Genomic DNA, 55,910 nt, shown 5'->3' with positions numbered 1-55,910 from the left:
GTAGTCGTGCCAGCGGTCGAAGCCGTCGAAGATGGGCTGGGTCAGCGTGGCCTTGAACTCGGAGGGAGTGCGCCAGCGCTTGTCCGTTCCGTTGTTGCGCGTGGTCGAGTTGCTGTACTGCTGCTTGCCGTACTCGCCGGTCAGGTCTAGGGACGGGAAGAAGCGGCCCAGAGCGGACAGCTGGGCCTTGGCGACGGCGTCCTTGTTGTTCAGGAGCGCCTTGATCTGCGGGTGCTGCTTGACCGCCGCGACGACGCTGTCCTTGAGCGTCATTGTGCCGTTATCGGCAAAGGCGGGCACGGACAGCGCCAACGAAAAGAGAAGAATTGCAAGAACAAGTTTTTTCATCGTCAGATCCCATTTCCGGGTTGTGTAAGAAACTTACCGCTAAACTTATAGCCGGTTATGGACTTTGGGTCAAGAAATGACGGTCGTCTCCAATTATAAATCGGAAACTTCGGGCCGGTCCGTTCATTTTGTTTGATTCCTCATGAATCCGAGGGGATGCGCCGTTCCGGGGCATGGGGTTGAGCGGCGTGTTCCTGTTTGTCCGGCAGGGCCTTGCGCCGGGGACGTATCGGTCCTTCTGTTGCGCGTTTGTCGGGGCGATGCCGCGATGGTGCGAGGGATGTCCCGCTTCCGGCCGGGGCTAGCCCACGTGTCTGCCGGAGTGGATCAGGTGGTTGATCAGGTCGTCGGTGGAGTGGTCCGCGTCGATGGGGAAGTCGTGCACGGGGATGTCCGGGTGGGAGACGCCCAGCAGCTTGACCACGATGTCGTCGCCCGCATGGTCGTTCTGGCCGAGGATCACCGAGGTCAGGTCGTGCTCGTTGTCCACGACCACGTCCTTGACGGACAGGTTCTCGGACAGGTGCAGGTGGTCGCTGCCCACGGTGAAGTTGGTGACCACGATCTCGCTCTGGCCGTCGCCCAGGACCGAGGGGGCGATGAACAGGCCGTCGTCCGCGTCCGCGTGCGCCGTATGGCCGTCCGGGTGCCCGGCCAGGTGGGCGGTGTGCCCGTCCACGAAGATGTCGTGCCCCGGCATGTCCACGAGCAGGGCGTCGTGCGGCAGGTCCGCGCCCGCGTCCGCGTGGGAACCGGTGTCCAGGGCATAGGAGCCGTCGTCCAGCCTGATGAGGGCGAAGGTCCCCTCGTGCCCGCCGGGATGGAAACCCGCGTCGTCGAACAGGACGTGGTGCAGGGTGTCGCTGTTGGCCAGCACCCAGTCCCCGGCGTCCCGGATGAAATGGAAGGGACCCGCGAGGTCCACCGCTGCTCGGTCCACGTCCGGGAGCAGGAAGAACCGGATGTCCGGGTCGCCCGCGAACATGTCCACCAGCCGGCCGAGCATGGCCGTGTCGCGGCAGTTGGCCAGAACGATCTCCGGGTCCACCGGAACGTTGCCGTCCAGGGCGTAGGTGCCGAGCATGGTGGTTTCGTTCGTATTCATGTCGTCGCTCATATCCGCATCTCCGTTCAGGAGAGAATCGCCTGTGCAAAGGGAATCCCGACCCGGCCTCGGGGCCGGGTCGGGGTTGTCGTTCGTCTAGGACGTGTGTCCACCGGAATTGATGATGTGCTGGACCACGGTGTTCAGGTCGTCGCCGGTGGCAGACAGGTCCACGTGGTGATCGACCACGTCGTGGGTCGGCGGGAGCACGCCCTGCAGGGTGATGGTGATGTCCTCCCCGGCCGGGTCCACGCCGCCGATGGTCAGGACCAGGTCGCCGCTGTCGCCGGAGGAGGTCACGTCCACCACGCCGCTGGACAGGCTGCCCAGGTCGATGGCGTCGCCCTCGTGGATGTTGAAGTCGGTCACGGTCATGGAGCTGGGCGTCTCGCCGGTGGTCAGGTAGCTCGGGTCCACCATGATGGTGTCCGCGCCCGCGCCCAGGGTGACGGTGTCGTGACCCGAGCTGATGAAGACGGTGTCGTCGCCGGAACCGGCGTCGATGACGTCGTCGCCCGCGCCGCCCCAGAGGGTGTCGTTGCCGCTGCCGCCGAACAGGTGGTCGTTGCCCGCACCGCCGTGCAGCACGTCGTCGCCGCTGCCGCCGAACAGGTAGTCGTTGCCGTCGCCGCCGTACAGGTGGTCGATGCCGTCGCCGCCGCTCAGGTAGTCGTGACCCGCGCCGCCGTCGATGGTGTCGTCGCCCGCCTCGCCGTACAGGAAGTCGTTGCCGCCCAGGCCGGAGAGGGTGTCGTCGCCGTCGCTGCCGTACATCACGTCGCCGTTTTCGGAGGCGGTGTCGGTGACCGTGGCGTTGTGGTGCACCGGCACGTACAGGGTGGCGGTCTCGGTCAGGCCGTGGGCGTCGGTCACCTGGTAGGTGAACTGCTCCACGGTGGGGCCGTCCGTCGCGGTGTCGGCGCTGAAGGCGTCGCTGCGGGGCGTGTAGGTCCAGTCGCCGGTGGCGGAGTCCACCGTCAGGGTGCCCCAGAGGCCCACGCCCGAGCCCACGATGGCGGCGGTCATGCCCGCGTTGTCCGAGCTATAAGCGTTTTCCAGCAGGTTGCCGGAGGCGGGCACGATGGTCTGTGTGCCGGGGATGGTGCCGGTCTGCTGCCACGAGCCACCGGCGGTCACGTCGATGGCCGACAGGACGAACGAGGCGTTCGTGCCCGCGGTGATGGTGATGGTGTCGATGAGCACCTCGCCGTTGCCGTCGCCATCCACGGCCGTGCCCTGGACCACGTACTGCTCGTTGTTGCTCTTGAGCAGGGTCACGCCGCTGCCGCCCGCATCGGTCAGGATCGTGCCGTTGGCCGCCCCGAGGGTGTGGAAGGTGTAGGTGTTGCCGTCGGTGTCCGTGACCGTGAAGACGATGTCCTCGGTGTCGCCGACGTTGCGCAGGGTGACCGCCACGTCCTGGGGCTCCTCGACGCCGTCGTTGCCGAAGTCGAGGATGATGGATTCGGTGGCGGAGACGTAGCCGGAGGGGCTCGGGGCGAGGCCGTGACCGATTTCGCCCGAACCGTCGAAGTACCCCAGGGCCAGGTCCGTGCTCGACAGGCCGATGCCGAGCAGGCCCACCTGGATGATGTTGGAATCGGTGCCCACCGAGGTCACGCCGCTCACGTCGAGGCCGATGCTGTCGGACACGGCGTCCCAGCTGTCGGCGCCGTCCACGTCGGAGAAGTTCACGTGGGAGACGTCGCCCGCGACGAAGCCGTAGACCGGGACGTCCTCACCGGGGTCGGTGATCCAGGCCCCGTGGCCCAGGTCGTCCTCGGTGGTCAGGACCGGGTTGTCGATGGTCGCGGTGACTTCGAGCACGCCGTAGTCCACGGCGCCGTCCGTGTCGGACACCTGGTAGGTGAAGGACTCGGTGTAGTCGCCCGAGGCCAGACCGTCGTAAGTCGTGTAGGTGTAGGAGCCGTCCTCGGCGATGACCAGGTCGCCGTACAGGCCGTGGATGGTCGCGCCCGCGCCGTCGTCGTCCAGGTCGAAGGTCCCGGAATCGCCGTCGAAGTCGCCGTCGGCCAGGTACTGGTCGTATTCGGCCTGGGTCAGGTCGTCCAGGTCGCCCGCGGCGGCCCCGGTGACGGTCAGCTCGGTGGAGCCGTCCGGGTAGCCCGGCCCGTCGGTGTAGTCGGTGTCCTGGGCGTCATGGTCGTTGGCCAGAACGTTGCCGGTGACCACCGCCGCCGCGAAGACGACGGACGAGATGTCGGCCGGAGTGGAGTCGTAGACCTCCTTGAGGGCCACCGAGGCGTCCGGATCGTCGGGGTCGGCCATGATCACCACCGTGGCGATGTCCGAGGTGGCGCTGGAGACCGTGAGCACGTCGCCGGTTTCGCTGAAGGTCAGGTCGGTGATCGGATTGCCTTCGGCATCCCACGCCTGGATGGATTCCTGGCCGTTGCTGTCGGCGGTGAACTTCAGGCTGACGGACTCCTGCGGGTCGTCGAACTGGATGAGCAACCGTTCGGCGGCGCCGTCGTTCTCGATGAACTGGTCCTTGCCGTTGCCGTCGGAGGCGGCCCCGACGCCGTAGTGTGCGCCGTTGCCGGTGCCCCACTGGGTCAGTTCGGCCGAGACCCACTCGCCGGACTGGCTGTCGTATTCCTGGGCCACCAGGGTGTAGCCGTCGGAACCGGGAATCACGCTCATGCCCTCGACGTCGCCGGTGCTCGTGCCGGTGCCGGTGTCGTCCACGGCCACGGGCGGGGTGTTGTTTTCCACCGCGATGATATGGATGGTCGCCGTGGCGATGTTGCTCGGCGCGCCCGTCGGATCGGCACCGTCGTCCCAGACCCGGACGTCGATCAGCCGGTCGCTGGTGTCCGGGTCATCCGAGCCGTTGTTGTAGGTGATCAGCTCGATGGCCGACTCGTAGTCCGAGATGGGTGCGTCGCCGGAGAGGATGATCTCGGTGCCGTTGACCGTGGCGGTGATGCCCGACGGCAGGGCCGAGGTGTCGATGTTCAGGGAGTCGCCGTCCTGGGCGTTGGTCAGGGTGATGACCGCCTGGGACATATTCGCGGAGTCCACGTCCGAGATGTTCACCTCGCCGGCGATGAGCACGGGGCCGCCGCCCTCGGTGAAGGTGTTCTCGAATCCGGTGCCGGGATCGTCGTGTTCCAGTATGATGACGTCGTCGTAATCGTCATCGTCGCCGCGGCTCTTGTAGCCCTCCTTGAGCTGGTCGTCCACGCTCAGGAGGCGGCCGTCGGCCAGGTCCTCGATCCGGAAGGTGCTCTCGGGGTCGCCGACGTTCAGGTCCATGTTGTCGAAGCGGGCGTCGTAGACCTTGTTGCTGCCGCTGAAGGATATATCCCACTCGCCGGTCTCGGTGTTCAGGACGAACTCGGGCGTGCCGGTGGGGGTCGCGCCTCGGCCCACGCTGACCAGGAAGTAGTGCAGTTCCTGGCCGTCCTCGTAGGTGGTCAGCAGGTCGCCCTCGTGCGCGGTGTTGATGTTTTCCAGGATGATCTGCGGATTGATCGGGTTGCCGTCCGCGTCGAGTTCGTAGGTGCCGATCATGTTGTTGTAGTCGGCGTTCTCGCTGACGAAGTGGACCGTGCCCATGGACAGGTCGATGGTCGGCGAGTCGTTGGCCCCGTCGATGGTCACGGTCAGGGTGGCGGTGCTTTCCTTGGCGTCGCCGTCCTGGTTGTCGGACATGGTGTAGGTGAAGACGTCGGTCGGGTGGTCGTCGACGTTCAGGGAGTCGGTGGCGTCGGGATCCTCCACGTACTTGTAGGAGCCGTCCTCGTTCAGGTAGAGGGTGCCGTATTCGCCCTTGAGCACGAAGTCGTAGCCGTCGGTGTCTGTGGTCGCGGTGTTGGTGGTGTTGTCGCTGGTCACGCCGGTCACGGTGAAGTCGGACAGGTCGTTGTCCACGTCGGTGTCGGCCACGCCGCCGTGCTCGTCGCCCGCCAGCACGTTGCCGGTGGTGAAGGAGGCGGCCGCGTCGTCCACGGACTCGGTCAGGGTATTGGTGTCGGCCTGGGCCGTGGGGGCGTCGTTGGCTCCATCGATGGTGATGGTCAGGGTGGAGGAGGAATACCCGGTGTTCGTGGCCTCGTTGTCGGACATGGTGTAGGTGAAGACGTCGGTCACCGGGGTGCTGTCGTTGTTCATCCAATTGGTGGCGTTCTGATCCTCCACGTACTTGTAGGAGCCGTCCTCGTTCAGATAGAGGGTGCCGTACTCGCCCTTGAGCACGAAGTCGTAGCCGTCGGTGTCTGCGGTCGCGGTGTTGGTGGTGTTGTCGCTGGTCACGCCGGTCACGGTGAAGTCGGACAGGGAGTTGTCCACGTCGGTGTCGGCCACGCCGCCGCTTGCGTCGCCCGCCAGCAGGTTGCCGATGACGGACACGGCCGCCTCGTCGTCCACGGACTCGACGAAGGCGTTGGCGTCGGCCACTGCCACCGGGGCGTCGTTGGAGCCGGAAACGTTGATGGTCAGGGTGGTGGGCGCGCTGTACACGCCGTCGTCGTAGGCGTTGGTCAGGGTGTAGGTGAAGACGTCGGTCCTGGTGTCGTCCTCGTTCAGGGCCTGGACGTTGTCCCACTCGTTCTGGAGTGCGTAGGAATAGCTGCCGTCCGCATGGATGGTCAGGATGCCGTACTCGCCGTTGATGGTCACGGTCCCGTCCGGGTCCATGTTGTCGTCGGTGTACAGGGTGTCGCTTTCCCCGGTCTGGGAGGAGACCGTGGAGACGTACATCAGGGAGTCGTCCGCATCGCTGTCGGCCACGCCGCCGTTGGCGTCGCCCGCGACCACGTTGCCGGTGACCACGGCGGAGTAGTCGGCGTCGTCCGCGAACCGCAGGCCGAATTCGGCCACGTTGTTCACGTCGGCGTTGGCCGTGGGGGCGTCGTTGGCGCCGTTCACCGTGAAGGAGATGTTGGCGTAGCTGAAGGCCCCGGAGTCGTCCATGATGCCGTAGGAGAAGGCGTCCACGTTGTCCTCGCTGCCGTAGTTCAGGGCGTTGAGGGCGTCATAGGCGTCGCCGTCTTCGGGGGTGTACAGGCGGTAGTCGTAGGAGCCGTCCGCGTGGATGGTCAGCACGCCGAACTCGCCGTTGACCGTGACCGAGGCGGTCGGGTCCATGGCGGCCTGGTCGTAGGCCTGGTCCGCGGAGGGGGTGAAGTCGGGGTTCTGCTCGTCGGGCAGGATGTAGTCCACGGTCTCGGTGGCGTGGGAGTACACGCCGACCACGAACATGGTCCGGCCGTCCGGGGAGTCGCCGGCGTCCACGTCCGTGTCGCTCACGGAGCCCGCGTCGTCGCCCGCCAGGACGTTGCCGTGGATGAGCACGTTGCCGCCCGAGGTATAGTCGTAATGGTCGCTGTCGTGCACCGTGACCTGGCCGCCCTCGCCGTTCAGGTCGGCGTCGTACACGGAGGCGTGGAGGTCGTAGTCCGTGGAGTCGCCGGTCTCGACGGCCTGGACGTTCAGGTCGTCGTGGGCCACGGGCATGTCGTTGGCGCCGTTGACCGTGATGGTCAGGGTGGCGGTGTTGGACACCCCGCCGTCGGGGTCGGCGATGGTGTACTGGAAGACCTCGTCGTAGTGATCGCCCTCGTTCATGGCGTCGGCCCAGGTCTGGTTCAGGGTGTATTCCCAGTGGCCGTCGGTGTCGATGATCAGGACGCCGTACTTGCCCACGATGGTGGTGTCGTCCGAGGTGATCTCCACCGGGTCGGGGTCCACGCCGTCGTGGTTCGTGCCCACGTAGTCCACGGTGTACATGGCCAGCAGATCATGGTCGCCGTCCGGGTCCACGTCGTTGTCGATGACGTTGCCCTGGATGGTCTCGTCCGTCTGCGGGGGGTTGGGATACAGGATATAGAAGCCGCCGCCCGTGGCCAGGGGGAAATATTCGCCCGAGACCGGGCCGCCCTCGGCCTCGGCGGCGTGCGCCATGGCCGCCGCGTAGTCCTCCTCGCTGTCCACGAAGACGATATGGCGGCCGACGATGAAGTCGGGATCGCCCTCTTCGGTGACGGAGGCCGCGTCGTCGTTGGCGATGGGGGCCACGTTGCCGAGCACGCCGACGAGGGTGGGGAAGGCGTGCCCGTCGTAGGCGTCGCCCTGGCCGCCCAGGGCCTGGATGCCCGCGAAGAGCGTGCCGGGATCGTCGTTGTACTGGCCCGCGCCGGAGCTGCCGGTGTTGTTGCCAGCGGCGGTCTCCACGTCGGCGTTCTGGTCCACGCCGTCGAAGGCGAAGATGTAGACGTCGCCCGCCACCTGCTCGCCGTTGACCATCTCGAACAGCGGCAGGCCGCCGGAGTCGGCCAGGGCCTGGTAATTCTCAAGGATGACGGTGCCGCCGCCCTCCACGGTGATCTGGAGGTTGCCGTCCGTGCCGGAGAACACGGCGTTGGCCAGATCGAACTCGAACTTGACCGGGGTGCCCGGATCGAGGTGGTAGGTCTGGGTATTGCCCGCTCCGGGCAGGGAAACATCAAGCTGGTGTATTTTCGCGTCCGCCATGGTGAACTCCTGAGTCAGAACGTGATGAGTTTTGTTTTGAGCAGTCTGACCTAGTTTATAGCTATGAGGCGTTTTCGAGTCAATTGCAAAAAAAATCATTAAGCCAGTATGTTGCGGTGTGGAGAACGACCTCGGAAGTGGCTTTCTGCCTGGACTTGCAAGGCCTATTTTAAACGGCTGTTTATGTGAATTACACGCGATTGGTTTGTGTTTTCAACAGGTGGCTGTTGAAAATAAAATGACCCGGTTTCAGTTTTCCCCATGCGTCCGGAAGTCCGATTGCTTCGTAACACACCGGATTATAAGAGGAAAAATGTCGAGATAAATATTATTACTAATTTTGGCATGATCGCCTGGAAATTTCGGACGCGAATGAGGACGTGAAAAAAGCGGCAGCCCCCGACAGGGGTTTTATCTCAATGTCCATGGACGGTTGGGATTCCCCTCGGAAGGGCGGGGCAATGGGCCGCAAAGGGCCGTGGGACGCTGTTTCCGGCGGTTTTGGCCGATGGCGGGCCGGGCCGGAATGGGATCGGGAAGGGGCTATTTGCCGGTCATGGTCCAGACCCCGTCCCACTGCTCGGGCGGGTCGGCGGCCAGCTCGGCGCACTTGACCGCGTATTTCCCGGCGGCCGGGTCGCGCGGGGCGATGGCGGCAAAGGTCACGGCCGCGGCCCGGAAGTCGCCCGCCCGGAACAGGGCCAGCCCCTCGGCGAACACGGCCAGGTCCGCCTGCCGGGCGCGGTGCTCCTCCCCGGACAGGGGCTCGAACACGGTCACGGCCTCCCGCTTGCCGACCACGCGCAGGCGGGAGAGTTCCCGCGCCGGGATCTCGCCGCCCAGCCGGTCCAGGGTGGCCTGCGAGACCATGGTGTAGGTGCCGAACCGTTTGTTGATGGACTCCAGCCGGGAGGCCAGATTCACGGCGTCGCCGAGCATGGTGTAGTCGAACCGCTCCCGTGAGCCGAGGTTGCCGACCACGGCCGGGCCGGTGTTCAGGCCGATGCGCATGAACACGTCCGCGTGGGTGCGCTCCCGGAGGGCCGGGCGCATCTCGGCCAGCTTCGCCTGGCAGGCCAGGGCCGCCCGGACCGCGAGCAGGGCGTGGTCTGGCTGGTCCAGGGGGGCGTTCCAGAAGGCGATGATGGCGTCGCCCTCATACTTGTCCACGGTCCCCTGGTGGTGGTGGATGATGTCCGTCATGGCCGAGAGGTAGTCGTTGAGCACCCCGGTCAGGGCCTCGGGGTCGAGGCCCTCGGAGATGGAGGTGAATCCCTGGAGGTCCGAGAAGAAGATGGTCAGCTCGCGCCGTTCGCCGCCCAGGGTCAGGCGCTCCGGGTGTTGCAGGAGCTGGTCGATGACCTTGGGGCTGAGATACTGCCGGAAGGCGGACTTGATGAACTGCTTGCGGCGGCCCTCTGTGGCGTATTTCCAGGTCCCGGCCAGGAACAGGGCGACGAGGCATCCGGTCAGCTGCACGGCCATGCCCGTGCGCACGCCCTGGGCGTACAGGATTGCGCCGTAGGCCACGGGCAGGGCCAGGGTCCCGGCCGAGGCCGCCACCGCCGCCCACAGGCTGGTCAGCAGGGCCACGCCCAGCCCGCCGAGCACGGCGAAGAGCAGGGTCGTGGCCGCGTCCGTCCAGGCCGGGGCCGGGCGCAGGAAGTCCCCGGACAGGAGGTTGTCCAGGGCCGTGGCGTTGATCAGCACGCCGGGGGAGACCCCGCCCATGGGCGTGGGCCGCAGGTCCAGGAGTCCGGTGGCGGAAAAGCCGAAGAGCACGTGTCTGCCCTTGAGGTCCGCCGGGTCGATGACCGGCTCGCCGCCCTCGGCCAGCCGCATGCCGCTCTCCATGAGCGCGGCCGCGCCGTAGGCGGTGTAGGCGTTGCGCCCGCGGTAGTTGAGCAGGGCGTCCCCTTCGGGCGTGAGCGGAATCCTCGTCGCGCCCACGCGCATCTCGTCCGGGGCCAGGGTCACGGGTTCGGGCCGGTCCGCCAGGAATGCGGCCAGGGGCAGGGAGGGCGCGTACCCGCCCGCGAACCGGACCAGCAGGGGCAGCCGCCGGTAGACGTTGTCCGCGTCGGGCGGGACGTTGACGTTGCCCACGGAAAGGGTTCCGCCGGTCAGGTCCGGGATGGGAAAGGTGGCCACCTCGGCTCGGCGCAGGACCGCTTCGCCGCCGACCGTGAAGGACGGCGCGGGCACGTGGGCGGGCCAGGTCCGGCTCGATCCGTCCGACCGGGCGAAGGAGGCCGCGAGCACCGCCCGGCCCATGGAGCGCAGAGCCCCGGCCAGGGCCTGGTCGTCGGCCACCCCGTAGACCGAGGGCTCGGTGAAGATCACGTCCATGGACAGGGAGGCCGCCCCGGCGCGTCGGCAGAATTCGACCATGGGCGCGTAGGCCTGACGGGGCCAGGGCCAGCCCAGGCCGAAGGAGGACTTGGCCCAGTCCAGGGACTTCTGGTCGAGCAGGACCAGCCGGATGCGGTCCGTGGCCGCGCCGGGGTGCGCCAGGGCCCGGACCCGGAGGTCCCGGGTCAGGTTCTCCGGCGCGTCGAGCAGCCCCGTCACCTGCGCGTCCAGGGCCAGTGCCGCCCCGATGAGGCCGAAAAGGAGTCCGGCCAGGACCTTTCTCAGCCTCCGGGACACCCTACAGCCCCTTGGTCATGCCCGCGAACCGGTCGCAACGCGGCTTGATCGGCGTGGGCCGGTGGTAGGTGCCGATCATGGCCAGGACGTTGTTGATGCGGTCCGTGGGCGAGGGGTGTGTCCGGGCGAAGCCCGTGCTCTGCGGGGTGAAGCGCATGCGCATGGCGTTGAGCACGTCGATGATGGCGTCCGGGTCGTAGCCCATGCGCTGCATGATGACCACCGCGTCGTGGTCCGCCTCCTCCTCGAAGGAGCGCGAATACCCGCTGTCGATCATGGTCGTGGTGATGTCCTGGATGGAGTCGTCAAAGGCCTGGGTCACTTCCTTGAGCTTGCCCCCGGACAGGGTGGCGGTGCCGGTCAGGGCCAGGGCCGTGGCCCCCTCGGTGATGCGTGACTTCTGGATGGCCTGGAGCCCGTGTTTGCGCTGCACGTGGCCGATCTCGTGGGCCAGGACCGAGGCCATGGCGTCCTCGGACCCGCAGCAGCCGAGCAGCCCTCTGGTCACGAACACGAACCCGCCGGGCGCGGACAGGGCGTTGATCTCGTCGCTGTCCAATATAAGGAAATGATAGCCGCCGAAGGTCTCGGGCCGGTCCGAGGCCTGGGCCAGGGCCTGGCCCATGACGTTGACGTAGCGCTGGCCGTTGCGGTGGTTGCAGTAGCGGTAGCGGGACAGGATCACGGCGGCCACGGACCGGCCGATGTAGTGTTCCTGTTCCGGGGTGATGTCCTGGAATCCGGAGATGAGCTTCTTGCCGGACTTGAGCATGGCGGTGACCTCGTCCGGCAGGACGTCGGTCAGTTCGTCGAACAGCCCGGCAACGGCCCGTGACACCAGGGGGGAGAGAAGCAGCGGTGCGGCCAGGCCGAGCCCTTTGATGAATTGTCGGCGGTTCATCGGTCGCCTCCGAGTTCGCCCACCCGGAGGAACTCCCGGATGTACTTCTGCGGAACCACGATCTTCTCCATCTCGTCCACCTTGGCGTAGTCGAGCCGGGTCTGCCGCTTGTACTGGTCCTCCACCTGCTTGTTGAACCCCTTGCCCGCCAGGGCCAGCTCGTCGGAATCGGCCGCGGCCGCCACGTCCTTGTCCGTGGGATTGAGCACGATCTCCCGTTCGGTCAGGGCGGAGAAGTGCATCCAGCCAGCCCGGCCGTCGCCCAGGGACTTGACCTGCCGCCAGTCGCCCTGTTCGCCGGTCAGGTCTACCTGGTCGCCGTATTCCAGCTCGCCGACCACCTTGCTCAGGAAGCCCGGCTTGTCCCGGAGCTGCCCGGCGCGTACCTGGACGCTCATGACCTGGGCGGCCCAGGCCAGGGCGGCGGCCAGGACCACCAGTCCGGCCGCGGACAGCAGTGTGCGCATCGTCCGTTGCATCGCGTTCTCCTTCATGTGGCCCACGGGTCCCGTTTGTCGCGGAGCCCCGGCGCGGGCGTCGTCTCGCCGCATCATACTCGTCTCTATACCAAAACCGCGTTGTTGTGAACTTGGCCGACGCCCCTTTTCAGACCGCAACGCGGCGGAAAGACGTGATTCCTACCTCCACGGAACCGCCGCACGGGAAAGTGCCTGCTTCCGCTTGCGGCGTAATCTGGTATGGTGGCCGGAAACAATCGGAGGAAAGAATGGTCATGTTGCATTTCACGGTGGATGCGGACAAGTGCACCCGTTGCGGGGAGTGCGCCAGGGACTGCCTGTGGGGTGTCATCGAGATGGACGGTTTGCCCGTGGTCCGGCCCGAAAACGAGGCCCGCTGCATCGAGTGCCAGCACTGCCTGGCCGTGTGCAAGCCCGGCGCCCTGAGCGTCTTCGGCAAGGACCCGGCGGACAGCCTGCCCCTCAAGGGCATGTTCCCTGACCCGGCCCGGATGGAGACCCTGCTCATGGGCCGCCGCTCCACCCGCCGTTACCGCGGGGAGGGCGTTGACCCGGCCCTCATCCGCCACCTGCTCGAGGTCGTGTCCCACGCGCCCACGGCCGTGAACCGCCGCCAGACCACCCTGACCGTGGTGGACGACCCGGCCATGATGGACCGGCTGCGCGCCGAGGTCACGGCCGAGGCCCTGAAGTTGCTGCACGAGGACCGCTTCCCGGCGGGCTGGGAGCGCATGGCCGACTATGTGCGCGGCTGTGAGGACGGCACGGACGTGCTCTTCCGCAACGCCCCGCATCTGCTGGTGGCCTCGGCCCCCAAGGACGCGCTCTCGCCCATGGCCGACTGCCACATCGCCCTGAGCTACTTCGAGCTGCTGGCCAACAGCCACGGCCTGGGCACGGTCTGGAACGGCATCGCCAAGGCCATGTTCACGGCCATCGTCCCGCAGTTCGCGGCCCGGCTGGGCATCCCGGACGACCATCAGATCGTCTGCGTCATGTCCTTCGGCCTGCCCGCGGTCAAATACCACCGCACGGTCCAGCGTCCGGGCGGCACCATCCGCCGCGCCGAGTTCTGACCGCCCCCTGGAAAAACGTTCGGACCCGGTGAAATTTGAACACATTTTCTGTTGACAAAAACCGTCCCCTTGGGACAAGTTGACTTTCCCAACGCCGTGGGGCTGTAGCTCAGTTGGGAGAGCGCTTGAATGGCATTCAAGAGGTCGTGGGTTCAATTCCCTCCAGCTCCACCAAGAATGTTAAAGGCCTAGAAGGTTTTCCTTCTAGGCCTTTTCTCGTGGAACAGGCAAAAGAATATACAAATGATATCGGAAGGATATCGGAGTGGTCACAGCCGGAACGCCCCCCCGGTGGTACGCGGCGTGAACCCACTCCTGTCCTCCCACGGGCTGCCTGGTTCGATGAGAGCCGTATTCACCCGGAAATCGAAAAGAACAATCCTTCCAATTCCGGGGGAAATTTGGCATAGAGGCTCCTTGCGTAACGCCTGATATTAATTAATTCAAAGGGACTTGCTATGACTATATTAGGAACAGCCAAAACTGCATCGGCAAAGAAAATGATGCTTCTTGGTGGTGGTGAACTTGGTAAGGAAGTTGTGATTGAAGCGCAGCGTCTTGGCATTGAGGTCGTTGTGGTTGATCGCTATGAAGATACTCCTGCCATGCAGGTGGCGCACCGTTCCTATGTCATGTCCATGTTGGATGGCGATGCGCTTCGTCGAGTTATTACGGAAGAGAAGCCGGACTATATCGTGCCTGAGATTGAGGCCATTGCCACGTCTACGTTGGTCGAGCTTGAAAAGGAGGGATTCAATGTCGTCCCCACTGCCAATGCGACCAGGCTGACAATGGATCGTGAAGGCATTCGGCGTCTTGCCGCCGAGGAAGTCGGCCTGACCACCTCGCCTTACCGCTTCGCCGATACGGAAGAGGAATATCGGGCGGCAGTGGCGGAAATCGGCATTCCCTGTGTGATCAAGCCCGTCATGAGTTCTTCCGGAAAAGGCCAATCCACTGTGAGAAGCGAGGCCGATATCCAAAAGGCTTGGGAGTACTCTCAGTCCGGCGGCCGGACCGGTAAAGGGCGCGTCATTATCGAAAAATTCGTACCTTTTGATTATGAGATTTCCCTTTTAACCGTGCGTCACATTGATGGAACAACGTTTTGTGAGCCGATCGGGCATCGGCAGGAAAACGGGGATTACCGGGAATCCTGGCAGCCGCAACCCATGAGTGAGGCGGCCCGTGCGAAAGCGCAGGAATATGCACGCAAGATCACGGACGCCTTGGGTGGGCGTGGCCTTTTCGGGGTCGAACTCTTTGTCAAAGATGATGACGTTATCTTCAGTGAAGTTTCCCCCCGCCCGCACGATACGGGATTGGTGACGGTCATCTCTCAGGATTTAAGTGAATTTGCCCTGCATGTACGGGCTGTCCTGGGCTTGCCGATTCCGGGTATCCGTCAATACGGAGCCGCCGCTTCGAGTGTAATTCTATCCAATGGCACTTCGGACAAGCCCGCCTTTGACGGTGTTGATGTCGCGCTTCGCGAGGCGGATACCAAGGTGTTGATTTTCGGGAAAGGCGAATGCGCCGGAGTCCGGCGTCTTGGCGTTGCCTTGGCGCTTGCCGACGACGTCGAGGGTGCGGTGGAGAAGGCCAAAAGAGTTTCTTCTGCTGTGACTGTCTTGTATTAGTAGTACGTCCCACTCATTCTATGGTTGACGAAAGTCTGTAGCGCGGGGGCGTTGCGCTCGTTTCTTTCCCCTTGAATTCGGCTCGTCCATTACACATAAAAAGCCGAGTGCGATCATACGCACTCGGCTTTGTTTATCGCATCGCCATCGCTTCGGTGGGTAGGCTTTCCGTTCAGTGTTTGCCGGGGAGCTTGGATTACAACCACACGCGAAGAAAATGTTGCCTTGAAGACCGTGTCATTCCGCAATACGTTCATAGTAAACGAATCCCGTCCTGGAATGGCATGCAAGAGGTCGCGGGTTCGATTCCCTCCCGCTCAACCATCAGAAGGGCAAGGGTTCCAAGTCAATGCTTGGAACCCTTTTTCGTGCCTTGTGGCGGAGTTCGGGAACCGGTCCGCCCTGTGTCCGCCGCTTCCGGCGGGGCTAGATGGCCTCGTCGCGGTGGCAGTCCTTGGAGTAGATGTACTCCATGCGTTCCAGGCCGGTGCCGTAGCAGGCCTGCTTGCAGAACGGGGCGATCCAGATGAAGTCGCCGGACTCCACGGGCAGCCAGACCTCGTCCAGCAGGTAGAGGCCCTGGCCCTGGTAGATGTACATGCCGTGCTCCTGCACGTGGGTCTCCACAAAGGGATGGCAGCCGCCGGGCAGGAAGGCCAGGGTGTGGAAGTTCATGTCAAAGGCCTGGTCCACGGGCAGCAGGTCGCGGATGAACACGTTGTCCATCCCGTCGTACAATCCCTCTTGCATGTCGCGGATGGTTCCGCTGACCTTCCACGGCTGTTTCATGGCCGGGTCTGGATGGGGGATGAAGCGCTGCTTGTAGAGGAGGATGGTCACCGGCGCGTCGCCCCTGGAGGCGAAGCCGATGCCCTCGCCGGGCGGGGAGTAGATGTAGCCCCCGGCGGCCAGGGTCTCGGTTTGGCCGTCCACGGTCACGTCGAGGGTCCCTTCGCCGTCCATGACGAACAGGAAGGTCTCGATGTTTTCGGCCCGTCCGTAGGGCATGGTCGTCCCGCCTTCGGTGGAGACCGTGCCCACCAGCTGCACGAAGTTGGCGCCCAGCTTGGGTGAGGCCAGGATGGACAGGGTGCAGCCCGTGATGCCCGGCACCACGTTGTTGACCCTCCCCTCGGTGGTGATGACCGCATATTTGCTCGGTTCGTATGATGACCGGTTTTTCAGAAATCCGTCAGGATAAGGCATGGTAAACCTCGTTGGTTCGGCCTGCTTTGCATTGGCCCGGAATGGGGGAGAGGTCGTTTCCCCCGCTCCGGGCGAGGGGTGTGCTACTTGCCAAATTTCTCGCGCCAGATCGTGCCGGTCTGCTCCATGTCGGACTCGGCCCAGGTGCGGCGCATGCGGTTCAGGGTCGGCATGCCGAGGGAGAACTCCTGGAGCCAGTTGCGGGCGAAGATGCCGCGCTCGGTCTCGGCGAAGATCTCTTCCATGGCCTTTTCGTTGATGACGCGCGGGCCGCTGTGACGCACGGCGAACTCGCAGGTGCGGCTGGCCCGGGAGGTAAGATACGCTTCAATGCCCACGGCGTCGATATCGTCGATGATGGAGCGGATGGAGCGGATCGCCTTGGCATAGGCGAAGGAGCGGGGATACCCGTTCTTGACCATGATGTTGTACATGGTCCGCATCAGGTGGATGGTCCCGCCGTAGAGGACCTGCTCCTCGTAGTTGTCGCCCTCGGTCTCGTGCTGGAAGGTCATGTCCACCACGCCGACGCGGGTGGAGCCCACGGCCTTGGCGATGGCCAGGGCGGTTTCCCGGGCGTGGCCGCTGACATCCTGGTCCACGCTGACGCAGCCCCAGATGCCGGAGCCGTCCTTGTACTTCTGCCGGGTCACGGGGCCGGGGCCGTTGGGCACGAACAGGACCACGTCCACGTCCTTGGGCGGCTTGATGGTCCCGTAGAGGATGGCGAAGCCGTGGGCGAAGCTCAGGGTCTGGCCCGGCTTGAGGTGGCCGTGGATGGATTCGTAGTAGACCGACGGCTGGGCCGGGTCCTGGAGCAGGATGTGGACGATGTCCGCCTTGTCCACGGCCTCCTCGATGGAGTAGACCGTGAAGCCGTCGGCCTCGGCCTTGTCCCAGCTGGAGTGGCGGGTGCGGTCGCCCGCGCCCACGATGATCTTCACCCCGCTTTCGCGCATGTTCATGGATTGGGCGCGGCCCTGGCTGCCGTAGCCGATGATGGCCACGGTCTTGCCGTCCAGCACGGACAGGTCCACGTCTTCGTCACGGTAGATTTTTTCGAATTCGATGTCGCTCATGTTCATTCCTTTATGTGTCGGTGCGGTTCAGTCCGCCATGGCGTAGGACACGCCTTCCGGGTCGTTGCCCGTCTTGATGATGCAGTTCAGGAGCACGTCGGCCCCGGCCGCGCAGTCCGCCCAGGAGGTCTCCTCCACCTCGGCATGGCTGCGCCCGCCGATGGAGGGCACGAAGATCATGGCGCTGGGCGCGAACTGGTTGATGTACACGGTGTCGTGAGATGCCCCGGAGACCATGTCCAGGGCGGGCAGGGCCAGCTTTTCGGCCGATTCATGGATAAGGGCGACCAGTTCCGGATGAAACGGGGCGCGCTCGACGGCCCAGGTCCGGCGGATGTCCACGGTGCAGCCCGTGGCTTCGGCGTTTTGCCGGATGGCCGTCTCAATATCCGCGCACACGCGGTCGGTTTCGGTCTCGTCCCAGCCCCGGATGTCTATGGTGAAGTGGACGTGGCCCGCGATGACGTTGCGCGAGTTGGGCGAGGGATGCACTTCGCCCACGGTGGCCACCACCCCGTCGGCGTTCAGCCCGATGTCGAAGATGCGGGAGGCCATGCGGGAAAAGGCGTAGATGGCGTCCTGCCGTTCGTTCATGGGCGTGGGCCCGGCGTGGTTGGGCACGCCCTGAATCTCCACGTCGTACCAGCGCAGGCAGACGATGCCCTTGGGCACGCCGATGGTTTTGCCCCGCCGTTCCAGGACCGGTCCCTGCTCGATGTGGTACTCGAAATTGGCATGCAGGGGGCGCGGGTCGAAGTCCTCCGCCCCCTTGTAGCCGATGCGCTCGAGTTCACCGCCGAAGGTCAACCCGTTGCGGTCGGTCAGCCCGTACATGGCCTCGCGGTCGAGCTTGCCCGCGAACACGCCGGAGCCGGTGGTGCCGGGGGTGAAGCGGCTGCCTTCCTCGTTGGTCCAGTTGACCACGATCAGGTCCCGCTCAAGGGTCACGCCCGCGTCGTTCAGGGCGCAGACCGCCTCCAGACCGCCGATGATGCCGAGGATGCCGTCGAACCGGCCGCCCTGGGGCTGGGAGTCGCAGTGGGAGCCGGTCATGACCGGGGCGAGCGACCGGTTCTTCCCCGGTCGGACGAAGAACATGTTGCCCATGCGGTCGATGTGCGTCTCGCAGCCGGCGGCCTCGAACCACGCTTTCAACCGGTCGCGGGCGTCCCGGTCCTCGTCGCTCAGGGCCAGCCGGGTGACGCCGCCGTTGGGGGTTGCCCCGTACTCGGCGATCTCGGTCAGGAACCGTTGCAGCCGTTCGGGATTGGTGTGGATGGTATGCATTTGCTTCTCGCGGTTGGAAGTTAATCTATGGCCTGGATGAACGAGGCCAGTTCCGGGGTGGTCGGGGCGGCGAAGAGCGCCTTGGGGTCGCCCTGCTCGTGGACCTTGCCCTGGTGCATGAAGATGAGCTTGTCGCCGACCTCGCGGGCAAAGCGCATCTCGTGGGTGACCATGATCAGGGTCATGCCCTCCTCGGCCAGCTTGCGGACCACCTCCAGGACCTCGCCCACCAGTTCCGGGTCCAGGGCCGAGGTGATCTCGTCGCACAACAGTACCTTGGGCCGCATGGCCAGGGAGCGGGCAATGGCCACCCGCTGCTGCTGGCCGCCGGACAGCTGGTCCGGATAGGCGTTGAACTTGTCGGCAAGGCCCACTCTGGCGAGCATTTCCTCGGCCAGGGCGCGGACCTCGACTGCCTCAGCCTTCTTGACCTGTCTCGGGGCGAGCATGACGTTTTCCCCGGCGGTCAGGTGGGGGAACAGGTTGAACTGCTGGAAGACCATGCCCACCTTCAGCCGAAGGGGGCGGAGGTCCTTTTCCATGCCGGTCATGCGCTCGCCGTCGATGACCAGGATGCCGTCGTCAAAGGACTCCAGACCGTTGAGGATGCGCAGCAGCGTGCTCTTGCCGGAGCCGCTGCGGCCGATGACGGCCACGACTTCGCCTTCCTTGACCTTGAGATCGACGCCCTTGAGGACCTCGTTGTTCCCGAAACTCTTGTGAATGCCCTCAGCGGCTACAAGCGGCATGGAGCCTCCTTTCCACCTGTCTGGCCAGGGCCGACAGCGGATAACAGATGATGAAATATCCCACGGCAACCATGCCGTAGACAAGCAGCGGCCTGAATGTCGCGTTTGAGATCATGGAACCGGTTTTGGTGATTTCCATGAAGCCTATGATCGAGGTGACCGCGGTTCCCTTGACCACCTGGACGGAGAACCCCACGGTGGGGGGCACGGCGATGCGGACGGCCTGCGGCAGGATGACGAAACGCAGCTGTTGCCAGCGGCTCAGGGCCAGGCTTTCCCCGGCCTCCCACTGGCCGTTTGCGATGGACTCCACGCAGCCGCGCCAGATTTCGGCCAGATAGGCGCTGGTGAACAGGGTCAGGCCCAGCGCGGCCGTGATCAGTGGCGAGATGTCGAAGCCGAGCAGCCCGACGCCGAAAAAGATCAGGAAGAGCTGCATCAGAAGCGGCGTGTCCTGGAAGAATTCGATGTACGTCCGGGCCGGTCGGGACAGGGCGGGGCGCGGCGAGATGCGGCCGATGAGGATCAGCAGGCCGACCATGCCGCCCGACACGAAGGCGATGAGAGACAGCCCGATGGTCCAGGCCGCTCCCACGAGCAGATGCCGGACAATGTCCCAGAGGGTGAATTCGATCATGCCGTCCTCCCGAAGATGAACCGGTGCCCCACGACATTCAGGCATTTGCGCACCACGACCGCCAGCAGGAGATATACGAGCGTGCTGAAGGCGTAGATCTCGAACGCCCTGAAGGTTCGGGACTGGATCAGGTTGGCGGTGTAGGTCAGCTCCTGGGCCGCCACCTGGGAACAGACGGAGGAGCCGAGCATGACGATGATGATCTGGCTGCACAGGGCGGGCCAGACGTTTTTCAGGGCCGGCCGCAGGATGACGAAACGGAAAGTCTGCCACCGGCTCAGGGCCAGGGACTCGGCAGCCTCGACCTGGCCGCGCGGGATGGACTGGACGCCCGCCCGGATGATCTCGGTCGAGTAGGCCCCGAGGTTGAGGGCCATGGCCAGGAACGAGGCCTCCCATCCGCTCAGCTTCACGCCGAGGGCGGGCAGGCCGAAAAAGATGAAGTAGAGCTGGACGAGGAACGGGGTGTTCCGGACACACTCCACGTACACGGTGTAGACCGGGTGCAGGATCTTCAACTTCCAGGCCCGGGAGACCGCGCCGAGAATCCCGGCCCCGATGCCGACGGCCGACCCGAGGGCGGTCAGGAGCAGGGTCGTCAGCGCCCCGCCCACGAACAGGTCCCAGTTGTTGATGATCGGCTCTATGGAAAATTGATATGACATGGCATGGCCTTGACGGGGCGGGAGGGCTGTCTCCCGCCCCGGATGGTGGCTACAGGTTCTCGGGCAGGGGGTTGTGCAGCCACTTCTCGGAAATGGCGCCCAGGGAGCCGTCCTTCTTGGCGCCGGCAATGATGGCATTGACCTTGGCCATGAGCGCGGGCTGATCCTTGGCGATGCCCACGTAGCAGGGCGAATTCTTGATCATGAACTTGGTCTCCAGCATCTTGGCGGGCTTTTTCTCGTTGATGGAGGCGGCCACGACATTGCCGGTGGCGACCAGATCCACCTGGCCGGTCTGGTAGGCCGCAATGGTGGAGCTGTTGTCCTCGAACCGTTTGATGACCGTGGACTCGGGCGCGACCTTGGTCAGTTCCAGATCCTCGATGGAGCCGCGGGTGACGGCAACGGTCTTGTCGGCCAGATCGGCGGGTCCGGCGACCTTTTCGTCGCTGGTGCCGAAAACGCCGTTGAAGAACGGGGCGTAGGCGTCGGAGAAGTCGATGACCGCTGCCCGTTTGGGGTTCTTGCCCAGCGAGGAGATGACCAGATCGACCTTGCCGGTGGTCAGGTAGGGGATGCGGTTGGTGCTGGTGACCGGGACCAGCTTGACCTTCACGCCGAGCTTGGCGGCGATCAGGGAAGCCATGTCTATGTCATAGCCGAGGGGCTGCATGTCCGGGCCGACGGAACCGAAGGGGGGGAAGTCCTGGGGCACGGCGACCTTGAGGACTCCGGCGTCCTTGATCTGTGAAAGGGTGTCCGAAGCCAGGGCGGGGCCGCAGGCAAGGACCAGGGCCAGCATGCACGCGAGGACCATCTTGCAGAAGGTGCTGATCGGGGTTTTCATGTTCTCTCTCTCTCCAATTGATGTTGCGGTAAACACGGTTTTTTACCAGCCGGTATGACCGGTAAGTCCTTGGTGGTACAAATTGTAAATATTGTCAATATTAAAAAATTAGCTTTTAAAAAATAGTTAAAATTTAACAAAAAGGTGTAAAAAGTGGGATTTGCCTACAAAGTTGTCGGTTCATAAAAAAGAGGTGGACAGAGTCCTGGTGAGTGTGGTGTAGAGGTGAATATAAACTGGTCTGACCGCACGGTCTGCGTTTTGCCGGTCGGATGGTTTGCTTCAGCCCGGGAAAGCGCGGGAGGCAATGTGAGCAAGGAGAACACTGTGGGACGCAAGTCGCGGTCGGACGAGGCCGTGGAGAGCATCGAGGCCATGATCGCCGACAACGGGTGGGGCAGCGGGTTTCAATTGCCGTCCCAGCGGGCGCTGGCCGAGGAGTTGCCCTTCAGCCGACCGACCATCCGGGAGGCCCTGGTGACCATGGAGGCCAGGGGACGGATCGAGATCAGGCCCGGCAAGGGCATGTTCCTGGCCGGAGGCGAGCCGGGCGGGACGGCGCCGTCCTCCGTCGCCAAGGTGCAGATTCCCAGGGAGTTGTCCGGCCGGGTGTCCCAGATGTACCAGTTCCGCTACGCCATCGAGCCGGCCATTGCCGGGCTGGTCGCGGTCAACGGGACCAACGCGCAGATCGCGGACATGAATGCGGTGGTGGAGGCCATGCGCAAGGCCATGGCCCGGCAGGATTACGCAGCCTTCTTCGATCTCGATTTTTCCTTCCACACCCTGATGATCGAGGCCGCCAACAACAGGTTTTTCACCGAGGCCATCTCCCCGTTCATGGAGCTGTTTTTCGAGAGCCAGAAGCTGCCCCTGGCCTTTGACGAGGGCGTGGTCGAGACCGTGTGCGAGCATGAGGAGCTGATGCGGCACATCCAGGCGGGCAACGCGGCCGAGGCCCATCGGGCCATGGAGCGGCACATCCACGGCGTGGCCAAACGGGCACGGGTCGAGCTGGTGGAGTAGCCCGGCCGGGCGATATTTCCAGACACAGGCATTTCGGCGGAGTCCTGTCCCTGAGTTCGTGCCGGGTCGTCCCGGTAAAGGAGTTGTTATGAGCAAGCCGATCAAGATCGGGATTGTCATCTGTGACCGCTACCGGACCTGCGCCGGTGGCAAGTGCCTGCGGGCCATGCGCGAGCGCGCGGGCGCATTTTCCCTGTATGAAGGCAAGGAGATCGAACTGGTCGGGTACACCACCTGCAACGGCTGTCCCGGCGGCAATGTGGAGTATCTGGGCGACGAGATGGTCCGAAACGGCGTGGACGTCATCCACCTGGCCACCGGGCTTATCGTGGGCTACCCTCCTTGTCCGCACATCGAGACCTTCAAGTCCTTTCTGGAAACCCGGTACGGGATCAAGGTCGTCGTCGGCACCCATCCCATCCCGGAAAAATACCGCCTCATGCACACGAAGCTCGGCTCCTGGGAAACTCCGGAGTGGCAGCCCGTGCTTGCGGCCTCCATTGCGGACGAGGCGACCCGCAAGGCATACGACTAATCGGCAAGGCCACGCCTCTTGTCCCTGCGGTGTTGCCGCCTGCGGGGTTCCGTGTGGCTCCAGGCGTGTGCAACGTGTTTTTCTGACGATGTGGCGAACTTCACTGGCTGAAATGATGAATGCAGGTGGCATTCTGGGGTTGGCTGACGACCTGTCGTGACAAGGCCCACGATCCGTCACTGCATATCAAGGGGTATCAAATAACTATTTGATACCCCTTTTTCGTGACGTCTCGTTTGTCCCGGTATCGCAGTTGAAGAGCTTGGCAGGAATCCGACATGGTCGGGCGCGGCGTGGAATGAGACTAAAGGGCGCATTCGACGCATGCGGCGGCAGCCGATGCAAAACGAGCGGCGGAGCATTCGATTCAATGAATGCCGCCCATGAAGAGATTCGCCGATCAGGCAGACCGCAGGCCGTCATGTCCGGCATTCATAATGCGGTGGAATGCTTTTCCTTACTCCGGAACAGTAATGAACCGGCGACATAGCCCGCCGCGCTGACAAGGGTGGTGGGGACGATGGCGTGCATGCCGCCCATGTCCGGCTTGGCCAGGGACAGGATGATGTAGGCGCCCACGCCGCCGAGGATGGAGGTGATGGCCCCGGCCGCGTTGCCCCTTTTCCAGTAGAGCCCGAGCACGATGGGGCAGAGGAACGCCGCCTCCAGCCCGCCGAAGGCGAAGATGTTGATCCAGACCAGCAGGTCCGGCGGCTCGATGGCCGCGATGACCACCAGCAGGCCCGCCACCGCCGTGATGGCGAAGCTCGCCTTCTTGAGCATGGCCACGGGCATTGCCGAGGCGTCGCCATGCAGCCTGAACTGGATGTACAGGTCCTTGATGATGGCCGCCGAGACGAGCAGCAGCATGGAGTCCACGGTGGACATGATGGCCGCCATGGGCCCGGCGATGAAGATACCCGCCCAGACCGGGGGGAGCAGTTGGACGATCAGGGTGGGCATGGCCAGGTCGCCGGCGGGCAACTCCGGGAACACCGCGCGACCGAAGGCCCCGGCGAGGTGGACGCACAGGATCATGAAGCCGATGAACAGGGTGCCGACGACCATGGCCTGGTGCATGGCCCGGGAGTCCCGGTAGCCCATGCACCGTTGCGAGGTCTGCGGCAGGCCCAGGACGCCGATGCCGACCAGCACCCAGAAGGAGAGGGTGAAGGGCTGGGGCACCGCGTTGTTCGGTCCGGTGGGCGTGATCAGACCGGGGTCGATATCCCGCAGGGTGGCGACGCACCGGGCCACGCCGCCGCCCGCCTTGATGACCGCCAGCAGCACCACCACGACGGCCGTGGTCATGACGAGTCCCTGGATGGCGTCGGTCATGACCACGGCGCGGAATCCGCCCACGGCCGTGTAGAGCACCACGCTGAGGCCGAACAGGGCCAGCCCCACGACGTAGGGGTAGCCCGTGACGGTCTGGAAGAGCCGGGCCCCGCCGATGAACTGCGCCAGCATGGCGGTCATGAAGAAGACGATCAGCGCCAGGGAGCAGAGGATGACCACGGTGTCGCTGCGGTACCGGGCGCGCAGGTAGTCCGTGATCGTCACGGAACGGGTTTCACGGGCCACGATGGCGAACCGTTTTCCCAGGATGCCCAGGGTGAGGAAGACCGTGGGGACCTGGATCATGGCGAGCAGCACCCAGCTGAGGCCCAGCCGGTAGGCGACGCCGGGGCCGCCGACAAAGCTGCTGGCGCTGGCGTAGCTGGCCACGATGGTCATGGCCAGCACGAAGCCGCCCATGGACCGGCTGCCGAGGAAGTATTCCTCGATGAACCCCTGCGAGGTGGCGCCGTCGGATCGTCCGCGGGCCCACAGGGCGATGCCGATGGACGCCGCCAGGTACACGATCACGGGGATGACGATCTGGATCGAGGCGTTCATGGCTTGTCTCCCTCTTCCGGGGCCGTTCCGTCGGCGTCCAGGGGGATGTCTCTGAAGAGGAACCGGATGACCGCCCAGAGCAGCAGGGTGATGAGCGGATAGCCCACGATGCAGCTGTAGAAGAACCATGCGGGGAACCCGAAGACGTAGTCGTACGTTTCGGGATCGCCCGAGCCCAGGCCGTAGCCGCAGGCATACCACCAAGCGAAATACAGGGCATAGACGGCCAGGGAGAGGAGCGCTTCCCGGTTGGCCTGCCTGCCTCTTTTATCCTGTTTCATATCCATTCACGTTGTCCTGCGCCGGGGCGCGGGGCGGTTGTTGCCGGCGCTTCGCCGGTGGATCTAGGACATGGAGCCGCCGCCCATCTCCACACTGCGATCAAAGGCGACCCGGATCGCATCCATGATGTTCCCGCGCACGGCGGTGCGGTCGAAATGGGCCAGGGCGGCGATGGTCGTCCCGCGCGGGGCCACGGACATTTCCCGGAGCAGGGCGATGTGCCGGTCCGATTGTTCCGCCATGAGGCTCGCGCCCCGGAACAGTTTCTTGACCATGCGGGAGGAGCTCTCCCGCTCCAGCCCCAATTCCACCCCGGACTCGATCATGGCTTCGATGAGGTAGAAGATGAACGCCGGTCCCGAACCGATCACCGCGGTAAAGACGTCGAACAGCTGCTCCGGCAGGACGTGGACGTCTCCCGAGTATTGAAACATGGCACGGACGCCCTCTTTTTGCCGGTCGGTCAGGCCGGGGTCGTCGAAGCACACGGCGGTGACGCCCTCGCCGATCAGGGACGGGCTGTTGGGCATGGTGCGGACGACGGGGCAGATGCCGTCCACGCCGCGCCGCAGGTCCGCCTGGGTCAGACCCGCCGCAATGGAAACCAGGCACTTGTCCTTTGTCAAGGCCGGAATGGTCTCGGACCACAGCGCCTCGGCGTGCTGCGGCTTCACGGCCAGGACGACTATGTCCGATTTCTCCGTCAGTTCCCGTATGTCGGCGCACGGGATGAGCCCGGTTTCCTTTGCCAGCGCCTCCAGTTTGCTTCTGGTCCGGTTCAATCCGAAGACGGTGATGCCTTCCGCGCTCTTGAGCCTTCGGATGATGGCCCCGCCCATGTTGCCCGTTCCGATGAAGCCGATGTTCATTGCCGTTCTCCTTTCCGTTGGGCAAGAATCGTTTCCGCCGCGAACCGGATGCCGCCCGTGGGACCGGCGACGCGGCGTAGCGCTTGCAGTTTGTTGCGAATATGCGGCAGCTGGTCGGGATCGTTCAGCCATGCCGCCATTTGTGCGTGGCAGTTGTCCGCCGTGGCGCGCTCCTGGAGGTATTCCGGGAACACCTCCTCGCGGAGCAGGATGTTGGTCAGGCTGATCCATTTCGACGTGGCTAGCCTGCGCAGGAGATAGGCCGCCGGGGGGTCGAGCTTGTAGGCGACGATGGTCGGGGTCCCGATCAGGCCGGTTTCGAGCGTCGCCGTTCCCGACGCCGCCAGCACCATGCCGGATCGCCGTATCATCTCGAACCGGTCGTCGGGTTCCACGATGACGGCGGGAACGCCGTCCGGCCAGAACCGGCGCACATAGCGTCGGCCGATGCCCGGGGCTCTGGCGATTGAAAAGGAGATCCAGGGCATTTCGCGGTGGATGCGCGCCGCCGCCTCTCCGAATGCGGGGAGGAGGAAGGCGATCTCCTTTTTCCGGCTCCCCGGCATGATGCCCACCTGGTACTGATCGACCTGGACGCGATCCAGACTTTGCAGGGGGATCATGTCCAGGAGGGGGTGGCCCGCATACAGCGACCGGCAACCCCGGTCGCGGAGGAAGGTCGGCTCGAAGGGCAGGGCGCAGAGCGTGCTGCGCACGCAGCGTCGCAGGGTCTTCAGCCCCTGCTGCTTCCAGGCCCAGAACTGCGGGGCGATGAAGTAGAGAACCGGGATGCCCATGGCGTGGGCGGCCTTGGCCAGCGGCAGGTTGAAATCCGGGCAGTCGATCATGACGACCACGTCGGGGCGATGCCGTTTCCATGCCCGCACGATCTCGCGGTGCAGGCGGAAGATGCCGGGCAGGCCGCGCAGCACGTCGATGAATCCGGCAAAGCACAGGCGGGCCATGGGGAAGTGCACCTTGGCCCCGCCGCGCTCCAGCATTCGCCCGCCCAGACCGCCGATTTCGAGTTGGGGGTCGAGCCTGAGCAGTTCGCCCGCCAGGGCTCCGGCGTACATGTCGCCGGACGCCTCGCTGCAATTGATCCAGATGCTACCCGGCATGTCGGGGCCGCTCCGTGGCCAATATCAGGACGCCGAGGAGGATGAGGGAGAACCCGGCCCAGCCCGCCGGGGAGAAGTTCTCGTCAAAGAAGCGGCAGGCCCAGACCGTGCCCAGGATCGGCTCCAGGTTGCAGAGCACGGCCACGTGCACCTGCGGCAGCCGTTTCAACCCCTGGCCGTATGCCCAGAACGCGAGGTAGCCCGTGAAGAACGCCATGAGCACGACCATCGACCACGTTTGCGGGGTGTAGGCGGTGTGGAAGTGGACGAAGGGCAGCATGGCCAGGACGCCGCCCATTTCCATGTAGGCGTATATCGTTTCGGTTCGGTAATGTTTCTGCCAGTGTTTGAAGAACGGGTACTGGAGGGCGTAGCACAGTCCGGAGGCCAGGCCGCAGAGAATGCCGACCGGGGAGACCTCGCCCCGGATGCTGCCGCCGGAAAAACAGATGAAGATCACGCCGCAAAGGGCCATGACGATGGCGAGCCATTTACGGTTGGAGACCTCCTCGTGCGAGATGTACCTGGAGAAGACCGCCACCCATACCGGAGCCGTGTAGAGCAGAATTTCCCCCATGGCCGCGCCGCTGTACTGGATGGACAGCAGAAAGACGAGGAACAGTCCGGCGATGCTCAGCATTCCCCAGAGGATGAACAGCAGCGCCCGGGCGGGAGGAATCCGCAAGGCGCGGAGGGAAGCGGCGGAGGCGATGAAGAAGAGGCCGCCGATGGCCGCCCGCCAGAACGAGATTTCCATGGGGGACAGCCCCGCCGCGAGCATGGCCTTTGCGAACAGGGTCATCAGGGACCAGCTGAAGGCGGCCAGTACGGTGAAGCCGTAGCCGGAGGAGGAGGCGGACAGGTGCAGGGTCCGGGTGGACATGGGTCGTGACTCCGTAAAAAGTTGATGTCCCCCGGAAGGAGGCGAGCCGGGGGACATCATGAGGTCGGGTCATGCCGGGGTTAAGGGGTGGCCGGCATGCTAGACGGAGGTTGCGGGTGTTGCTTCGGAACGGGATTTCATGAACCTGGGCGAAGTCTCGGGCGCCAGGACCTGGCAGACGAGGCCGCCGATGACCAGGGTGGCGATGCAGCAGCCCAGGGTGACGGTGACGCCGTACTGTTCCATGACGACCGGCAGCATCCAGGTGCCCATGCCTGCGCCGATGCGGCTGGCGGCGATGGTCAGACCGACGCCGGAACCCCTGAGCTCGGTGGGGAAGAGCTCGGGCGGATACAGCCACTCAGCCACGATGGAGATGGCCAGCACGGTGGAGAAGGCGCCCAGCAGAACCAGCGCGAGGGTGGGCGGCATGTTCTGCCAGACGGTCATGACGGTCAGAATGGCCGCTGCTCCGTAGAAGGTCCACAGCAGGAACGCACGGCGGGAGATGACGTCGGCGATCAGGATGCCGATGATGACGCCGACCATGGTGAAACCGTTATACATCATTCCCGAGGCGTGGGGATTGGCGATGTGCAGTCCCTTGACGACCACGGGAAGGAAGATGGAGATGGCGAAGAAGGGCAGGACCTGGCAGAGGAAGAAGGTGCAGGAGGTGATGGTGTTGCGCCACAGCGCGGGGCTGAAGAGGCGGAAGAACGAGGCGGAAGGCTTCTCTTCCTTCTTTTCCGGCAGGTCGTAGTTCGTGCCGAGATGACGGTGGATAAGGTCGAGGGCCGCACGGGAGCCCTTCTTGGCCAGGGTCCAGCTCGGGGATTCCGGGGAACCGACGCGGACGATCAGGGTGAGCAGGGCGAGCACTGCGGAGGAGGAGATGATCCACCGCCAGCCGCTTTCCCCCATGTCGCCGCCCTTGGAAGCGATGAGCAGCCCGGCGAAGTAGGAGATGATGTAGCCGAAGGTCCAGGCGGCCATGAGCCAGCTCATCATTTTGGTCCGAATCCGTTCCGGGGTCCATTCGCTGAGCAGGGCCACGCCGACCGTGTAGTCCGCGCCCACGCACATGCCCAGCAGGAAGCGTACCGCCACCAGGGTTGTGGGATCGGACAAGAAGAACTGCAGAACGGACAGGGCCAGGCTGAAGATCGCGACAAAGGAATAGGCGGTCTTTCTGCCTACCCGGTCGATGACGATTCCGCCGAGCAGGCTGCCGAGCAGGATGCCGAAGAGCGCGCCCGCTCCGATCAGTCCCATCCAGAAGCCGTCCAGTCCGAGGGCTCCCGTGGCATAGGTCAGGGCAATGCCGACAATACCCAGTATATAGCCGTCACAGATCTGGCCCATAAAGGTCCCGATCGCGATTTTTCTATGCACGGGCGAGAACGGGGCATGGTCAAAATTAATACCTCTCTGTCCATTAGGCACCATCGTACACCTCACAGTAAGGGCTGGAGTTTGTTGAAAAGTTGAAAGGCCACAACGCGTTTGGCAGTTATTCCTTGTAGGCGACCGCATCCATTTCCAGCAGGCAGCCGTGGGCGATCTCGCTGGCTCCGAGGCAGAGACGCGCCGGGCGGTGGTCCCCCATGAACTCGGCGTAGACCTCGTTGAAGTCGTTGAAATCGTCCATGCTGGTCAGGAAAACGGTGGTCTTGGCGATGTCGGTGATATCGAGGCCCGCAGCGTCCAGGACCAGCTTGAGGTTGAACAGGGTCTGGAAGGCCTGCTCCTTGATCGTGGCGCCCACGACCTGTCCCGAGACGGGGTGGAAGGGAACCTGTCCGCAGATGTAGTAGGTGTTTCCGGCCTTCACACAATGGCTGTAAGGGCCTATGACTTCAGAACATTCCGGCGAATTAATGAATTCCATGTCAAACTCCTTTGGGCGTTTGACTCCTGCGGAAAGGATGCCGGAGGGGCTTCTCGGCATCCTTTCCTTTTGCAGGAGTGCGCTAGGGTGGGGTTAGATTTCCGTCTTTGCGTTGAACTCTTCAAACATGAGCCGGGCCTTGGCCCCCATGCTCAGGAAGGGTTCGGGAGGCAGTCTTTTGGGCGTGGAGATCTTTCTGAGGAAGTCGAGGTTCTGGCTGTTGATGCCGCTGACCCATTCCGCCAGGTAGTATCCGAGGAGGCTGGTCTTGGCGACGCCCGCCCCCTCGCCGCTGGCCGACGCGAACACGGAGGGATGCTGCTGCATCATCAGGGGACGGTAGTTCATGGTCATGTTGATCATGCCGCCGTAGACGAATTCGAAGTTGACGTGCTTGAGTTCCGGGAAGCGGTTTTCATAGGCCTTCCGCAGCTTGGGAATGGCCCGCTGAATGCGCTGGTGCGAGGTCGTGAGGTGAGTGGCGAAGGAAAAGCCGTTGCGCACGAAGACGCGATTGTCGCGGGTGAAGCGGACGGTCGTGCCTGCCGGATGCCCGGCAGTGCAGCCCCAGGGCTTGACCCCGGCCATATGCCGCATTTCCTCCTCCGTGAACTGGCGGGTGAACGCCCCGTAGGAGAGCACGGGACAGAACACCTTCTTGCCGATGCCGAACTCGGGGATGAAGGGGCCGCCCGTCACCAGGACGAACTTGCTCTTGATCCGCTTGCCGTTCCTGAGAACGATGCTGCACGGGCTGCCCTCGTCGATGCGCATGACCGGGCATTCCTCGAAGACGTCGACGCCTTCCGGCATGACGCTGAAGAGCCCGCGCAGCACGTCCGCGGGATTGATGAGCACGGTGCCGCCCGTGTATAGGGCCTTCTTGTAGTATCGCGTGCCGGTGCGTCGGTAGAGCTCGTCGCCCTCGACCACCTCGTAGTTGCAGTTCATGCGCTTGAGCTCTTCGATCTCGTGGTCGATGAGCTTGAAGCTCTTGGTCTCGGCGCAGCACAGGTACTTGCCGCAGTGGTCCCAATCCACGTCCTCGATGCCCTTTTCCTTGATCGTGTCCTCCATCCACTTGATGATGAAGGTGTTGAGCTGGAAGTACTTCTGGTTTTCCTCGAAGGAGGAGGCGCCCTGGTCGCCGAAGTCGTGGGGCACGTCGATGATGAATCCGGCGTTCTTGCCGCTGTCGTTGTCGCCGATCTTGATGGCTTCGAAGACGGCGATCTTGGCATCGGGATGGAGCTCGGCCAGGTGCCTGGCGGCCCCCTGACCGCCGTATCCGGCGCCTATGACGATATAGTCGTACACGTCACGGATTTCGGAATGGTCCTTGAACTGGTGGAACTTGTACCCGGACATTTCCAGCCAGCTCTGCCCTGTCGTTGTGGGAAAACGCTTTACGTCTTTCATGATCCGACCCTTTGTATATGAAGTTTATATGGTGTTTGTTACCCGTGCAAAATGATTCTTGCGTCGGCGATGGACAGGCCTTTTTCCAACGCAAAGACCGGGTTGAGATCGACTTCCGCGATCTCGCGCAACTCCGATACGAGTTGCGAGATGATGCAGGCCGCTTCCGCCAGGGCCTCCAGGTCGCACGCCTTGCTCCCGCGGGCGCCCTGGAGCATGCCCAGTCCCTTGATCTCCCGGATCATGCTGCGGCAGGCGGGCATGTTGACCGGGGCCACACGGAAGGCCACGTCCTTGAGTATCTCCACGAATATGCCGCCCAGGCCGAACATGACGGTCGGCCCGAAGGTGTTGTCGTGGCTCGAACCGATGATGCACTCGACGCCGCCGGGGAGCATGGGGGTCAGCATGACGCCGAAGATGTCGGCTCCGGCCTTGTATGTGCGTCCGTTTTTCACCAACTGTTCGAAGGCGCTCCGCGCCTTGGCTTCGGAGTCGATGTTCAGCGCGACGCCGCCGGCATCGGTCTTGTGCAGGATGTCGGGCGATACGATCTTCATGACGACCTTGCCGCCGATCTTCTTGTAGAAGGCCGCGGCCTCGTCGGCCGTGGTGGCCAGGTAGTCGTCCGCGATGTCGAGCCCGTAGCAGCGCAGCACGTGGCGTGCCTCGGTCTCGACGAGGTTCTTGCGGCCCGCCGCCTTGACGGCGTCGAGGATGGCTGAGGCCCTTTCCTTGCGGTCGGCGGGCATGCTCGGCAGTTCGTTGCCGGACTCTTTCCGCAGGGCCTTTTTCAGCTCGCTGTAGGTCGAGAGGACGCCCATTGTCTTGACCGCCGCATCGACGCCGCCGAAGACGGGAACGCCGTGTTCGCTGATATAGTCAAGGCATTCAGGGTGCTGGGGCTGATAGATGGAATGCATGACCACCGGCTTGTCGCCCGCGTTGATCTTTTCCACCATGCTCTTGGCCACGTCCATCTCCAGGACCCGGAACTCTTCGGAGAGGTCGGCGTAGCCGCCGTAGAGGCCCACGATGACGATGCCGTCGACGTCCGGATCCTTCATGAGGACGTCCAGGCAGCGGTCGAACACCCACATGTCCGCCTCGGGTGTACCGGCCAGGTCGACGGGGTTCTTGATCGGGCAGTGGGGCATGAGGATTTCCCGCAGCTTGGCCTGGGTGGCGTCCGAAAGGACCGGCGCCTCAAGCCCGTACTTTTCGGCAAAATCCGTGGCCATGACACCGTGCCCGCCGCCGTCGGTCAGGATGGCGATGCGCTTGCCGCTGGCGGGCTTGCACTTGGAGAAGGCCTCGGCGGCGTCCAGGAGCTCGCCCGGGCTGTCCACCCGGATGATGCCCGCCTGTCGGAGGGCCGCGTCGAAAATCTTTTCACTGCCAGCGAGGGAGCCGGTATGCGAAGCGGCGGCGCGGGCGCCGGCGGCGCTGCGGCCGATCTTGATGGCGGCGATGGGCACCCTGGCGGCCGTTTTTTTGGCCGCTTCCAGGAATTTCCGTCCGTCTTCCTCGCTTTCGACCCGCAGGCCCTCCATGTAAAGGAGGAGCACCTTGGTGTTTTCGTCTTCCTCGATGTACTCAACGAAGTCGTGGAAGCGCATGTCCATCTGGTTGCCGATGGTGGCCCAGCAGCTGTAGCCGAGGTTGCGGGACTTGGCGTTGAAGTTGATGTCGATGCCGAAGTTGCCGCTCTGGAGGACCAGGCTCATGGGGCCGGGGGCCAGGTCGATGATGCTCGCGTTCATGCTTTTGGCCGAGCTGTAGGTGCCCATGCAGTTCGGGCCCTGGACGCGCATGTTTCCCTTGCGGGCGATCTCCAGCATCTTGCGTTCGAGCTCCTTGCCCTCGGGGCCGGTCTCGCCGAACCCGGTGGAGACGACGATGGCGCATTTGACGCCCTTTTCGACGCACTGCTCCATGATGGGCAGGATGTGCTTGGGCGCGATGGCGATGATGGCAAGGTCCACCTCGCCGGGGACGGCGAGGATGTCGGGATAGGTCGGACGTCCGAAGATTTCGCCTCCGGTGCGGGAAACGAGGTGGATATCTCCCTCGAAGCCGTTTTCGATGAGGCTTTTCGCGGTCCAATATCCGTATTTCTTCGAGTTGGAGGAGGCGCCGATCAGCGCGACGCTCCTGGGCTGAAACAGGGGAACAAGATCACTCATGAATATACTCCTTGAAGGCGCCCGCGAGGGGGCGGGCGCCTTGGGCTTTTACTGGTCTACGACGACACCGATGGCCATGTCGGGGCAGATGGTGCCGCAAATGTCGCAAAGTACGCAGTTTTCCGGGTGTTCCTGGACGACGTAGTTGTATCCCTGCGCATTGATTGCGGTGCCGAGGGCAAGAACCGCCTTGGGGCAGTTGTCCACGCAAAGCCCGCAGGCCTTGCAGCGGCGGGCGTCAATGACATGATGTTTCTCGCTCATTCTACGACTCCTTCTTCATGGCGGAATATCCGCTACGCAGCGCCTCGATGTTCAGCTCCACCAGTTGAGGCTTCTTGTTCCCGATGGTTTCCCGTACGACCTCTTCGACGGTCTCCAGCTTGAGAAGGCCGGTTCCGGCCAGCACCGCGCCGAGCATCACCATGTTGGCGCAACGGACGGTGCCGAGCTGGACGGCGGTGTCGGAAACCGGGAGGAAGACCTGCTTGAACGCGTCGCTTTCCTTCGGGTTCTCGACCATCGAGCTGTTGGTGAAGAGCATGCCGTCGGGAACCACTCCGGCAAAACAGTTGCCGTAGATGGACTGGCTGAGCGCCACGGCGATGTCTGCGTCGTTCTCCACGATGGGGCTGCCGATGGGTTCGTCGGACACGATCACGTAGGCGGTGGAATCGCCGCCGCGTTGTTCAATGCCGTAGGTCTGGGTCATGACGACCTTCAGGTTCTCCTTGATCGCTCCCAGGCAAACCATCTTCGCCATGAGCGCGGACCCCTGGCCGCCCGATCCCGAAAACATGCACTTATGCAACATCGCTTTGCTCCGTTTCGTCTTTGAAGACCTGAGGTTTGAAATAGTCCGCCATTTCGTTGCCGCACCGCGCATAGGAGTCCTTGACATTCATCTTGAGGCCGGTGGGGCAGGGGACGATGACTTCCACGAAGGCGTAGCCGAGGCCCTTGACCTGGCATTCGAAGGCCTTGCGGATGCTTTTCTTGGCCTTCCGGACATCCTTGGGGGTGGCCACGGACTCCCGTGCCAGGTACTTCACGCCCGGCATGGCGCGCATCATTTCAGGCACCAGGAGGGGGTAGCCCTGATGGGGAACCGCGCGGCCCTTGGTCGTGGTTGTCGTCACCTGGCCCTCAAGGGTGGTGGGGGACATCTGTCCGCCGGTCATGCCGAACACCGTGTTGTTGACCATGATGGTGGTGATGGGCATGCCCTTGTTGGCCGCGTGCATCAGGTCGCCGAGTCCGATGGCGCAGGTGTCGCCGTCGCCCGCGTAGGTGAAGACGATGTTGTCGGGGCGGGCCAGCTTGTAGCCGATGGCGAAGGACGGAGACCGTCCGTGGGTGGCCTCGATGGCGTCGATGTCCATGTAGTGGTGCGAGAAGCCGCCGCAGCCGATGCCGACGATGGAGATGGTTCGGCTCATGATGCCCAGGCTCTCGATGGCTTCGGCCACCAGGCGGGTCACGATGCCGTGGCCGCAGCCCGGGCAGTAGCTGGTCAGTTTGTCAAGGTTCAGCGTTTTTCCGTACTTGGCGCTCAGATTTTCCATGTGATTACTCCCCCAGAATCCGGTTTGCTTCGGCAATCATCTCAGCCAGGGTGTTCATGGGCATGTCGCCGCCGGTCTTGCCGAGGAAGTGGACGGGTATCCGCCCATTCACGGCGAGCCGGACGTCGTCGACCATCTGGCCGTGGTTCATCTCGACAACGAGAATGTTTTTCACCGAGTCCGGAAGCTCGGCGAAGACGAGTTCGGGGAACGGCCACAGGGTGATGGGCCGGATGAAGCCCACCTTCTTGCCCTCGGCCCGCATCTTGGCGACCAGGTCCCGGCACATGCGGCCGTGAATGCCGAAGGCGGCGACCACGAGCTCGGCGTCATTGATCCCATCCTGTTCCCACAACTGTTCCTTTTCGCGGATGGTCGCGTACTTGGCGCGCAGCCGCTCGTTCAGCTCGTAGCCGTCCTGGTGGGAGTAGCTGCCGGTGATGAGCGCCCGCTTGGGGTGGTCCTGCGTGCCGGTGAATGCCCATCCGGTGGTGTCGAACTCGGCGGAGTAGTCGTGGTAGTCCGGCAGGGTGGTGGATTCGGTGGTCTGGGCGCTCACGCCGTCGATCACGAAGAGGACGGGCGTTCTGTAGGTGTAGGCCAGTCTGATGCCGGTGGGGACGATGTCCGCGATTTCCTGTCCGGAGGCGGGGGCGAGAACGATGGTGTGGTAGTCGCCGTGGGCGCCGCCGCGCGTGGCGACGTAATAATCGCTCTGGGCGCCGAGGATGTCGCCGTCGCCGGGGCCGACGCGCATGGAATCGACCAGGAGGCAGGGCAGTTCGGCCGCGCACATGAAGCCTATGGCCTCATGCATGAGGGTCAGCCCGGGGCCGGAGCTGGATGTGGCCACCAGCTTGCCGGTGCATGCGGCGCCGGCAAGGGCGCTGGACACGGCCAGCTCGCTCTCCATCTGCATCATTTCCCCGCCGTAGGCGGGCAGGATGACCGCCATGCGCTTCATCACGTCCGTCGCCGGAGTGATCGGGTAGGCGAAGTGGTATTTCACTCCACACCGGGCCAGGCTCTCGGCGAAAGCCTCAGTGTTTTTCAGGAACAAAGTTTCTTGGGCCATATGCACCTCAATGAAATTTGTTGCGGTTTGCTTCAGTGTTTGCCTCAATTAAATACCATAATTTGGTACGGTGTACCACTAATGCAGCGAAACGAGTTGAAGCGACAGGCTTGCGTTTCGTATTGTGGTACGGTGTTTTGCAAAATCACGATACCTGGGGGCAACTGCCGCGTCAACCGATTTTGAGGAAAAAGTCGATAATAATGTTAAATTTTCATTTAATATACCGTAAAAATTGATAATTTATGTATTACGTCCGTGAAATATTTGTGCTGATTTTTGTGCGGCTAGCAGATTGACAGCATTTGATTCGTGGAATAAGTTTACCACAAAATGGTATGTCGTTCCAAAAAAAATTGAATCGCCATACCCTTGTGAGGCGTATATCGCATCGTGTAGAGACGTCAGGTTCACGACCCGAGGCGTTTTGCAGGGGGAATAGGAGGCTCACTATGCCGGTTGAGAAAACGGATGATGACAGAAGGTCGCTGAATCCCTTTACGTTTTGGCCCGGATTTATCCTGCTGATCGGCGGTATCGCCCTGGGCCTGGTGTACCACCAGAGGCTTGCCGATTTGCTGGCCTGCACCATGGCCTGGATTCATGTGAATTTCGGATGGCTGGAGGTCTCCCTGGGGATCATCATCGTCATGTTCACCGCCGGGCTGGCCTTTTCGCCCATCGGCAACATCCGGCTGGGCGGCAAGGACGCCAAGCCGGAGTTCACTTTCTGGCAATGGTTCGCGCTGTCCCTGTGCGGCTGCATCGGCATCGGCATCCTATTCTGGGCCATGGGCGAACCCATCTACCACATGATGCAGCCCCCGCTCAGCCTGCATATCGAACCCGGAACCAAGGACGCGGGCGTTTTCGCCATTGCCCAGACCACGCTCCACTGGACCATCGCCCAGTACTGTTTCTATACGGTCTGCGGCGTGGCGATCGCCCTGGTCAGCTACAATAGGAAATATCCCCTGTCCGTGGCGGCGGGCATGTACGCGCTCTTTCCGGAAAGGCTGCGTCCGGTCCTGACGCCGATGGTTCACGCCATCTGTCTTTTTTCACTGTGTTGCGCCGTCGCCACCAGCATGGGCGCGGGACTCATGCAGATCGGCAGCGGCACGGGCAGAATCTTCAACTACACGCCGGGGCCGGTGACCTGGGGGGTGGCGGCGGCCATCATCATCCCGATTTACGTGCTCTCCTCGTATTCGGGGCTGAAGAAGGGCATGTGCTACCTTTCCACCGGAACCACGAGGGCCTTTCTCTTTTTCATGGCCATCGTCCTTTTCGCCGGGCCGACGCTGTTCATCCTCGGCATCGGGGTCGAGTCGTTCGGCTATTTCGCCAACAACTTCTTCCGGAACAGCACCCTGCTCAACACCATGCAGGCAAATGATCTCTGGCCCATGCAGTGGCTTGTCCCGTACATGGAGATTTTCTTCATCTTCGCGCCGCTGCTCGGCCACTTCCTGGCGCGCATGGGCAAGGGGAGGACGATTCGCCAGTTCATCCTGATCAACGTCATTCCTCCGACCGTGTTTTGTCATTTCTGGATATCCACGTTCGGCGGGACCGCCGTGTTCTATCAGTGGAGCGGCCTGGTCGATGTCTGGTCCGGCATCCACGAGTTCGGCATGGAGTCGATGGTCTACATCATTCTCTCGCAGTTCCCGTACAGCAACATATTGATGGGGTTGTTCGTCGTCACCATCGTGTTTTCCTTCGCCACGATGACCGACTCCCTGGTGGCCACACTGGCGATCATTTCGACCAAGGGCGTTCGTGCGGACGAGGAGCCTCCCAAGCGGCTCAAGGTGCTCTGGGGGGTCATCGTCGGGCTCGTGGCATATGTCCTGTGCATAGCGGGCGGGATCGAACCCGTTCGGGGGCTCATTTCCCTTGCCGGGTTCCCCATGATGATTTTCACGTTCGCCATGTGCGTATCGCTTGTAAAAGACGGAATATATTTATTAAACAAACCGAATTGGCTGGACACTGAGTCCGAGAAAAGCTAATATTTGAATGCCCTTCTCTTTATCCGAAGGGCATTCAAATTCTCTGCCCGGCAACTTCGCGGGCGGAAAAGCCTCTGAGGAGACGATGGCAACAGACGACAAGTATTACATGATGCGTTCCCTGGAAAAGGCCCTTTTCGTCGCCGAGACCATGGCCACGAAAAGCAAATGGGAGCTGAAGGATCTGAGCGCGGTCTGTTCCATGCCCAAAGGCACGCTGCAACGGATTCTCAGGACGTACGAGGACCTCGGCTACGTGCGTCAAGTCGAACGCGGCGGGGCATACGCCCTGACCCTGAAGTTCTACAAGTTGGGAAAGCAGATCACGTCGCGGAACGACATCGTGTCCATGGTGCAGCCCATCATGTTGAGATTGCGCGACAAGGTCAACGAGACGGTCAACCTGAGCGTCCTCTCCGGTGTGGACATGGTGGTGATCCACCAGAAGGCTTCCTACCACGCCCTGCAAATGGATTCGATTGTGGGGACGTCCTTTCCGGCCTATCTGTCGGCTTCGGGCAAGGCCTTTTTGGCCTTTTTGCCCGAGGAGGATCTGCGCAGCTTCATCAAGGAGTTGCGCCGTACCGATGCGCGGGTGGACAGCGACAAGATCAACTGGCTGTACAGGGAGCTGGAACTCGCCAGGGTACGTGGGCTCGGACTGGATTTCGAGGAGTTGTTCAAGGGTATCCGCTGCGTTGCCGCGCCGGTTTTCGACGATTCCGGGCGCATCCTGGCGACCATAAGCTGCTCGGTGCCCACCGTGCGCCTGGACAGGAGCTTGTCCCAGAAGCTTCTTGAGGAAATCCCTTCGGCCGCAGTCGAAGCTTCCCGATTGTTCGAAGCTCCGACCCGCTCCTTCTCATTGGATATCGATGAGATTGCCGGCCAGCTTGTCGGCCTCTGATTCGGCTGGGCGGGCTGATCCCGGGTCCGGCCCTTTGAGGCGGAGCAATCACTGCCCCGTCATTGCGACAGGCGTCGAGGGGGAGGTTTGTCCTTTTCGCCTCCCTGCGCGCCCGGTCGCCCTTTGACGGCGTCTGGCTCGAACCGCTGGAAAGGGTGGCAATGGCTTCGTCGTGTCCGCTATGGGGCCGCTTTTCCCCCGACGTCATGCGAAATGAACGACATCCCGTGCGCGCGGGCATGGTCGCGGCCCCAGCCTTCCCCTTGAGCTGTGCGCGGGCCCATTCGCATGGATGTCCTGAGCGAACATGCCCGGACTGGAGTGTGTCCCGACTCCGGAAACCCGGTCCGAAGCAGTGGAATCCGCTATACTGTTCTCCTGATAAGAAGAACTTGACTCCGTAATAACATAGGCTACTTTTATGGCACGTTAGCTGGCAAATATGCATGCGGTCGGACCGATGCCGATGGCGGCAGGGCTCGCTTGCGATGCGAATGGGCGTGCCGACATGCCCCCTATGCACAGTGAACGCACTCGGCGCCGGCTCAGGACATCAACTGAGACCACATGGTTCGCGCCGGATTCCGGATGTCGGCCCCGGAATCGTACACGGAACGATCACAAACCAACGGGAACGGGATATGAACAGCGATCAGGAAGAGGTCAAAAAGATTTTCATGGGCTACCACCCCCGGACGCATGACGGCAGCTCTCCCCGATCACGCTCCCGCAGTGAGTCCATTGCCATCAGGGACGCCTACAACAACGAGCAGGGGGCGGGGCGGCTTCGGGCCGAGATCGTCGAAATCGCCTACAGCGATCTTTGCGCCGTGGCCATTATGGAAACGACCATCGGCAAGGTCTGGGAGTACCTCTGATCCCCGCCGAAATCCCTTCGAAACGTCTCTGTGGCCGTGTCCCCTTTCAACTTGCAACGTCCCGTAAGACGAGTCCATTGCCTAGAGATTCCCGGCCCAACCCGTGCCGAGGAGTGCCCCTTGCGTGCGCGAATCGGGATTCGGCGGGCGCCGGGTCGTCCGGATTGCGAGGCCCGTGCCGTTGCGATTGCGTTTCGCGTGATGCGATTATTTGATCCTTTTTTTGCGCATCTCCGGGCGTTTTCAACGTTGTCCGTCATTCCCTACGGAGCTGGAACGATGCGCCATCCTATGCCACCACGAGCAGGGGCTTTCTGGAAAACTTCTGGATGACGGGCGTGCCCTTGGCCTGCCGCACGGCCCTGAGCGTGGCCTCGGAATCCATGGGCACGGTGCCAGCGAGCAGGCGGACCTTCCCTTGGAACGGGGCCTTCAGCAATGGGGTGGAGGGGCCCATCAGGGCCACGCGCACATCCTTGCCCATGCGGGCGAGCAGATCGTCCAAGGTGTTGTTGATGATGCTGGTGGAGGTCACAATGGCGACCTCGGCCCAGGATTCCAGCCTTTCCGTGAATCGTTGTTCGTCACCCAATCCCTTGCCCCTGTCGACGACTTCCACCAGGGAGCCCCTTTCCTCGAGGCGGGCGACGATGGGGGCGAAGTGGCCCACCATGGCGACCCTGGTTCCCCGGACTATCCCCAACGCGTCGAACAGCACCGAGTTGTTCCTGTCTTCCGGCAGCGTCCGGGCCTGGGCATGGTTCAAGGCATTGACGAGCGCCAGACCGATGGTCCGGTGCAGGGCGCTGTTCGAGAGCAGCAATTCCAATACCTCGGATGCGGGCCTGCCTTCATACTCTTCATTGGGAGGAAGCACCGAACATCCTCCCTTGTTCGATTCGGGGGTATAGGCAACACCGACGCCGCCATCGTCGGTGCAGACGGCGGTGTACCCCAACCCGATAGTCAGATTTTCCAGAAACCTGCCTTCCGCCTGAGTCTGCATGGTTTCGACCAGCTGTCCGCAAATGCCCATGGGGCCTCCTCCGTGGTTCGTCGTATGAACGCGAAATGTTGTATGAGAGGATATTCTTCAATATATTACGTTTGTTGTATTGAATGGTCGTCAACATACCCCCCGGCCGAAAAAAAGCCAAGGTCTGAAAAGGGGCGGGCGGAAACGTTCGTGCCGGTCCGTTGCCGAGAGGGGCGGCTCCACCGGCGGCAGGGCGGTGAATCGCTGGACGATGGAGCCGGACAAAATGCAAGCGGGCCCCGCACCCGGATGCAGGCCCCGCTTTCGTGATTTCCGCCGGATCGACGTCCGAGGCGAATCGGGCATTCCTTACGCCGTCCCGGAAACGACCTCGGTTTTTCCCAGCTGGTGCAGGGTCTTGATGTCGCGCAAGGGCGGGGCGCCGAATTGGCGTTTGTACTCGCGGCTGAACTGCGACGGGCTTTCGTAGCCCACCTGCAAGGCGGCGGTGGTGGCGTCCTGGCTTTCGGACAGCATGAGGCGTCGGGCCTCGTGCAGCCTGAGCCATTTTTGGAATTGCAGGGGGCTCATGGCCGTCAGCGCGCGGAAATGGTGGTGGAAGGTGGACACGCTCATGCCGGTCGCCTTGGCCAGACCCTCCACCTTGAGCTGCTTTGCATAGTTTTCCTTGAGCCAGTCCACGGCCTTGGCGACCTGCTGTCCGTGGCTTCCGGCGGTGGCGATGTTGCGCAGGCGCGGGCCGAGTTCCCCCATGAGGAGACGATACAGGATTTCCTTGTGAATCAGCGGCGAGAGGATGGGGATGTCCTCCGGGGTGTCCAGCAGGTCGACCAACCGCTGAAAACTGTCGAGCAGCGGCCCGGATACTTCACACACGGCCATTCCCCGTCCCGGCTGCGGGTTGCGCGGCACCGGCAGATTGCTGTCCACCATGAGCTGGGCCACCATGCGCAGGTCTATTTTCAGGACCAGGCTGAGGAGCGGTTCCTCCTTGCTCGCCCGGACGATGTTGGCCATGACCGGCAGGCCCACCGAAGTGATCAGCAGGTGATTTTCGTCGTAGATGTATTCCTCGTCGCCGAGCTGTACCCGCTTGGCGCCCTGGGCGACCAGGCAGATGCACGGTTCATACATGGCGCTCATGGGCTCGGTGGGCGCCTCGTACCTGACCAGCATCAACCCCGGTACCTCCGAAAGCAGATGGTCGTTTTGTTCCGTCCAGCGGTAGATCTTTTTCGCAAGCGTGCTCCGCGCCGCGCTGATGCCGTCTGTTCCGTTCTTGCTCATTGAAAGCCTCCTTGCCATTCAGCGTTAGCATCTTCCTCTTTCGGGGGACAAGGTGTGATACGGATTTTTCGGACGATTGGGCAAAATAACAGAGGATCGATCTATCGGGAACGGATGTGTGCCCGGAGCGTTCGGCGGCGCGGAACCTTCGATCGGGCAATCGGAGGCCACAAGGCCTCCGGCGTCGATGTTGCCGAATGCGCCGGCGTGGAGCGGAATCCGCCAATCCCCTCCGTGGCCCGTGGAGGCTGTGCCGCTCGCGGTTTTGCGTCCGGTCCCGGAGCCGAACGGTCGAATCCGGGCCGACCCGTGGTCGGCGAGGATGAGGGAGACGGGGCTGGGGGCGCTCCCCGTCGCGCGCGCATCCCCTGTTGTCGGGGCGGATCGCTTGGGCTATGGTCCCTGTTGAATTCGGGGAAAGCGGATGTTTCAGGGCCGTTTCCCGCAGCGCACGCAACGAGAGAGACCATGCCCATAGAAAAATTCATTGAAACCGGATTCCCCTTTCATCGGCTCCTTGGCGTCAAGGTGGACAAGATCGATGAAGCCTCCGTCCGGTTGTATATCCCCTTCAAGGAAGATCTGATCGGTCATGCGGAAAGCGGCATGATCCACGGCGGAGTCATCTCGACCCTGGCCGACATCTGCGGGGGGTTCGCCGTCTGGACCCGCTGCGAACGGGACGACTTCGTCGCCACGATCACCCTCAGCGTCGATTACCTGCGTCCGGCGGCGGCCGGTGATCTCTATGCCGAGGCTACGGTCCGCCTGCTCGGCAACAAGGTCGGCAACGCCCATGTGGTCATCTGGTCCCAGGCCGATCCCGGGACCCACGTGGCCGAGGGGCGCGGCGTCTACAACATCCGTCGCCGCAGGAAATAGCGCAGTCCGGCCCCGGACAGGCGGACGGTCCCGACGGGGCGCGGCCGGAGCCTATGCCGCCGAGGGAAGTCCGGCCGGGGCGGTTTCCGGATGCAGGATGTCCTCCGGAATCATCGCGATGATCCTGTCGGCGATCTCCTCGTCGCTGTCGTACAACGAGCTGTCCACGGTGAGGTGGTAGTTGGTCGCATCCCGCCAGTCCTCGCCCGTGTATTTCAGGCAGTAGTTGGCCCGCTCGCGGTCCAGCTTTTCGAGCTCCTTGCCCGACACCAGCGACTCGACGCCGTATTCGTGGATGATCTTGGACCGGCGGTACTCCTCGTCGGCATGGACGAACACGTTGAAGCAGTTCGGGTTCCGCTTGAGGACGAAGTTGGCGCAGCGGCCCACGATGACGCAGGGGCCCCGGCTGCCGACGTCGCGGATGATTTTGCTCTGGACCAGGAAGAGCACGTCGGACGGGGGCAGTTTGTCCTGCACGTAGGCGTAGTTCTGCATGTAAAGCTCGTCGAGCAGCGTGCCGGCCAGCTTCTGTTCGTTCTCCCGGATATAGTCCTCGGTGAAGCCGCTCTGTTGGGCGGTGATGTCGATCAGTTCCCTGTCGTAGAAAGCGATGCCCAGCTTCCGGGCGATGGCCTGGCCTATCCCGTGTCCGCCGCTGCCGTATTCGCGCGAGATGGTCACCACGAGATACCGGTTGAGGCCTTCGGGCAGGGGTTCGAGCGCCGTCCTGCCGGGAATGTCGTTGCCCAGCCAGGCGTCGAGCCGGAGAATCCGGCTGTTGTAGAACCTGACGAGGGAGCCGACCAGGAGGGCCGCGATGACGGTGCCCTCGCGGATGCCCTCCAGCCGGTGGAGGAACAGGAAGGAGCTGGCCAGGCCCACGATGACCATGGAGCTGTCCAGGGTGACCTTCAGCTTGCCGAACGGTTTGTTGAACGTGTCGGAGACGACCACGGCGAGGCCGTCGCCGGGAAGGTAGGTGAGCTTGGCCTTGACCAGGAGAAAGACGCCGAAGGCGATGAGCACGCAGCTCAGCAGGCACATCAGCAGCTGCCAGACGTAGGCGTTGGCGTTGATGTCGTCGATGACCATCATGGCCAGGTCGATTCCGAAGCCGAACACGGTGACCGCGAGCATCTGCGAGAGATGGAGCAGGGTGAATTTCCGCCGCAGGATGAGGAACTGGGCCAGGACGAACAGGCTGTTCATCAGGATGGTCAGCTCGCCGATGGTCAGGTCGAACTTCAGGCTGTAGATGTACGGGATGCACGAAATGGGCGAAACGCCCAGATTGGCCTTGACCGAAAAGGCCACGCCGAACGCCATGAAACCGATTCCGACAATGGCGACAAGGATTCTTTTGAATGTTCTTTTCAAGGTGATGCCTCGGTTGAAATCGTTTGATGCAGGGTCCTGGGGCGACCGGGGCCGACTGGGAAGGGGCTAGGCTTCGGGATTGCGGCGGGGTTTGTCCAGGTTGCGGCGGAGGTTGTCGGTCACCCTGTCGAGCAGCGACATGAGCAGGTTCCGCTCCTCCCCGGTGAAGCCGGAAAGGAGCACGTCGTTGTGCGCCTTGAGGATGGCGATCATCTCTTCCTGGAGGCCTTCCGCCTTCGGGGTCGGGTACACGTTCTTGCGGCGTCGGTCCCGGGGGTCCTCTTCCCGGCGGATGAGGCCATCGTTTTCGAGGGACTGGAGGGCCCTGGCCGTGGCCGCCCGGTCAAGGCAGAGATGGTTCGTCAGGTCTTCCTGGACAATGCCCGGAGAGCTCAGAATCTTCATCAGATAGGGAATCTTGCCCTTGCTGACGCCCGCCCCGGACATCGGTCCCGACAGGTAGATCAGGCTCAGGCGCTGGATGAGGGAGAACCGTCGGCCGGGGGATTCCCGGTCGAACGCCGTGATGGTGTCGCTGTGCATGTCGCCTCAATTCGTTGACGTATCAATTGTTGACGGGTCAATAATTGGAACGGTCATGCCTGTCAACCGGCGGGGAGGGCATTTCCGCACCCGTCACATCCTGGAGGCGGCGCCGGGGTGATGCCCGAACAACTGCTTGTATTCCCTGGTGAACTGTAAAGGCGTTGCCTGTCGGCCTTCCTTTGTCAGGGCCGGGGAGGCGAACGTGTACCCCCCAGGCCGGTTTCAGGCAATTTTGTACGATCCGGCAATAATTAGACAGGATCGGTCTACCTCGTTCCCCTCGTCTGGGGATAATAAAATCACACCGACCAGGAATGCTGGGCAAAGCCGAAAGGCGAGGAACTTCGCAGCGTCTGTGATGCGGTTGATTATACAATTATCTAAAATATTTTGATAAAATATGTATAGACCCAACCCGCGAAGCAGATTTTCGGCACGGGTGCCGGTTCGCGATCTGGCTGATCCGGGAGCTGATGCGGCAATCCTGTGACGGGGCTCGATGCCGAAAGGGAGGACAAATGCGGAGAAGACAATTAGGAAAAAGCGGACTGGAGGTTTCGGCCATCGGTTTAGGCTGCATGGGCATGAGCTACGGCTACGGCCCGGCCGCGGACAAGACCGAGATGATCGCCTCATCCGGGACGCCGTGGAAAAGGGCGTGACCTTTTTCGACACCGCCGAGGTCTACGGCCCGTATGTCAATGAGGAACTGGTCGGCGAGGCGCTCGCTCCGTTCAAGGGGGAGGTTGTCGTCGCCACCAAGTTCGGCATCCGGATGATCGACGGCAAGCAGGTGCTCGACGCCAGGCCCGAGACCATCCGCCATTCCGTGGAAGGGTCGTTCAAGCGGCTCGGGGTCGAGGCCATCGACCTCTACTACCTGCACCGGGTCGATCCGGAAGTGCCCGTCGAGGACGTGGCCGGAACGGTCAAGGACCTGGTGGCCCAGGGCAAGGTCAAGCATTGGGGCCTGTCCGAGGCCGGGGTGGAGACCATCCGCAAGGCCCACGCGATCCTGCCCGTGACCGCCATCCAAAGCGAATACTCCATGATGTGGCGGCAGCCCGAAGAGGAACTGCTCCCCGCCCTGGAGGAGCTCGGCATCGGGTTCGTGCCCTTCAGCTCGCTGGGCAAGGGGTTCCTGACCGGGCGGTTCGACAAGACCGCCACCTTCGGCAAGGACGACTTCCGCAGCATCGTGCCCCGTTTTTCCCCGGAGAACCTGGACGCCAACCAGGTGCTCGTGGATTTGGTCAGACGCATCGCGGCGGACAAGGGCGTCACCCCGGCCCGGATCGCCCTGGCCTGGGTGCTGGCGCAGAAGCCGTGGATCGTGCCCATCCCCGGCACCACCAAGCTGCACCGCATGGAAGAGAACGTGGGTGCGGCCGATGTCGTGCTGGCCGACGGGGAGCTGGCCGACCTGAACGAGGCCCTTTCGCAAATCGAGATATTCGGCGACCGCTACCCGGCGGAATTCGCCAAGCGGGTGGGCAAGTAGCCCAGGCTTGGAACACCATTGGGCCCGGTGCCGCGCGGTGCCGGGCCGACAACATGTTGAGCAAGGAGTATGAGAAAATGTCCGACAAGAACAATACTACCGACGTCTTTGAACGCGGCCCCGAGAACACGGCGTATGCCCAGTATTTCGTGGGGCAGAGCTATCTGAACATCCTCAACCGGGAGGGCGTCTTCATCGGCAACGTCACCTTCGAGCCCGGCTGCCGGAACAACTGGCACATCCACAAGACGGACAAGGGCGGCGGGCAGATCCTGCTGTGCACCTCCGGAAACGGCTGGTACCAGGAATGGGACAAGCCCGCCCGGGCCCTGCGCCCCGGCGACGTGGTCCACATCCCCGCCGGAGTGAAGCATTGGCACGGCGCGGCCAAGGACAGCTGGTTCTCCCACCTGGCCGTCGAGGTGCCCGGCGAAAACGGGTCCAACGAGTGGTTGGAGCCGGTTTCCGACGAAGACTACGAAGCGTTGTAGGAGGCGGGTCATGGCAATCAGTGAAACCGCCCGCAACAATCATGCGGCCTTGTTCCCGAACCACCGGTCCACGCTCGCGGCGACGGACCCGGAGTTCGTCGAACTCTTCGACAACTTCGCCTTCGACGAGGTTCCCGCTCAGGTGAACCTCGACGTCCGCACGCGGCTCATGGTCATCCTGGCCTCGCTCATCGCCCAGCAGTCGGTGAACGAGTACCGGGTCATGCTGGGCGGCGCCCTGAACGTTGGCGTGACCCCGGTGGAGGTCAAGGAGATCGTCTACCAGGCCGTGGCCTACGCGGGCATGGCCAAGGTCTTCGACTTCCTCCGGGCGACCAACGAGGTGCTGGAGAGCCGGGGCGTGAAGCTGCCCCTGGAAGGGCAGTCCACGACCACGCCCGAGACGCGCCTCGACAAGGGGCTGGCCCTGTCCAAGTCGGTCTTCGGCGCGGCCATCGACGCCATGTACGAGCATTCGCCCAAGGACCTGCTGCACATCCAGCGGTTCCTGTCCGGCAACTGCTTCGGGGACTATTACACCCGGGGCGGCCTGGACATGAGGATGCGCGAACTGATGACCTTCTCGATGATCCTTTCCCTGGGCGGGTGCGAGCCGCAGCTCAAGGGGCACATCCAGGGCAACGCGGCCGTTGGCAACGGCCGTGACGTCCTGATCGGCGCGGTCACCCAACTCGTCCCTTTCATCGGTTACCCCCGCTCCCTCAACGCCGTGGCCTGCATCAATGAAGTGCTGCCGCCACAGGCCGCGGAATAGTTCCGTTACAACGTCAGGATATTGTCATGCTCAAGAAACTTGGATTCGGCTGCATGCGTCTGCCACTGCTGGACAAGGGCGACCAGACCTCCGTGGATCTGGAAACGTTCCATGCCCTGGTGGATACCTTTCTGGCCAAGGGGGTCACCTAGTTCGACACGGCCCTGACCTGCCACTCGTATCACGGCGAGGCGTTCGTCCGGAAGGCCCTGGCCGGACGCCATCCGCGTGACTCCTTCCTCCTGGCCACCAAGCTGCCGCCGTGCATGTCCGAGGCCGAAGAGGACCACGAGAAGATCTTCAGCGAACAGCTGGAGAAGTGCGGCGTGGACATCTTCGACCACTACACGCCGCACGACATCGGCTTCTCCCGTGACGAGGTGTAGGCCTGGTTGCGCGGCCTGGGCATGGTCTAGGCCCTCAGATCGAACATCCGCATTCCTGCGGCGAGGAACAGGCAATAAACAACGGTCGATGAATCGCTGTTTCTTCTCCATGTCGGAGGATCGGACAATAATTGCACAGTATTCGTCTACTTTTCGAAGCCGAATCATCCTATGTTAGGCCTGTGATCGACGCGGGGGATTTTCCTCCCGCAGGCAACCGCCAAGGAGCAACTCATGAATCTTTTTGAAATAGTACGGATACTTTTCGAGGCCCCGCGTACCGCCTGGAATGCGGTCGCTTCCATGTGGGAGTGGATTTCCCCCGAACTGGTCTGTTCCGCGACCGTCAACCTCGCAGTCCTGTCCGCGGCGCTGCTCGGCGCCATCTGGCTGGTGGCCCCCTTCGACCTGAAGCGGAGGGCCTCCCACCGGAACCGGGCGGAACATTTCTGACCCTGCGGGCGCGGGAGCGAGTCGACAATTGCCGCCGGGCGCGGTTCCCGGCGGAGGTGACGAAAGACCGCCTGGAGAAACGAGGATGCACATGCTGAAAATCATACTCTGGTTGGGGATGCTGGCCATGCTGTCGGCGGGTTCCAGTTTCCTGTTCCTGGGACAGGAGAAGTTCGGCAGGCTCCCGCAGGGAGCGCGGCTGGACAGGATATCGAAGTCGCCCAACTACCGGGACGGAATCTTCCACAACCGCGTCCCCTTCAAGCAGATCGTCAAGGGCGGGAGCGGTCTCGGCGGATTGATCAAGTTCGTCCTCCGCGACGGGGACGGACTGACGCCGCCCGTCCCCATGCCGGTGGTCAAGACCGACCTCAAGGCGCTCGATCCGGACGCCGATGCGGTCGCCTGGTTCGTCATCGACGAACCCGTCAATCGGACCCAGGTCCTGAGCGGAGCATTAATCCTTGCGGGCATACTCGTTGCTCTTTATGGTGGCGCTCCCAAATCAGCCGGTAAGGGAGGAGTGGAACATGAACATGCAGCTGCGGTCGCTAACTGACTCGCTTGCCTGGAATGTCTTTCTGTTGACCGTGGGGTCGGTGGTCTATGTCCTCGGCTACAACGGCATCGCCGCGCACCATAACTTCGTCCCCGGGGCCCTGTACGGCCTGGCCGTGGTGGGCAACAACATGGTGCCGGACCTGTCGCTGTCCCGGTGGTACGTGCTGCTGAACGTGCCGCTCTTTGTCGCGGCCTGGAAAGGCGTGGGGCGGAGGTTCTTTTTTCTCAATCTCTACAGCATGGTGATCATAGCCCTGCTGACCGCCTACCTGCATTGCGACTTCGGCATCAAGGCGGACGTCTACTCGGCCATCGCCGCGGGCGCCTTCATGGGGGCCGGGGCCGGGCTGATCCTGCGGACCTACGGCGGCGGGGGCGGTCTGGACGTTTTGGCCGTCATCCTGAACCGGAAGTACGGCCTGCGCTTCGGCGTGTTCTATTTTCTGGTCAACGCCGTGGTCATGCTCACCGCCCTCAATCGGTTCAGCCCGGACATCATCATCGCCTCGCTGGTCATGCTGTTCATCAGCTCCGTGGTCACGGAATACGTCCTCTCCCTGTTCAACCAGCGCAAGGCCGTCCGCATCCTGACCAGGAAGGGGGAGGAGGTCGTCCAAAACCTCACCCGCGTGCGCAAGCAGCACGCCACGATCTTCCCCGGCAAGGGCGGGTATTCCGGCATCGACGTGGACATGATTCTCTCGGTCACGGACCGGCTGCGGCTGCGCTCCCTCGAACAGGACGTCTTCGCCATCGACCCCGAGGCGATCATCGTCGTGGAGAACACCTTCAGCGTGATCGGAGGCCCCCTGGGGCTGCGCAAGAACTATTGACCCTCAACCCGACGAGGAAGCGCCGCATGAAATCGTTCCAACTCCCTGCCGAACCGCGCACCGTGTTTCCGGCCGAAGCGCCCGGCGACACGGAGGTCTTCATTCCGGAAAACGTCTGCGCCAAGATGATCCGCTTCGCGGTTGACGACGGCCGCCTGGCCTACGTCCGTTTCACCGGTGGGTGCGACGGCAACCTCAAGGCCCTGTCCACCCTGGTCACGGGCATGCGCGTCGAGGACATCCTGGAGAAGCTGAGCGGCATCACCTGCGGCCGCAAGGACACCTCCTGCGCGGCCCAGCTCTGCGCCGCCCTGCGCGGTGCCGTGGAGGATTCCGAGGACTGACGCCCCACGGGCGTCCCGCCCCGCGATGCCCGCACGACGAAGGCCCGGCCGTGAACACGGCCGGGCCTTCGTTTGTCGATCCCCGGTCGGTTCCGGAAGGACCTAGCCGTCCTCGCCCCACGCCTTGGCGCTGCGCTCGACCTTCTTGCGCACGTTCTTCCAGTCGGTTTCGTGGGTGAACATGGACTCGGGCAGGGCGGCCAGCATCTTTTCATAGAGGTCCAGCGGGACCGTGAAGGTCAGCTCGTCGGTCTTCATGAACTTCCGGGCCGAGGGGTCGAAGCCGCCTATGACGGCCTTCTCCAGCCCCTTGCCCTGGTAGTAGAGGGGCCAGCTGATCATGTTGGTGCAGCCCGCACCGAAGGGGGAGACCACGCATTCCATGTCGCCGGTGGTGAAGATGGCGTGGGTGAAGAGCCCGCTCAGGATCTCGGGCCGGGCAAAGAAGATGACGAACTCCGGCTTCTCGTCGTCGGTGAAATGGGACAGCGGCTTGAAGATGCAGTATTTGCCCGGTGCTTCGCGGGGATTCACCTCGAGCATGAATTTCCGCATGGCGTCGGGATTCGGCATGTAGCGCTCGCCGTGCAGGGGGGAGCCCTCGTACCCGGTGGACACGTAGTGCTCGATGAACCGGAGGTGGGGCTTCATCATCGAACAGTAGTACACGCCGCCGGGGCAGCCGTACTCTTCGGAGGAGATGAAGGCCGCGCCCTTCTTCTTCCTGGCCAGCCAGACGTTGCCCATGACGCAGGAGAAGGTCTTCATGACCTCCTGCATGTCCAGTTCCCCCCGGTCCTCCAGCTCGCGCGAGATGGGCGTTCCCGTTTTCGGGCCGTAGGCGTTCTCCGGCAGGGTGTCGGCGTAGTGGACGCCGAAGGGCTCCTCCCCCAGGCCTAGGTGTTCCAGGAAGGCGGCGGTGCCGTCGAGTATGGGTTGCAACGTCATGTCGTTCTCCTTTGATGGTTCGTCCGAACCCCGCGGTCGGGCGGGGCTGTTGCCTTTCGACATGCCTTTTCATACCATGCTCGAAACTAAAATAAATGGGCAATACGGAAAACTCTTTTCCATGGACGGGCAAAATGAGTCGGGAATTTTTCAATGACGTCCCACTGCTGGTGGAAGTGGCGAGGCGGAAGAGCTTCACCAAGGCGGCGGAAACGCTCGGCATGGGCGTCTCGACCCTGTCGCGGCGCATCAAGCTGCTCGAAGAGCGGATGGGGGTGCTGCTTTTCTACCGGGACACCCGGAACGTCGAGCCCACGGACAACGGCGCGTACCTGCTGGACCGGTGCGGGTACATCCTCGACGAGGTGCAGAACGCCTACGACTCGGTGGTCCTGAACATGCAGAAACCGGCCGGACTGATCCGCATCTGCATGTTCCTGGACCTCTACGACGACCGGCCCTTCAAGGACGCCCTCATGGACTTCGCGGTCAAATGGCCGGACATTCAGATGGACCTGACCTTCGTGGAGCATCCGGTGGACATGCGCACGGACCCGTTCGACGTGGCCTTCCTCATCGGTCCCTCCATCGCCCTGCCGCTGATCGCCCGGAAACTCCTGACCATAGAACCGTTCCTGTACGCGTCGCCCGCGCTGCTGGAGCGGTATTCCATGCCCTTGGAGCCGGGAGACCTGCGCCGGTTGCCGTGCATCGTGCTCCAGCGGTTCGGCAACCGATGGCCCATGCACGACGGCACGCGGCAGGTGACCGTCGAGGTGCAGCCGCAGTACAGCTTCGGCTCCGTGGAGATGTGTCGTGAGTTCGCCCTGGCCGGGCACGGCGTGGCGCTGCTCCGCAGGGAGAAGGCCGAGCCGGATGAACGGGCCGGGCGGCTGATCCGCCTCCTCCCGGACTGGAGCGGAGGGTTCGTGCATGACGTCTACCTGGTGACGGGCTCGAACCAGCTGCCCCAGCGGGTCAGGCTGTTCGTGGACCACATTCAGGCCCATTTCGCGGCGGGCGCGTGAACCGGCCCCGGTCCGCTCCTAGGCCGAACGCATCCCCCGAATGATCTCCGCCGGGCTTTGGCCGAAGTGGCGCTTGAACTCCCGGCTGAACTGGGACGGGCTTTCGTAGCCCACGGCGTCGGCCGCCAGGTAGGCCTTCATGTTCTCCTGCACGATGAGGTCCCTGGCCCGGGAAAGGCGAATTTTCTTGAGGTATTGCAGCGGTGAGTCGGCGGTGATCTCCTTGAACGCCTTGTGGAAGGCGGAGACGCTCATGTGCGCCGATTCGGCCAGTTGGCGCACGTCGAGCTTTTCGTTGTAGCTCGCTTCCATCAGGCTGATGACGCGGCCCACCTGGCCGAACGAGTTGCTGCCCCTGGCCAGGGAGTAGAGCACCTCCGCCTGGCTGCCGCACAGGGCGCGGTAATAGATTTCCCGTACCAGTCCCGGGGCCAGAATCCTGGCCTCTCTTTCCGAGCGAAGCGCCTTGAGCAGCTTGGTCACGGCATCCTTCATGTCCTCGTCCATGGCGGACGGGCCGATGCCGAGGGGGTACCCTTGGTTTCCCATGTCGGGGAATTCGGTTTGCAGGTCCATCTGAACGATCAGGTCGTTCAACTGCCCCATGTCGATGTCGATATATACGCCGAGCAGCGGGCCGTCCTCGGCGGGGAAGGATTCGCTTTCAAAGGGCATGGTCACGGAAACGACCAGATAGTTGTCCGCGTCGTAGTGGAAGGACTGGCCGCCGAGATGTCCGATCTTGGCTCCCGAAGCCACGATGCACAATCCAGGATTGTACAACATCGGCCTGCGCCGTACGTGCCGGGTCTCTTTGAAAAAACGGACGCCCTGGTAGGCGGATTCAAGGGCGCCGCCGTCGGGGATGTCGTACTCTTTTAGTAATTCGAGCATGTTGGACATGGGCTGTTCCTCCTGTGGGCTGTGGCTATTATGAACACCATTTGTCGGCCATATTCAACATAAAAGGGATGTGTTTGGAGGAATGAGCAAGGTTTTTGGAGAAATGTGCGTTCACGCCGAAGCGGGAGGATCTTAGATAGAGAGTCATCAACACATGAGATCCAGAAGGAGTGCATGATGAATTTTGAATTTCAAAACCCGACTCGCATTATCTTTGGCGCCGGCAATCTTGCCCGGCTCGGCGATGTCGTCGGTGAATACGGGAAAAAGGCCCTGGTCGTCACCGGCGGCGGCAGCGTCAAGCGTAGCGGCGTGTTCGACCGGGCGGTCGAGAGCCTGAAGGCGGCCGGCATTGCCGTGGCCGAGTGCTCCGGCGTGGAGCCCAACCCGCGCATCACCTCCGTGGCCAGAGGCGCGGAGACCGTCCGCGCCGAAGGGTGCGACGTGATCGTGGCCCTGGGCGGCGGCAGCGTCATGGACGCCTCCAAGGTCATCTCGGCCGCTGCCCTGTACGACGGCGACCCCTGGGACATGATCCTGCACGGCCAGGAAAACGTGTACGTGCCGACCGAGGCCCTGCCGGTCATCACCGTGCCGACCATCGCGGCCACGGGCTCCGAGACCAACTGCGGGGCGGTCATCACCAACGAGGAGACCAAGGTCAAGTCCTTCATCCAGATTCCGCTGCTCTACCCCAAGGTCGCGGTCATGGACCCCGAGCTGACCGTGAGCGTGCCCAGGGACCAGACCGCCTACGGCGTCTGCGACCTGATCACCCACCTGACCGAGTCCTACCTGAACGGCATCGACAACACGCCCATCCAGGACCGGCTGGCCGAAGGCGTCATCCAGACCGCCATGGAATGGGGCCCGAGGGCCATCGCCGACGGCGGCGACGTGGAGGCGCGCGCCCAGATCCAGTGGGCCGCTTCGGTGGCGCTCATCGGCTGGGCCCAGATCGGCACCGACGCGCCCTATCCCGTGCACATGATGGAGCACACCGTGTCCGCCTACCACGACATCACCCACGCGGCGGGCCTGGCCATCATCAACCCGGCCTGGATGCGCTTCGCGGCCCGGTCCAACACCGCCAAGTACGTCCAGTTCGCCGAGCGCGTTTTCGGCCTGAAGGCCAAGGGGGCCGACGATTTGGACTGCGCCCTGGAGGGCATCGACAAGTTCGAGGCGTTCCTCAAGAGCATCGGCTGCCCGACCCGCTTCTCCGAGCTGGGCATCGGCGACGAGCTCTTCGAGACCTACGCCAGGGACACCCTCAAGATCGTCAGCGACGGCAAGGGCAACCTGCCCGGCCGCCCGGTCATGAGCGTCGAGGACATGATCGGGATTTTCCGGTCGGCCCTCTAGGGAACAGCATTTCAACAAGGAGATCGCCATGAAGATCAACGTGATCAAAACCATGCTGGCCATGCTGCCGATCCTGGCGCTGGCCCTGGCAAGCAACGCAGCCTATGCGGAGGAAAACGATATGACCTGGGACAAGACATTCAAGTTGAGCGACAAGGTGGTTCACGAAAAGGTGTCGTACCCCAACCGGTACGGGATCACGCTGTCCGCCGACATGTACATGCCGAAGGACATGGACAAGTCCAAGAAATACCCGGCGCTGGTCGTGGGCACCCCCTACGGCGGCGTCAAGGAGCAGGGCGCGGGCATCTACGCCCAGACCATGGCCGAGCGCGGCTTCGTGGCCATCGCCTTTGACGAGTCCTTCAACGGCGAAAGCGGCGGCGAGCCCCGCCACATCTCGTCCCCGGAGATATTCTCCGAGGACTTCAGCGCGGGCGTGGACTTCCTGGGCACCCGGCCCTTCGTGGACCGGAACCGGATCGGGGCCATCGGCATCTGCGGCAGCGGCGGGTTCTCCCTCAAGGCCGCGCAGGTGGACCAGCGCATCAAGGCCGTGGCCACCGCGTCCATGTACGACATGAGTCGCGTGATCCGCAACGGCTGGCAGGACTCCATGACCGGCGAGGAGCGCACCAGGATGCTCACCGAGCTCGGCGAGCAGCGCTGGAAGGACTTCGAGGCGGGCGCTCCTCTGCTGCCCGAGGGCTTCCCGACCGTGGCGGTCGATTCCATCCCCGAAGGGCTGGACCCCATCAGCAGCGAGTTCTGGGAATACTACGCCATGCCGCGCGGCCATCATCCCCGGTCCCACGGCCCGTTCACCGCGACCAGCAACATGGCCTTCGCGAACTTCCCGCTGCTGAACTACATCGACACCATCTCGCCCCGTCCGATTCTGTTCATCATGGGCGAGAAGGCGCACTCCCGGTACTTCACCGAGGACGCCTACAAGGCGGCCAAGGAGCCCAAGGAGCTGGTCATCGTCCCCGGCGCGCGGCACATCGATCTGTACGACCGCACGGACATGATCCCCTTCGACAAGCTGGAAGCCTTCTTCACCAAGGCGCTGAAGTAGCTTGCAAAACAAACGGTGGCCGCCCCGGCATGTTTCCGGGACGGCCACCGACGCCAAAATTCAGCGTTCAATAGACGCCATTTCCCCGAAAGGGGTTCCTCGCGGGGCGTGCCCCGCCCGTTCCCCCGGCCCCGGCCGCCTCCACATCCTTCCCGCCAAAGCCGCCCGCATGGGCGGCCCGGTCATGCTCCGCACCGAGGCCGACCCACAGCCGGGGCTAGTCCGCGGCCAGGTCGCTGATGGCCTTGAGGGCCCGGCCACGGTCCTGGGCCAGCTTCTTCCACTTCCGCTTTTCCTTTTTCAGGGCCTCGATGGTCTGCAGCAGGTCCTGGACCGTTCGGGCGGGGCAGCCGTGCGCGGCACGGCCGCCCCTCCGGAGTTCCTCGTCGTTGTGCTGCCGGATGGAGGCCAGCTGGTTGGCGTCGAGTATCA

Annotated in this window: 54 protein-coding genes and 1 tRNA gene (2 of these 55 running past the window's edge); 22 read left to right on the top strand and 33 right to left on the bottom strand. The window is 63.1% G+C overall.

Going from position 1 to position 55,910, the window contains the following annotated elements; genetic code table 11:
* The 6 genes from DND132_RS06500 to DND132_RS06475 all read right to left on the bottom strand — a co-directional run.
* On the bottom strand, positions 1-273 hold the 5' end (the start) of the coding sequence (locus DND132_RS06500) for a TolC family outer membrane protein (protein ID WP_238528360.1). The gene continues 993 nt to the left of window position 1, outside the view; only the first 273 of its 1,266 coding nucleotides appear in the window; its start codon is at positions 271-273; its stop codon lies beyond the left edge, outside the window.
* 376 nt (positions 274-649) lie between these two features.
* Positions 650-1,453, bottom strand: a complete 804-nt coding sequence (locus tag DND132_RS06495; RefSeq protein WP_148266955.1) for a hypothetical protein — start codon at positions 1,451-1,453, stop codon at positions 650-652.
* Between the two features lie 96 nt (positions 1,454-1,549).
* On the bottom strand, positions 1,550-7,951 hold the full coding sequence (locus tag DND132_RS06490) for a VCBS domain-containing protein (protein WP_014321913.1): 6,402 nt from the start codon (positions 7,949-7,951) through the stop codon (positions 1,550-1,552).
* A 543-nt stretch (positions 7,952-8,494) separates the two neighbouring features.
* A complete protein-coding gene (locus DND132_RS06485; RefSeq protein ID WP_014321912.1) occupies positions 8,495-10,600 on the bottom strand; it encodes a CHASE2 domain-containing protein in 2,106 nt (701 codons plus the stop codon).
* Position 10,601: 1 nt separating this feature from the next.
* Positions 10,602-11,501 carry a M48 family metalloprotease gene (locus tag DND132_RS06480; RefSeq protein ID WP_014321911.1) on the bottom strand — a complete coding sequence of 300 codons (900 nt, stop codon included), beginning with the start codon at positions 11,499-11,501 and terminating at the stop codon, positions 10,602-10,604.
* Entirely contained in the window at positions 11,498-11,980 is a 483-nt protein-coding gene (locus DND132_RS06475; RefSeq protein WP_014321910.1) for an SH3 domain-containing protein, read from the bottom strand. The genes DND132_RS06480 and DND132_RS06475 overlap by 4 nt, the downstream gene beginning before the upstream one ends.
* Before the next feature lie 254 nt (positions 11,981-12,234).
* On the opposite strand from DND132_RS06475, the gene DND132_RS06470 reads away from it, so the two are divergent.
* The 3 genes from DND132_RS06470 to purT all read left to right on the top strand — a co-directional run bounded on the left by DND132_RS06470 (position 12,235) and on the right by purT (position 14,696).
* Positions 12,235-13,056, top strand: coding sequence for a nitroreductase family protein (locus DND132_RS06470; RefSeq protein ID WP_041915951.1), 822 nt, complete (start codon positions 12,235-12,237; stop codon positions 13,054-13,056).
* Between the two features lie 98 nt (positions 13,057-13,154).
* Positions 13,155-13,230 (top strand) — tRNA-Ala (locus DND132_RS06465).
* Between the two features lie 284 nt (positions 13,231-13,514).
* Positions 13,515-14,696, top strand: coding sequence for a formate-dependent phosphoribosylglycinamide formyltransferase (gene purT, locus DND132_RS06460; RefSeq protein ID WP_014321908.1), 1,182 nt, complete (start codon positions 13,515-13,517; stop codon positions 14,694-14,696).
* 426 nt (positions 14,697-15,122) lie between these two features.
* Here purT and allE read toward each other — a convergent pair whose 3' ends face one another.
* From allE to DND132_RS06425, 7 genes are all read right to left on the bottom strand, one after another.
* On the bottom strand, positions 15,123-15,902 hold the full coding sequence (gene allE / locus DND132_RS06455) for a (S)-ureidoglycine aminohydrolase (protein ID WP_014321907.1): 780 nt from the start codon (positions 15,900-15,902) through the stop codon (positions 15,123-15,125).
* Between the two features lie 83 nt (positions 15,903-15,985).
* Positions 15,986-16,981, bottom strand: a complete 996-nt coding sequence (gene ilvC / locus DND132_RS06450) for a ketol-acid reductoisomerase (RefSeq protein WP_014321906.1) — start codon at positions 16,979-16,981, stop codon at positions 15,986-15,988.
* Between the two features lie 27 nt (positions 16,982-17,008).
* Positions 17,009-18,268 (bottom strand): Zn-dependent hydrolase, encoded by a 1,260-nt coding sequence (locus DND132_RS06445; RefSeq protein ID WP_014321905.1) that lies wholly within the window; start codon positions 18,266-18,268, stop codon positions 17,009-17,011.
* A gap of 20 nt (positions 18,269-18,288) precedes the next feature.
* Positions 18,289-19,017: an amino acid ABC transporter ATP-binding protein gene (locus DND132_RS06440; RefSeq protein WP_014321904.1), complete on the bottom strand. Its 729-nt coding sequence runs from the start codon at positions 19,015-19,017 to the stop codon at positions 18,289-18,291.
* On the bottom strand, positions 18,998-19,654 hold the full coding sequence (locus tag DND132_RS06435; RefSeq protein WP_014321903.1) for an amino acid ABC transporter permease: 657 nt from the start codon (positions 19,652-19,654) through the stop codon (positions 18,998-19,000). The genes DND132_RS06440 and DND132_RS06435 overlap by 20 nt, the downstream gene beginning before the upstream one ends.
* Positions 19,651-20,319 carry an amino acid ABC transporter permease gene (locus tag DND132_RS06430; RefSeq protein ID WP_014321902.1) on the bottom strand — a complete coding sequence of 223 codons (669 nt, stop codon included), beginning with the start codon at positions 20,317-20,319 and terminating at the stop codon, positions 19,651-19,653. Before DND132_RS06430 ends, DND132_RS06435 begins: the two co-directional genes overlap by 4 nt.
* Positions 20,320-20,368: 49 nt before the next feature.
* Positions 20,369-21,166 (bottom strand): transporter substrate-binding domain-containing protein, encoded by a 798-nt coding sequence (locus tag DND132_RS06425; RefSeq protein WP_014321901.1) that lies wholly within the window; start codon positions 21,164-21,166, stop codon positions 20,369-20,371.
* A gap of 327 nt (positions 21,167-21,493) precedes the next feature.
* Between DND132_RS06425 and DND132_RS06420 the strand changes: the two genes are divergently transcribed.
* Both DND132_RS06420 and DND132_RS06415 read left to right on the top strand, forming a co-directional pair.
* The gene (locus DND132_RS06420; RefSeq protein WP_041915723.1) at positions 21,494-22,192 is read left to right on the top strand and encodes a FadR/GntR family transcriptional regulator; all 699 of its coding nucleotides are present in this window, start codon (positions 21,494-21,496) and stop codon (positions 22,190-22,192) included.
* An 88-nt stretch (positions 22,193-22,280) separates the two neighbouring features.
* Positions 22,281-22,727 carry a CGGC domain-containing protein gene (locus tag DND132_RS06415; RefSeq protein ID WP_014321899.1) on the top strand — a complete coding sequence of 149 codons (447 nt, stop codon included), beginning with the start codon at positions 22,281-22,283 and terminating at the stop codon, positions 22,725-22,727.
* Between the two features lie 432 nt (positions 22,728-23,159).
* Here the strand turns inward: DND132_RS06415 and panF are convergent, their stop codons facing one another.
* From panF to DND132_RS06350, 13 genes are all read right to left on the bottom strand, one after another.
* Positions 23,160-24,626 carry a sodium/pantothenate symporter gene (panF, locus tag DND132_RS06410; protein WP_014321898.1) on the bottom strand — a complete coding sequence of 489 codons (1,467 nt, stop codon included), beginning with the start codon at positions 24,624-24,626 and terminating at the stop codon, positions 23,160-23,162.
* Positions 24,623-24,913, bottom strand: coding sequence for a YhdT family protein (locus DND132_RS06405; protein ID WP_014321897.1), 291 nt, complete (start codon positions 24,911-24,913; stop codon positions 24,623-24,625). The genes panF and DND132_RS06405 overlap by 4 nt, the downstream gene beginning before the upstream one ends.
* Positions 24,914-24,970: 57 nt before the next feature.
* Positions 24,971-25,777 carry a pyrroline-5-carboxylate reductase gene (gene proC, locus DND132_RS06400; protein ID WP_014321896.1) on the bottom strand — a complete coding sequence of 269 codons (807 nt, stop codon included), beginning with the start codon at positions 25,775-25,777 and terminating at the stop codon, positions 24,971-24,973.
* Complete coding sequence (gene lpxB, locus DND132_RS18660) at positions 25,774-26,898, bottom strand: lipid-A-disaccharide synthase (RefSeq protein ID WP_014321895.1); 1,125 nt, start codon at positions 26,896-26,898, stop codon at positions 25,774-25,776. The genes proC and lpxB overlap by 4 nt, the downstream gene beginning before the upstream one ends.
* Entirely contained in the window at positions 26,888-27,781 is an 894-nt protein-coding gene (locus DND132_RS06390; RefSeq protein WP_014321894.1) for a DMT family transporter, read from the bottom strand. Before DND132_RS06390 ends, lpxB begins: the two co-directional genes overlap by 11 nt.
* Before the next feature lie 99 nt (positions 27,782-27,880).
* On the bottom strand, positions 27,881-29,146 hold the full coding sequence (locus tag DND132_RS06385; RefSeq protein ID WP_238528359.1) for an MFS transporter: 1,266 nt from the start codon (positions 29,144-29,146) through the stop codon (positions 27,881-27,883).
* Positions 29,147-29,294: 148 nt separating this feature from the next.
* Positions 29,295-29,672 carry a RidA family protein gene (locus DND132_RS06380; protein ID WP_014321892.1) on the bottom strand — a complete coding sequence of 126 codons (378 nt, stop codon included), beginning with the start codon at positions 29,670-29,672 and terminating at the stop codon, positions 29,295-29,297.
* Positions 29,673-29,765: 93 nt separating this feature from the next.
* A complete protein-coding gene (locus tag DND132_RS06375; protein ID WP_014321891.1) occupies positions 29,766-31,091 on the bottom strand; it encodes an NAD(P)/FAD-dependent oxidoreductase in 1,326 nt (441 codons plus the stop codon).
* 38 nt (positions 31,092-31,129) lie between these two features.
* Complete coding sequence (locus DND132_RS06370) at positions 31,130-33,277, bottom strand: acetate--CoA ligase family protein (RefSeq protein ID WP_014321890.1); 2,148 nt, start codon at positions 33,275-33,277, stop codon at positions 31,130-31,132.
* Positions 33,278-33,325: 48 nt separating this feature from the next.
* Positions 33,326-33,541, bottom strand: coding sequence for a 4Fe-4S dicluster domain-containing protein (locus DND132_RS06365; RefSeq protein ID WP_014321889.1), 216 nt, complete (start codon positions 33,539-33,541; stop codon positions 33,326-33,328).
* A gap of 1 nt (position 33,542) precedes the next feature.
* Entirely contained in the window at positions 33,543-34,076 is a 534-nt protein-coding gene (locus tag DND132_RS06360) for a 2-oxoacid:acceptor oxidoreductase family protein (protein ID WP_274377776.1), read from the bottom strand.
* Positions 34,077-34,080: 4 nt separating this feature from the next.
* Positions 34,081-34,842 (bottom strand): thiamine pyrophosphate-dependent enzyme, encoded by a 762-nt coding sequence (locus DND132_RS06355; RefSeq protein WP_014321887.1) that lies wholly within the window; start codon positions 34,840-34,842, stop codon positions 34,081-34,083.
* 4 nt (positions 34,843-34,846) lie between these two features.
* On the bottom strand, positions 34,847-35,917 hold the full coding sequence (locus tag DND132_RS06350) for a pyruvate ferredoxin oxidoreductase (RefSeq protein WP_014321886.1): 1,071 nt from the start codon (positions 35,915-35,917) through the stop codon (positions 34,847-34,849).
* 452 nt (positions 35,918-36,369) lie between these two features.
* On the opposite strand from DND132_RS06350, the gene DND132_RS06345 reads away from it, so the two are divergent.
* From DND132_RS06345 to DND132_RS06335, 3 genes are all read left to right on the top strand, one after another.
* Positions 36,370-37,935, top strand: a complete 1,566-nt coding sequence (locus DND132_RS06345) for a BCCT family transporter (protein ID WP_014321885.1) — start codon at positions 36,370-36,372, stop codon at positions 37,933-37,935.
* Between the two features lie 85 nt (positions 37,936-38,020).
* The gene (locus DND132_RS06340) at positions 38,021-38,842 is read left to right on the top strand and encodes an IclR family transcriptional regulator (RefSeq protein ID WP_014321884.1); all 822 of its coding nucleotides are present in this window, start codon (positions 38,021-38,023) and stop codon (positions 38,840-38,842) included.
* Positions 38,843-39,483: 641 nt separating this feature from the next.
* A complete protein-coding gene (locus DND132_RS06335; protein WP_014321883.1) occupies positions 39,484-39,720 on the top strand; it encodes a hypothetical protein in 237 nt (78 codons plus the stop codon).
* 289 nt (positions 39,721-40,009) lie between these two features.
* On the opposite strand, the gene DND132_RS06330 is transcribed toward DND132_RS06335, so the two are convergent.
* Positions 40,010-40,756 carry a DUF364 domain-containing protein gene (locus tag DND132_RS06330; RefSeq protein WP_014321882.1) on the bottom strand — a complete coding sequence of 249 codons (747 nt, stop codon included), beginning with the start codon at positions 40,754-40,756 and terminating at the stop codon, positions 40,010-40,012.
* 309 nt (positions 40,757-41,065) lie between these two features.
* The gene (locus tag DND132_RS06325; RefSeq protein ID WP_014321881.1) at positions 41,066-42,004 is read right to left on the bottom strand and encodes an AraC family transcriptional regulator; all 939 of its coding nucleotides are present in this window, start codon (positions 42,002-42,004) and stop codon (positions 41,066-41,068) included.
* Between the two features lie 468 nt (positions 42,005-42,472).
* On the opposite strand from DND132_RS06325, the gene DND132_RS06320 reads away from it, so the two are divergent.
* Positions 42,473-42,886, top strand: coding sequence for a PaaI family thioesterase (locus DND132_RS06320; RefSeq protein ID WP_014321880.1), 414 nt, complete (start codon positions 42,473-42,475; stop codon positions 42,884-42,886).
* 51 nt (positions 42,887-42,937) lie between these two features.
* Here DND132_RS06320 and DND132_RS06315 read toward each other — a convergent pair whose 3' ends face one another.
* Positions 42,938-44,266: a cytidylate kinase family protein gene (locus DND132_RS06315; RefSeq protein ID WP_274377775.1), complete on the bottom strand. Its 1,329-nt coding sequence runs from the start codon at positions 44,264-44,266 to the stop codon at positions 42,938-42,940.
* A gap of 66 nt (positions 44,267-44,332) precedes the next feature.
* On the bottom strand, positions 44,333-44,809 hold the full coding sequence (locus tag DND132_RS06310; RefSeq protein WP_014321878.1) for a MarR family winged helix-turn-helix transcriptional regulator: 477 nt from the start codon (positions 44,807-44,809) through the stop codon (positions 44,333-44,335).
* A gap of 521 nt (positions 44,810-45,330) precedes the next feature.
* Between DND132_RS06310 and DND132_RS18655 the strand changes: the two genes are divergently transcribed.
* From DND132_RS18655 to DND132_RS06280, 10 genes are all read left to right on the top strand, one after another.
* Complete coding sequence (locus DND132_RS18655) at positions 45,331-45,474, top strand: hypothetical protein (RefSeq protein WP_238528356.1); 144 nt, start codon at positions 45,331-45,333, stop codon at positions 45,472-45,474.
* On the top strand, positions 45,471-46,313 hold the full coding sequence (locus DND132_RS06305; RefSeq protein ID WP_238528354.1) for an aldo/keto reductase: 843 nt from the start codon (positions 45,471-45,473) through the stop codon (positions 46,311-46,313). The genes DND132_RS18655 and DND132_RS06305 overlap by 4 nt, the downstream gene beginning before the upstream one ends.
* 77 nt (positions 46,314-46,390) lie before the next feature.
* Positions 46,391-46,804 (top strand): cupin domain-containing protein, encoded by a 414-nt coding sequence (locus DND132_RS06300; RefSeq protein WP_014321877.1) that lies wholly within the window; start codon positions 46,391-46,393, stop codon positions 46,802-46,804.
* Between the two features lie 10 nt (positions 46,805-46,814).
* Complete coding sequence (locus DND132_RS06295) at positions 46,815-47,579, top strand: carboxymuconolactone decarboxylase family protein (RefSeq protein ID WP_014321876.1); 765 nt, start codon at positions 46,815-46,817, stop codon at positions 47,577-47,579.
* 26 nt (positions 47,580-47,605) lie between these two features.
* Complete coding sequence (locus DND132_RS18815) at positions 47,606-47,731, top strand: hypothetical protein (RefSeq protein ID WP_274377774.1); 126 nt, start codon at positions 47,606-47,608, stop codon at positions 47,729-47,731.
* A 12-nt stretch (positions 47,732-47,743) separates the two neighbouring features.
* Positions 47,744-47,965 carry an aldo/keto reductase gene (locus tag DND132_RS18610; protein ID WP_202945507.1) on the top strand — a complete coding sequence of 74 codons (222 nt, stop codon included), beginning with the start codon at positions 47,744-47,746 and terminating at the stop codon, positions 47,963-47,965.
* A gap of 234 nt (positions 47,966-48,199) precedes the next feature.
* A complete protein-coding gene (locus tag DND132_RS18165) occupies positions 48,200-48,418 on the top strand; it encodes a hypothetical protein (protein WP_014321875.1) in 219 nt (72 codons plus the stop codon).
* Between the two features lie 91 nt (positions 48,419-48,509).
* The gene (locus tag DND132_RS06290) at positions 48,510-48,977 is read left to right on the top strand and encodes a hypothetical protein (protein ID WP_148266954.1); all 468 of its coding nucleotides are present in this window, start codon (positions 48,510-48,512) and stop codon (positions 48,975-48,977) included.
* Positions 48,949-49,812 (top strand): YitT family protein, encoded by an 864-nt coding sequence (locus tag DND132_RS06285; protein WP_014321873.1) that lies wholly within the window; start codon positions 48,949-48,951, stop codon positions 49,810-49,812. Before DND132_RS06290 ends, DND132_RS06285 begins: the two co-directional genes overlap by 29 nt.
* A gap of 26 nt (positions 49,813-49,838) precedes the next feature.
* The gene (locus tag DND132_RS06280) at positions 49,839-50,156 is read left to right on the top strand and encodes a TIGR03905 family TSCPD domain-containing protein (RefSeq protein WP_014321872.1); all 318 of its coding nucleotides are present in this window, start codon (positions 49,839-49,841) and stop codon (positions 50,154-50,156) included.
* A gap of 102 nt (positions 50,157-50,258) precedes the next feature.
* Here the strand turns inward: DND132_RS06280 and DND132_RS06275 are convergent, their stop codons facing one another.
* Positions 50,259-51,104, bottom strand: a complete 846-nt coding sequence (locus tag DND132_RS06275; RefSeq protein ID WP_014321871.1) for a DUF169 domain-containing protein — start codon at positions 51,102-51,104, stop codon at positions 50,259-50,261.
* 134 nt (positions 51,105-51,238) lie between these two features.
* On the opposite strand from DND132_RS06275, the gene DND132_RS06270 reads away from it, so the two are divergent.
* Positions 51,239-52,132: a LysR family transcriptional regulator gene (locus DND132_RS06270; protein WP_014321870.1), complete on the top strand. Its 894-nt coding sequence runs from the start codon at positions 51,239-51,241 to the stop codon at positions 52,130-52,132.
* A gap of 18 nt (positions 52,133-52,150) precedes the next feature.
* Here the strand turns inward: DND132_RS06270 and DND132_RS06265 are convergent, their stop codons facing one another.
* Complete coding sequence (locus DND132_RS06265) at positions 52,151-53,035, bottom strand: AraC family transcriptional regulator (RefSeq protein ID WP_014321869.1); 885 nt, start codon at positions 53,033-53,035, stop codon at positions 52,151-52,153.
* A 177-nt stretch (positions 53,036-53,212) separates the two neighbouring features.
* Between DND132_RS06265 and DND132_RS06260 the strand changes: the two genes are divergently transcribed.
* Positions 53,213-54,400, top strand: coding sequence for an iron-containing alcohol dehydrogenase (locus tag DND132_RS06260; RefSeq protein ID WP_014321868.1), 1,188 nt, complete (start codon positions 53,213-53,215; stop codon positions 54,398-54,400).
* Between the two features lie 28 nt (positions 54,401-54,428).
* Entirely contained in the window at positions 54,429-55,478 is a 1,050-nt protein-coding gene (locus tag DND132_RS06255; protein ID WP_014321867.1) for an alpha/beta hydrolase, read from the top strand.
* 217 nt (positions 55,479-55,695) lie between these two features.
* Here DND132_RS06255 and DND132_RS06250 read toward each other — a convergent pair whose 3' ends face one another.
* Positions 55,696-55,910, bottom strand: partial view of a hypothetical protein gene (locus DND132_RS06250; protein WP_014321866.1) — the 3' portion only. The gene runs 1 nt beyond the window's last position; only the last 215 of its 216 coding nucleotides appear in the window; only part of the start codon is in view: it crosses the right edge, with 2 bases visible at positions 55,909-55,910; the stop codon is at positions 55,696-55,698.

It is taken from the genome of Pseudodesulfovibrio mercurii (genome assembly GCF_000189295.2).
Classification (GTDB): Bacteria; Desulfobacterota; Desulfovibrionia; order Desulfovibrionales; family Desulfovibrionaceae; genus Pseudodesulfovibrio; species Pseudodesulfovibrio mercurii.
This window is presented reverse-complemented; position numbering and strand designations above follow the sequence as displayed.

What these genes read in the sequence shown, in the direction of transcription:
- panF (WP_014321898.1), bottom strand. Translation starts at nt 24,626, where the DNA reads ATGAACGCCTCGATCCAGATCGTCATCCCCGTGATCGTGTACCTGGCG.
- DND132_RS06270 (WP_014321870.1), top strand. Translation starts at nt 51,239, where the DNA reads ATGAGTCGGGAATTTTTCAATGACGTCCCACTGCTGGTGGAAGTGGCG.
- ilvC (WP_014321906.1), bottom strand. Translation starts at nt 16,981, where the DNA reads ATGAGCGACATCGAATTCGAAAAAATCTACCGTGACGAAGACGTGGAC.
- purT (WP_014321908.1), top strand. Translation starts at nt 13,515, where the DNA reads ATGACTATATTAGGAACAGCCAAAACTGCATCGGCAAAGAAAATGATG.
- DND132_RS06375 (WP_014321891.1), bottom strand. Translation starts at nt 31,091, where the DNA reads ATGAAAGACGTAAAGCGTTTTCCCACAACGACAGGGCAGAGCTGGCTG.
- DND132_RS06295 (WP_014321876.1), top strand. Translation starts at nt 46,815, where the DNA reads ATGGCAATCAGTGAAACCGCCCGCAACAATCATGCGGCCTTGTTCCCG.
- DND132_RS06415 (WP_014321899.1), top strand. Translation starts at nt 22,281, where the DNA reads ATGAGCAAGCCGATCAAGATCGGGATTGTCATCTGTGACCGCTACCGG.
- proC (WP_014321896.1), bottom strand. Translation starts at nt 25,777, where the DNA reads ATGAACATCGGCTTCATCGGAACGGGCAACATGGGCGGGGCCATCATC.
- DND132_RS06495 (WP_148266955.1), bottom strand. Translation starts at nt 1,453, where the DNA reads ATGAATACGAACGAAACCACCATGCTCGGCACCTACGCCCTGGACGGC.
- DND132_RS06490 (WP_014321913.1), bottom strand. Translation starts at nt 7,951, where the DNA reads ATGGCGGACGCGAAAATACACCAGCTTGATGTTTCCCTGCCCGGAGCG.
- DND132_RS18655 (WP_238528356.1), top strand. Translation starts at nt 45,331, where the DNA reads ATGCGGAGAAGACAATTAGGAAAAAGCGGACTGGAGGTTTCGGCCATC.
- DND132_RS06325 (WP_014321881.1), bottom strand. Translation starts at nt 42,004, where the DNA reads ATGAGCAAGAACGGAACAGACGGCATCAGCGCGGCGCGGAGCACGCTT.
- DND132_RS06380 (WP_014321892.1), bottom strand. Translation starts at nt 29,672, where the DNA reads ATGGAATTCATTAATTCGCCGGAATGTTCTGAAGTCATAGGCCCTTAC.
- DND132_RS06275 (WP_014321871.1), bottom strand. Translation starts at nt 51,104, where the DNA reads ATGACGTTGCAACCCATACTCGACGGCACCGCCGCCTTCCTGGAACAC.
- DND132_RS06345 (WP_014321885.1), top strand. Translation starts at nt 36,370, where the DNA reads ATGCCGGTTGAGAAAACGGATGATGACAGAAGGTCGCTGAATCCCTTT.
- DND132_RS06335 (WP_014321883.1), top strand. Translation starts at nt 39,484, where the DNA reads ATGAACAGCGATCAGGAAGAGGTCAAAAAGATTTTCATGGGCTACCAC.
- DND132_RS06330 (WP_014321882.1), bottom strand. Translation starts at nt 40,756, where the DNA reads ATGGGCATTTGCGGACAGCTGGTCGAAACCATGCAGACTCAGGCGGAA.
- DND132_RS06370 (WP_014321890.1), bottom strand. Translation starts at nt 33,277, where the DNA reads ATGAGTGATCTTGTTCCCCTGTTTCAGCCCAGGAGCGTCGCGCTGATC.
- DND132_RS06300 (WP_014321877.1), top strand. Translation starts at nt 46,391, where the DNA reads ATGTCCGACAAGAACAATACTACCGACGTCTTTGAACGCGGCCCCGAG.
- DND132_RS06365 (WP_014321889.1), bottom strand. Translation starts at nt 33,541, where the DNA reads ATGAGCGAGAAACATCATGTCATTGACGCCCGCCGCTGCAAGGCCTGC.
- DND132_RS18815 (WP_274377774.1), top strand. Translation starts at nt 47,606, where the DNA reads ATGCTCAAGAAACTTGGATTCGGCTGCATGCGTCTGCCACTGCTGGAC.
- DND132_RS06260 (WP_014321868.1), top strand. Translation starts at nt 53,213, where the DNA reads ATGAATTTTGAATTTCAAAACCCGACTCGCATTATCTTTGGCGCCGGC.
- allE (WP_014321907.1), bottom strand. Translation starts at nt 15,902, where the DNA reads ATGCCTTATCCTGACGGATTTCTGAAAAACCGGTCATCATACGAACCG.
- lpxB (WP_014321895.1), bottom strand. Translation starts at nt 26,898, where the DNA reads ATGCCGGGTAGCATCTGGATCAATTGCAGCGAGGCGTCCGGCGACATG.
- DND132_RS06430 (WP_014321902.1), bottom strand. Translation starts at nt 20,319, where the DNA reads ATGTCATATCAATTTTCCATAGAGCCGATCATCAACAACTGGGACCTG.
- DND132_RS06475 (WP_014321910.1), bottom strand. Translation starts at nt 11,980, where the DNA reads ATGCAACGGACGATGCGCACACTGCTGTCCGCGGCCGGACTGGTGGTC.
- DND132_RS06435 (WP_014321903.1), bottom strand. Translation starts at nt 19,654, where the DNA reads ATGATCGAATTCACCCTCTGGGACATTGTCCGGCATCTGCTCGTGGGA.
- DND132_RS06285 (WP_014321873.1), top strand. Translation starts at nt 48,949, where the DNA reads ATGAACATGCAGCTGCGGTCGCTAACTGACTCGCTTGCCTGGAATGTC.
- DND132_RS06340 (WP_014321884.1), top strand. Translation starts at nt 38,021, where the DNA reads ATGGCAACAGACGACAAGTATTACATGATGCGTTCCCTGGAAAAGGCC.
- DND132_RS06405 (WP_014321897.1), bottom strand. Translation starts at nt 24,913, where the DNA reads ATGGATATGAAACAGGATAAAAGAGGCAGGCAGGCCAACCGGGAAGCG.
- DND132_RS06255 (WP_014321867.1), top strand. Translation starts at nt 54,429, where the DNA reads ATGAAGATCAACGTGATCAAAACCATGCTGGCCATGCTGCCGATCCTG.
- DND132_RS06310 (WP_014321878.1), bottom strand. Translation starts at nt 44,809, where the DNA reads ATGCACAGCGACACCATCACGGCGTTCGACCGGGAATCCCCCGGCCGA.
- DND132_RS06280 (WP_014321872.1), top strand. Translation starts at nt 49,839, where the DNA reads ATGAAATCGTTCCAACTCCCTGCCGAACCGCGCACCGTGTTTCCGGCC.
- DND132_RS06355 (WP_014321887.1), bottom strand. Translation starts at nt 34,842, where the DNA reads ATGGAAAATCTGAGCGCCAAGTACGGAAAAACGCTGAACCTTGACAAA.
- DND132_RS06385 (WP_238528359.1), bottom strand. Translation starts at nt 29,146, where the DNA reads ATGGGCCAGATCTGTGACGGCTATATACTGGGTATTGTCGGCATTGCC.
- DND132_RS06390 (WP_014321894.1), bottom strand. Translation starts at nt 27,781, where the DNA reads ATGTCCACCCGGACCCTGCACCTGTCCGCCTCCTCCTCCGGCTACGGC.
- DND132_RS06265 (WP_014321869.1), bottom strand. Translation starts at nt 53,035, where the DNA reads ATGTCCAACATGCTCGAATTACTAAAAGAGTACGACATCCCCGACGGC.
- DND132_RS06480 (WP_014321911.1), bottom strand. Translation starts at nt 11,501, where the DNA reads ATGAACCGCCGACAATTCATCAAAGGGCTCGGCCTGGCCGCACCGCTG.
- DND132_RS06320 (WP_014321880.1), top strand. Translation starts at nt 42,473, where the DNA reads ATGCCCATAGAAAAATTCATTGAAACCGGATTCCCCTTTCATCGGCTC.
- DND132_RS06440 (WP_014321904.1), bottom strand. Translation starts at nt 19,017, where the DNA reads ATGCCGCTTGTAGCCGCTGAGGGCATTCACAAGAGTTTCGGGAACAAC.
- DND132_RS18165 (WP_014321875.1), top strand. Translation starts at nt 48,200, where the DNA reads ATGAATCTTTTTGAAATAGTACGGATACTTTTCGAGGCCCCGCGTACC.
- DND132_RS06445 (WP_014321905.1), bottom strand. Translation starts at nt 18,268, where the DNA reads ATGCATACCATCCACACCAATCCCGAACGGCTGCAACGGTTCCTGACC.
- DND132_RS06350 (WP_014321886.1), bottom strand. Translation starts at nt 35,917, where the DNA reads ATGGCCCAAGAAACTTTGTTCCTGAAAAACACTGAGGCTTTCGCCGAG.
- DND132_RS06290 (WP_148266954.1), top strand. Translation starts at nt 48,510, where the DNA reads ATGCTGAAAATCATACTCTGGTTGGGGATGCTGGCCATGCTGTCGGCG.
- DND132_RS06425 (WP_014321901.1), bottom strand. Translation starts at nt 21,166, where the DNA reads ATGAAAACCCCGATCAGCACCTTCTGCAAGATGGTCCTCGCGTGCATG.
- DND132_RS06470 (WP_041915951.1), top strand. Translation starts at nt 12,235, where the DNA reads ATGTTGCATTTCACGGTGGATGCGGACAAGTGCACCCGTTGCGGGGAG.
- DND132_RS06360 (WP_274377776.1), bottom strand. Translation starts at nt 34,076, where the DNA reads ATGTTTTCGGGATCGGGCGGCCAGGGGTCCGCGCTCATGGCGAAGATG.